The organism is Pseudonocardia sp. (assembly GCF_050250275.1).
Taxonomy (GTDB): Bacteria; Actinomycetota; Actinomycetes; order Mycobacteriales; family Pseudonocardiaceae; genus Pseudonocardia.
The window spans coordinates 1-56,540 of the sequence record NZ_JBFWOY010000039.1 but is presented as its reverse complement, the minus strand read 5'-3'; the positions used below and the strand labels follow the sequence as shown (position 1 = coordinate 56,540).

General features: G+C 73.4%; 55 protein-coding genes and 1 pseudogene (1 of these 56 running past the window's edge). 22 read left to right on the top strand and 34 right to left on the bottom strand.

Features of this window, described 5'->3' with window-relative positions:
* From AB7F12_RS27610 to AB7F12_RS27600, 3 genes are all read left to right on the top strand, one after another.
* Positions 1 to 300: the 3' portion of a FadR/GntR family transcriptional regulator gene (locus tag AB7F12_RS27610; RefSeq protein ID WP_428502873.1), read on the top strand. The gene continues 459 nt to the left of window position 1, outside the view; only the last 300 of its 759 coding nucleotides appear in the window; its start codon lies off the left edge, out of view; the stop codon is at positions 298 to 300.
* A 311-nt stretch (positions 301 to 611) separates the two neighbouring features.
* A complete protein-coding gene (locus AB7F12_RS27605) occupies positions 612 to 1,958 on the top strand; it encodes a C40 family peptidase (protein ID WP_428502874.1) in 1,347 nt (448 codons plus the stop codon).
* Between the two features lie 259 nt (positions 1,959 to 2,217).
* Positions 2,218 to 3,603, top strand: a complete 1,386-nt coding sequence (locus AB7F12_RS27600; RefSeq protein WP_428500924.1) for a C40 family peptidase — start codon at positions 2,218 to 2,220, stop codon at positions 3,601 to 3,603.
* Positions 3,604 to 3,618: 15 nt separating this feature from the next.
* Here AB7F12_RS27600 and AB7F12_RS27595 read toward each other — a convergent pair whose 3' ends face one another.
* From AB7F12_RS27595 to AB7F12_RS27550, 10 genes are all read right to left on the bottom strand, one after another.
* Positions 3,619 to 4,635, bottom strand: coding sequence for a Gfo/Idh/MocA family protein (locus tag AB7F12_RS27595; protein WP_428500925.1), 1,017 nt, complete (start codon positions 4,633 to 4,635; stop codon positions 3,619 to 3,621).
* Between the two features lie 89 nt (positions 4,636 to 4,724).
* The gene (thpR, locus tag AB7F12_RS27590; RefSeq protein ID WP_428500926.1) at positions 4,725 to 5,285 is read right to left on the bottom strand and encodes an RNA 2',3'-cyclic phosphodiesterase; all 561 of its coding nucleotides are present in this window, start codon (positions 5,283 to 5,285) and stop codon (positions 4,725 to 4,727) included.
* Positions 5,285 to 6,205, bottom strand: a complete 921-nt coding sequence (locus tag AB7F12_RS27585; RefSeq protein ID WP_428500927.1) for a ribonuclease Z — start codon at positions 6,203 to 6,205, stop codon at positions 5,285 to 5,287. The genes thpR and AB7F12_RS27585 overlap by 1 nt, the downstream gene beginning before the upstream one ends.
* 71 nt (positions 6,206 to 6,276) lie before the next feature.
* Positions 6,277 to 6,738 (bottom strand): (2Fe-2S)-binding protein, encoded by a 462-nt coding sequence (locus AB7F12_RS27580; RefSeq protein ID WP_428500928.1) that lies wholly within the window; start codon positions 6,736 to 6,738, stop codon positions 6,277 to 6,279.
* Between the two features lie 10 nt (positions 6,739 to 6,748).
* Positions 6,749 to 7,531 carry an FAD binding domain-containing protein gene (locus AB7F12_RS27575; protein WP_428500929.1) on the bottom strand — a complete coding sequence of 261 codons (783 nt, stop codon included), beginning with the start codon at positions 7,529 to 7,531 and terminating at the stop codon, positions 6,749 to 6,751.
* A 22-nt stretch (positions 7,532 to 7,553) separates the two neighbouring features.
* On the bottom strand, positions 7,554 to 8,300 hold the full coding sequence (locus AB7F12_RS27570) for an enoyl-CoA hydratase (RefSeq protein ID WP_428500930.1): 747 nt from the start codon (positions 8,298 to 8,300) through the stop codon (positions 7,554 to 7,556).
* A complete protein-coding gene (locus tag AB7F12_RS27565) occupies positions 8,293 to 10,644 on the bottom strand; it encodes a xanthine dehydrogenase family protein molybdopterin-binding subunit (RefSeq protein WP_428500931.1) in 2,352 nt (783 codons plus the stop codon). The genes AB7F12_RS27570 and AB7F12_RS27565 overlap by 8 nt, the downstream gene beginning before the upstream one ends.
* The gene (locus AB7F12_RS27560) at positions 10,641 to 11,405 is read right to left on the bottom strand and encodes an SDR family NAD(P)-dependent oxidoreductase (RefSeq protein WP_428500932.1); all 765 of its coding nucleotides are present in this window, start codon (positions 11,403 to 11,405) and stop codon (positions 10,641 to 10,643) included. The genes AB7F12_RS27565 and AB7F12_RS27560 overlap by 4 nt, the downstream gene beginning before the upstream one ends.
* Positions 11,406 to 11,419: 14 nt before the next feature.
* On the bottom strand, positions 11,420 to 12,214 hold the full coding sequence (locus AB7F12_RS27555; protein WP_428500933.1) for an MBL fold metallo-hydrolase: 795 nt from the start codon (positions 12,212 to 12,214) through the stop codon (positions 11,420 to 11,422).
* A 134-nt stretch (positions 12,215 to 12,348) separates the two neighbouring features.
* On the bottom strand, positions 12,349 to 12,948 hold the full coding sequence (locus AB7F12_RS27550) for a TetR/AcrR family transcriptional regulator (RefSeq protein ID WP_428500934.1): 600 nt from the start codon (positions 12,946 to 12,948) through the stop codon (positions 12,349 to 12,351).
* Positions 12,949 to 13,020: 72 nt separating this feature from the next.
* Between AB7F12_RS27550 and AB7F12_RS27545 the strand changes: the two genes are divergently transcribed.
* Complete coding sequence (locus tag AB7F12_RS27545) at positions 13,021 to 13,209, top strand: hypothetical protein (RefSeq protein WP_428500935.1); 189 nt, start codon at positions 13,021 to 13,023, stop codon at positions 13,207 to 13,209.
* 4 nt (positions 13,210 to 13,213) lie between these two features.
* The gene (locus tag AB7F12_RS27540; RefSeq protein WP_428500936.1) at positions 13,214 to 13,969 is read left to right on the top strand and encodes an SDR family oxidoreductase; all 756 of its coding nucleotides are present in this window, start codon (positions 13,214 to 13,216) and stop codon (positions 13,967 to 13,969) included.
* A 15-nt stretch (positions 13,970 to 13,984) separates the two neighbouring features.
* Here AB7F12_RS27540 and AB7F12_RS27535 read toward each other — a convergent pair whose 3' ends face one another.
* The 5 genes from AB7F12_RS27535 to AB7F12_RS27515 all read right to left on the bottom strand — a co-directional run bounded on the left by AB7F12_RS27535 (position 13,985) and on the right by AB7F12_RS27515 (position 18,423).
* Entirely contained in the window at positions 13,985 to 14,173 is a 189-nt protein-coding gene (locus tag AB7F12_RS27535; RefSeq protein ID WP_428500937.1) for a hypothetical protein, read from the bottom strand.
* Between the two features lie 278 nt (positions 14,174 to 14,451).
* Positions 14,452 to 15,570 (bottom strand): alpha/beta-hydrolase family protein, encoded by a 1,119-nt coding sequence (locus AB7F12_RS27530; RefSeq protein WP_428500938.1) that lies wholly within the window; start codon positions 15,568 to 15,570, stop codon positions 14,452 to 14,454.
* Positions 15,567 to 16,394: an alpha/beta hydrolase gene (locus tag AB7F12_RS27525; protein WP_428500939.1), complete on the bottom strand. Its 828-nt coding sequence runs from the start codon at positions 16,392 to 16,394 to the stop codon at positions 15,567 to 15,569. Before AB7F12_RS27525 ends, AB7F12_RS27530 begins: the two co-directional genes overlap by 4 nt.
* An 89-nt stretch (positions 16,395 to 16,483) precedes the next feature.
* Entirely contained in the window at positions 16,484 to 17,149 is a 666-nt protein-coding gene (locus AB7F12_RS27520) for a response regulator (protein ID WP_428500940.1), read from the bottom strand.
* Positions 17,146 to 18,423 (bottom strand): sensor histidine kinase, encoded by a 1,278-nt coding sequence (locus AB7F12_RS27515; RefSeq protein ID WP_428500941.1) that lies wholly within the window; start codon positions 18,421 to 18,423, stop codon positions 17,146 to 17,148. The genes AB7F12_RS27520 and AB7F12_RS27515 overlap by 4 nt, the downstream gene beginning before the upstream one ends.
* 20 nt (positions 18,424 to 18,443) lie before the next feature.
* On the opposite strand from AB7F12_RS27515, the gene AB7F12_RS27510 reads away from it, so the two are divergent.
* Positions 18,444 to 19,316 (top strand): serine/threonine dehydratase, encoded by an 873-nt coding sequence (locus tag AB7F12_RS27510; RefSeq protein WP_428500942.1) that lies wholly within the window; start codon positions 18,444 to 18,446, stop codon positions 19,314 to 19,316.
* Positions 19,317 to 19,334: 18 nt separating this feature from the next.
* On the opposite strand, the gene gcvH is transcribed toward AB7F12_RS27510, so the two are convergent.
* Entirely contained in the window at positions 19,335 to 19,733 is a 399-nt protein-coding gene (gcvH, locus tag AB7F12_RS27505; RefSeq protein WP_428500943.1) for a glycine cleavage system protein GcvH, read from the bottom strand.
* Between the two features lie 277 nt (positions 19,734 to 20,010).
* Between gcvH and AB7F12_RS27500 the strand changes: the two genes are divergently transcribed.
* The 3 genes from AB7F12_RS27500 to panE are packed head-to-tail and all read left to right on the top strand — an operon-like array spanning position 20,011 to position 22,606.
* Positions 20,011 to 20,634, top strand: coding sequence for a cupin domain-containing protein (locus AB7F12_RS27500; protein WP_428500944.1), 624 nt, complete (start codon positions 20,011 to 20,013; stop codon positions 20,632 to 20,634).
* A 43-nt stretch (positions 20,635 to 20,677) separates the two neighbouring features.
* Entirely contained in the window at positions 20,678 to 21,676 is a 999-nt protein-coding gene (locus AB7F12_RS27495; protein ID WP_428500945.1) for an AIR synthase related protein, read from the top strand.
* A gap of 9 nt (positions 21,677 to 21,685) precedes the next feature.
* Complete coding sequence (gene panE, locus AB7F12_RS27490; RefSeq protein ID WP_428500946.1) at positions 21,686 to 22,606, top strand: 2-dehydropantoate 2-reductase; 921 nt, start codon at positions 21,686 to 21,688, stop codon at positions 22,604 to 22,606.
* 319 nt (positions 22,607 to 22,925) lie between these two features.
* Here panE and AB7F12_RS27485 read toward each other — a convergent pair.
* The 4 genes and pseudogenes from AB7F12_RS27485 to AB7F12_RS27470 all read right to left on the bottom strand — a co-directional run.
* Positions 22,926 to 23,159, bottom strand: a pseudogene (locus AB7F12_RS27485) (SRPBCC family protein); the annotation flags it as partial.
* A 149-nt stretch (positions 23,160 to 23,308) separates the two neighbouring features.
* A complete protein-coding gene (locus AB7F12_RS27480) occupies positions 23,309 to 24,487 on the bottom strand; it encodes a phosphoglycerate kinase (protein ID WP_428500947.1) in 1,179 nt (392 codons plus the stop codon).
* The gene (gene gap, locus AB7F12_RS27475) at positions 24,484 to 25,497 is read right to left on the bottom strand and encodes a type I glyceraldehyde-3-phosphate dehydrogenase (protein WP_428500948.1); all 1,014 of its coding nucleotides are present in this window, start codon (positions 25,495 to 25,497) and stop codon (positions 24,484 to 24,486) included. The genes AB7F12_RS27480 and gap overlap by 4 nt, the downstream gene beginning before the upstream one ends.
* 86 nt (positions 25,498 to 25,583) lie before the next feature.
* Positions 25,584 to 26,357 carry an HAD-IA family hydrolase gene (locus AB7F12_RS27470; RefSeq protein WP_428500949.1) on the bottom strand — a complete coding sequence of 258 codons (774 nt, stop codon included), beginning with the start codon at positions 26,355 to 26,357 and terminating at the stop codon, positions 25,584 to 25,586.
* Positions 26,358 to 26,713: 356 nt separating this feature from the next.
* Here AB7F12_RS27470 and AB7F12_RS27465 point away from each other — a divergent pair, with 356 nt between their 5' ends.
* Positions 26,714 to 27,727: a class I fructose-bisphosphate aldolase gene (locus AB7F12_RS27465; RefSeq protein WP_428517010.1), complete on the top strand. Its 1,014-nt coding sequence runs from the start codon at positions 26,714 to 26,716 to the stop codon at positions 27,725 to 27,727.
* A gap of 157 nt (positions 27,728 to 27,884) precedes the next feature.
* Positions 27,885 to 28,853: a carbamate kinase gene (locus tag AB7F12_RS27460; protein ID WP_428500414.1), complete on the top strand. Its 969-nt coding sequence runs from the start codon at positions 27,885 to 27,887 to the stop codon at positions 28,851 to 28,853.
* Between the two features lie 82 nt (positions 28,854 to 28,935).
* Here AB7F12_RS27460 and AB7F12_RS27455 read toward each other — a convergent pair whose 3' ends face one another.
* Positions 28,936 to 29,505, bottom strand: coding sequence for a hypothetical protein (locus tag AB7F12_RS27455; RefSeq protein WP_428500413.1), 570 nt, complete (start codon positions 29,503 to 29,505; stop codon positions 28,936 to 28,938).
* Between the two features lie 240 nt (positions 29,506 to 29,745).
* Between AB7F12_RS27455 and AB7F12_RS27450 the strand changes: the two genes are divergently transcribed.
* Complete coding sequence (locus tag AB7F12_RS27450) at positions 29,746 to 30,726, top strand: class I fructose-bisphosphate aldolase (RefSeq protein ID WP_428500412.1); 981 nt, start codon at positions 29,746 to 29,748, stop codon at positions 30,724 to 30,726.
* Between the two features lie 62 nt (positions 30,727 to 30,788).
* On the opposite strand, the gene AB7F12_RS27445 is transcribed toward AB7F12_RS27450, so the two are convergent.
* Both AB7F12_RS27445 and tkt read right to left on the bottom strand, forming a co-directional pair.
* Positions 30,789 to 31,736: a phosphoribulokinase gene (locus AB7F12_RS27445; protein WP_428500411.1), complete on the bottom strand. Its 948-nt coding sequence runs from the start codon at positions 31,734 to 31,736 to the stop codon at positions 30,789 to 30,791.
* A gap of 11 nt (positions 31,737 to 31,747) precedes the next feature.
* Positions 31,748 to 33,784, bottom strand: a complete 2,037-nt coding sequence (gene tkt / locus AB7F12_RS27440) for a transketolase (protein ID WP_428500410.1) — start codon at positions 33,782 to 33,784, stop codon at positions 31,748 to 31,750.
* 188 nt (positions 33,785 to 33,972) lie between these two features.
* On the opposite strand from tkt, the gene AB7F12_RS27435 reads away from it, so the two are divergent.
* Positions 33,973 to 34,644, top strand: coding sequence for a response regulator (locus AB7F12_RS27435; RefSeq protein WP_428500409.1), 672 nt, complete (start codon positions 33,973 to 33,975; stop codon positions 34,642 to 34,644).
* A gap of 13 nt (positions 34,645 to 34,657) precedes the next feature.
* Complete coding sequence (locus AB7F12_RS27430; RefSeq protein WP_428500408.1) at positions 34,658 to 35,926, top strand: histidine kinase; 1,269 nt, start codon at positions 34,658 to 34,660, stop codon at positions 35,924 to 35,926.
* A 229-nt stretch (positions 35,927 to 36,155) separates the two neighbouring features.
* Here the strand turns inward: AB7F12_RS27430 and AB7F12_RS27425 are convergent, their stop codons facing one another.
* Positions 36,156 to 37,157 carry a class I fructose-bisphosphate aldolase gene (locus tag AB7F12_RS27425; RefSeq protein ID WP_428500407.1) on the bottom strand — a complete coding sequence of 334 codons (1,002 nt, stop codon included), beginning with the start codon at positions 37,155 to 37,157 and terminating at the stop codon, positions 36,156 to 36,158.
* 173 nt (positions 37,158 to 37,330) lie between these two features.
* Between AB7F12_RS27425 and AB7F12_RS27420 the strand changes: the two genes are divergently transcribed.
* From AB7F12_RS27420 to AB7F12_RS27405, 4 genes are read left to right on the top strand one after another with little or no spacing between them, the layout of a single operon-like run.
* Positions 37,331 to 38,761 (top strand): form I ribulose bisphosphate carboxylase large subunit, encoded by a 1,431-nt coding sequence (locus AB7F12_RS27420; protein WP_428500406.1) that lies wholly within the window; start codon positions 37,331 to 37,333, stop codon positions 38,759 to 38,761.
* A 29-nt stretch (positions 38,762 to 38,790) separates the two neighbouring features.
* Positions 38,791 to 39,216, top strand: a complete 426-nt coding sequence (locus AB7F12_RS27415) for a ribulose bisphosphate carboxylase small subunit (RefSeq protein WP_428500405.1) — start codon at positions 38,791 to 38,793, stop codon at positions 39,214 to 39,216.
* Between the two features lie 2 nt (positions 39,217 to 39,218).
* Positions 39,219 to 40,232 carry a CbbX protein gene (gene cbbX / locus AB7F12_RS27410; protein ID WP_428500404.1) on the top strand — a complete coding sequence of 338 codons (1,014 nt, stop codon included), beginning with the start codon at positions 39,219 to 39,221 and terminating at the stop codon, positions 40,230 to 40,232.
* A 36-nt stretch (positions 40,233 to 40,268) separates the two neighbouring features.
* A complete protein-coding gene (locus AB7F12_RS27405) occupies positions 40,269 to 41,165 on the top strand; it encodes a LysR family transcriptional regulator (RefSeq protein ID WP_428500403.1) in 897 nt (298 codons plus the stop codon).
* A 424-nt stretch (positions 41,166 to 41,589) separates the two neighbouring features.
* Here AB7F12_RS27405 and AB7F12_RS27400 read toward each other — a convergent pair whose 3' ends face one another.
* The 5 genes from AB7F12_RS27400 to AB7F12_RS27380 form a co-directional block, all read right to left on the bottom strand.
* Positions 41,590 to 42,375, bottom strand: a complete 786-nt coding sequence (locus AB7F12_RS27400; RefSeq protein WP_428500402.1) for an ABC transporter permease — start codon at positions 42,373 to 42,375, stop codon at positions 41,590 to 41,592.
* Positions 42,376 to 42,395: 20 nt separating this feature from the next.
* A complete protein-coding gene (locus AB7F12_RS27395) occupies positions 42,396 to 43,577 on the bottom strand; it encodes an ABC transporter substrate-binding protein (protein ID WP_428500401.1) in 1,182 nt (393 codons plus the stop codon).
* The gene (locus AB7F12_RS27390; RefSeq protein ID WP_428500400.1) at positions 43,577 to 44,326 is read right to left on the bottom strand and encodes an ABC transporter ATP-binding protein; all 750 of its coding nucleotides are present in this window, start codon (positions 44,324 to 44,326) and stop codon (positions 43,577 to 43,579) included. The genes AB7F12_RS27395 and AB7F12_RS27390 overlap by 1 nt, the downstream gene beginning before the upstream one ends.
* Positions 44,302 to 45,345: a hypothetical protein gene (locus AB7F12_RS27385; RefSeq protein WP_428500399.1), complete on the bottom strand. Its 1,044-nt coding sequence runs from the start codon at positions 45,343 to 45,345 to the stop codon at positions 44,302 to 44,304. The genes AB7F12_RS27390 and AB7F12_RS27385 overlap by 25 nt, the downstream gene beginning before the upstream one ends.
* 73 nt (positions 45,346 to 45,418) lie before the next feature.
* Positions 45,419 to 45,961: a DUF4242 domain-containing protein gene (locus tag AB7F12_RS27380; RefSeq protein WP_428500398.1), complete on the bottom strand. Its 543-nt coding sequence runs from the start codon at positions 45,959 to 45,961 to the stop codon at positions 45,419 to 45,421.
* Positions 45,962 to 46,290: 329 nt separating this feature from the next.
* Here AB7F12_RS27380 and AB7F12_RS27375 point away from each other — a divergent pair, with 329 nt between their 5' ends.
* Complete coding sequence (locus AB7F12_RS27375) at positions 46,291 to 46,908, top strand: TetR/AcrR family transcriptional regulator (protein ID WP_428500397.1); 618 nt, start codon at positions 46,291 to 46,293, stop codon at positions 46,906 to 46,908.
* 86 nt (positions 46,909 to 46,994) lie between these two features.
* On the opposite strand, the gene AB7F12_RS27370 is transcribed toward AB7F12_RS27375, so the two are convergent.
* On the bottom strand, positions 46,995 to 47,171 hold the full coding sequence (locus AB7F12_RS27370; protein WP_428500396.1) for a hypothetical protein: 177 nt from the start codon (positions 47,169 to 47,171) through the stop codon (positions 46,995 to 46,997).
* Between the two features lie 230 nt (positions 47,172 to 47,401).
* On the opposite strand from AB7F12_RS27370, the gene AB7F12_RS27365 reads away from it, so the two are divergent.
* Entirely contained in the window at positions 47,402 to 48,811 is a 1,410-nt protein-coding gene (locus AB7F12_RS27365; protein WP_428500395.1) for a DUF1116 domain-containing protein, read from the top strand.
* A gap of 185 nt (positions 48,812 to 48,996) precedes the next feature.
* A complete protein-coding gene (locus tag AB7F12_RS27360) occupies positions 48,997 to 49,455 on the top strand; it encodes a nitrile hydratase accessory protein (RefSeq protein WP_428500394.1) in 459 nt (152 codons plus the stop codon).
* Between the two features lie 39 nt (positions 49,456 to 49,494).
* Here AB7F12_RS27360 and AB7F12_RS27355 read toward each other — a convergent pair whose 3' ends face one another.
* The 4 genes from AB7F12_RS27355 to AB7F12_RS27340 all read right to left on the bottom strand — a co-directional run bounded on the left by AB7F12_RS27355 (position 49,495) and on the right by AB7F12_RS27340 (position 53,880).
* A complete protein-coding gene (locus AB7F12_RS27355) occupies positions 49,495 to 49,881 on the bottom strand; it encodes a VOC family protein (protein ID WP_428500393.1) in 387 nt (128 codons plus the stop codon).
* 246 nt (positions 49,882 to 50,127) lie between these two features.
* On the bottom strand, positions 50,128 to 51,291 hold the full coding sequence (locus AB7F12_RS27350) for an MSMEG_0565 family glycosyltransferase (protein WP_428500392.1): 1,164 nt from the start codon (positions 51,289 to 51,291) through the stop codon (positions 50,128 to 50,130).
* A gap of 73 nt (positions 51,292 to 51,364) precedes the next feature.
* A complete protein-coding gene (locus tag AB7F12_RS27345) occupies positions 51,365 to 52,906 on the bottom strand; it encodes a protein FdrA (protein WP_428500391.1) in 1,542 nt (513 codons plus the stop codon).
* The gene (locus AB7F12_RS27340; protein WP_428500390.1) at positions 52,903 to 53,880 is read right to left on the bottom strand and encodes a carbamate kinase; all 978 of its coding nucleotides are present in this window, start codon (positions 53,878 to 53,880) and stop codon (positions 52,903 to 52,905) included. The genes AB7F12_RS27345 and AB7F12_RS27340 overlap by 4 nt, the downstream gene beginning before the upstream one ends.
* A 127-nt stretch (positions 53,881 to 54,007) precedes the next feature.
* Between AB7F12_RS27340 and AB7F12_RS27335 the strand changes: the two genes are divergently transcribed.
* On the top strand, positions 54,008 to 56,540 hold a 2,533-nt coding region (locus tag AB7F12_RS27335; RefSeq protein WP_428500389.1), incomplete at its 3' end, for an AAA family ATPase.

Below are 56,540 nucleotides of genomic sequence, written 5' to 3'. Positions count from 1 at the left end.
GACCCCAGCGGCTTCGTGCCGCACCTCGACTTCCACACGACGATCCTCATGGCCACCGGGAACCTCATGTTCACGCTGATGGGCCAGCCGGTGTCCGACGTGCTGCGCACCAGCCTCGACCGCACCGCCGTAGACCAGGCCGAATGGGCCTCCGTCGATGCCGATCACGCCGTCGTCGCGGACCACATCGCGTCCGGCCGGGCGGACCAGGCCGAGTCGGCCATGCGGCAGCACCTCGAGTCGTTGCGTCCGCTCTACGAGCGCGCCGGCCACTGGAGCGACTCCACGACGAGCGGGTGATCCCGCACTGCAAGCGGTCAGTCGACCGTTCGTCGCACCGACACGCACGCCGTTGACCGCTCGTCGCAGTACGTCCATACGCTGACGTGCAGTCACCACCGGTCGCCGCATCACATCGGCGTGGTTGCTGCAGATCTCATCACGGAGTGGTTACTTTCATGTCGCCGCCCGGTGCTCATGCCGGGCGACGCGCCTGGTCGGCCGTCTCCACCTGCCCGCCGACACTCCCCCAGGTGCCCGCGCTTCCCGGGGCAGGTACGGACGAGGTCGCTCCCCAACCTCCTCGCCCGTATGACGGCAAGGACCGCTACATGGCTACGCACCGTGCTGTCGCCCTGCTCGACAAACCCGGCGCTACCCGTACCCCCCGCCCCGCCAGCGAGCTGATCGCACAGTTCGGCATCGAGCTGCCGTCGGCCCCCACCGGCCGTCCGCGCCACGGCACCGCCGTGCCGTCGCCGCGTGCCGACGTCGACCGCCCCGCTCACCCCCTGATCGACACCCCGCTCATCCCCGCCCAGCCGACCGGGCGGCCCGACTGGTTCGCGACCGGGTGGAGCGCCCCGGCCCTCGATCCCGTCCGGGCCGACGAGGCAGCGCAGGCCGCGAGCGACGAGGTCCGTGCCCGGGTCGCCGCGCTGCTCGCCGAGTTCCCCGCGACCGACGACACCGGGCTCGCCGGCGACGCGCTGTTCGACGCGCACGACCGGGCCCCGCTCACCGTGGTCCCGGCGGCCGACGGGTCCGCGGCCGAGAACTCCACGGTCGAGCACTCGGCGGTCGAGGACTCCACCGACGACAGCGGAGCCCGCGGCGACGCCACGAGCGCTGCCGAGCTGCACTCGATCGCGACCGACCGCACCGGCGTCCGTCGCGCCTCCGCCGCGCCTGCCGGGCTCGCCGGCTCCACCGCGGCCTTCGCCGTCGAGCAGGCCCGCCGCACCCGCCTCGGTGGCATCCCGCACCAGGGTGCCGTGGCCGCCGCGTCCGCGACCGTGCTCGGCGCGACCGCCGCCATCGTCGCCGCCACCGGCGGGTTCACCGCCCACGACACCGCCGCCGACCTCTCCGCGGCCGTCGACCAGGCCACCCAGCGCATCGAGCTGGCCAAGCCCGCCGACGCCGTGCCGCAGGTGCAGCTCAGCGGCGTCTCCGACACGGTGGCCAAGAAGGTCGCCGAGGCGGCCGACAAGCACCGCGCCGACGCCACGCAGATCATCGCCGCCGCCCGGGCCCCGCAGCGCACCACCCACGGCGCCGGCGCCGGCGCAGGCGGCGACGCCGGTGGTGCCGGGACCGTCGTCGCCGGCAGCAGCAAGGGTGCCGCGGCGCTGCGCGCCGCGCTGACCCAGCAGGGCAAGCCCTACGTGTGGGGCGCCGCGGGTCCGTCCGCCTACGACTGCTCCGGCCTGGTGCTGTGGGCGTTCAAGCAGGTCGGCATGAGCCTGCCGCACTCGTCGGCGGCGCAGTCGCGGATGGGCACCCCGGTGAGCAAGTCCCAGCTGCAGCCCGGCGACCTGGTGTTCTTCTACTCCCCGGTCAGCCACGTCGGCATCTACATGGGCAACGGCAACATCCTCCACGCGTCGACGGCGGGCCAGCCCGTCAAGATCTCGAAGATGGCGAACATGCCGTTCAACAGCGCGCGTCGGCTCTGACGCTCCACCCGGTCACCGAGTGGGAGCGCTGATCGCCACTCGTTCGCCGTCGCGCGAACACGACCGGTCGCCGAAGACACGCGCCGAGCCCACTTCGGATCACTCGATCGTGGAGATAGGGTCAGGACGTCGCCCGGAGTAGTTCCCGGGACGGCGCGCCCGATCGGCCGTCACACGCCCCGCCGATCGCTCCCCCGGGCGCCCGCGAGACAGGGGCGGAGCCGCGCAGCGTCGCGCGGCCGACGGCGAGGACGCCTCCATGACCCAGCGCGTGGCCGACGCGACCACCGACGCCGTGCCCGTCCGTCAGGTCGCCGACGTCATCCTGTCGTTCGGTCTCGAACTGCCCGCCGTCCCCGGGCCCCGACGCCCGGACAGCTCGTCCGGTGCACACCGCCTCGCCGAGTGGCCCGCCCGTTCGCACATGGGCCCGGTCGCCGAGTTCGGTGTCGGCCGCACCGTCGCCGTCGCGCCCGAGGTGCTGGCCAAGGCCCGCCGCCTCGCCTTCGGCCCGCCGCTGCCCCCGCCCCCGGCCCCGCGCGCGGCCCACGATGCATGGGCCCCGGCCGCCGACCCGACCACCGCGGTCCCCGCCCCGCGCCGCCACCACGACGACGTCGCTCCCCACACGACGGTCCTGCCCCTGCAGCCGCGCGGCCCCGTCGACGACGACCCGTGGGCGCCCGGCGCCACGGGTGGCGCGACCCGGTTCGTCGGGCCCCGCTCCGGCCCGGACGACGAGCCCGAGACCGATCCGTTCGGTGTCGCCGCCACCACCGTGACCGCGGCCGCCGACGTCACCACGGTCCACCGGGCCGTCCCCGACGCCGAGGACACCGCGCTCGTCACCCAGGACGAGCCCTACTCCGACATCGACCGGCCCGTCACCGGCAGGACCGGGTCGCCGACCACCCTCGGCAACGCCGGTCGTGGCCGGCCCACCCGGCAGTTGGCCGTCGTCACGGCGACGATGGCATCGGTCGCGATCGTCGGCGCCGCCGCGGCCGCGGTCGTGTCGCTGTCCAACAGCGGACCGTCACCCGCCGACAACGCCTCCTCCGACCTCGACCTCGCGCACCAGGCCGCCCTGCCGACGCGGCCGGACCCGGTGCGCTCCCCGTCGTCCGCCCCGCCGTCCCCGATCACGCAGGCGCTGCCGACGGCGGGCGCCGGCGACCGCACCACCGCGTCCGCCCGGGGCGACGGCAGCAGCACCGGGGCAGGCCCGTCGACCCGGGCCACGACCACCACGACCCGCGCCCCGGCCGCCGCCCGCGCCGTACCCGCGGTCACCGCGTCCGGGAAGAGCGCCGCCGCCGCGCAGGTCGCGCTGCAGCAGGTCGGCAAGCCCTACGTGTGGGGCGCCGCGGGACCCTCGGCGTTCGACTGCTCCGGGCTCGTCCACTACGCGTTCCAGCAGATGGGTGTGACCCTGCCGCGCACGGCGGCAGCGATGTCGCAGGTCGGCACCCCGGTGTCGAGGTCCGAGCTGAAGCCGGGCGACCTGGTGTTCTTCTACTCACCGATCAGCCACGTCGGGATCTACATCGGCGACGGCAAGGTCGTGAACGCGACGACCGAGGGCGAGCCCGTACAGGTCTCCCCGCTCAGCGACTTCCCGATGACGAGCGCCCGCCGCGTCTGACCCGCCGACCCCGGCTCACAGCTCGGCGGGGCCCTCCTGCGGGTCGATGCCGAGCTGCTCGGCGACCAGGCCCATCACGTCCTGGACCGCGATCGTGTCGGCGAGCGGCATCACCGCGCTCTCGGTACGCCCCGCGAGCAGGCAGGCGGTGACCTCCTCCAGCTCGTGGAAGTAGCCACCGCCGGTGGCGGGCGCGACGAGCTCCTCGGGGTCCTTCCCGTGCCGGCGCAGGACGACCCGGTCGGGATGGTGGAACCGGGGCGGCACGTCGATCCAGCCCTCGGTGCCGACGACCCGCGCGTGCCCCGGCGTCGGGCACTGCAGGCTGGTGAACAGCGTCGCCGTCCGGCCCCCCGGGAAGGTGAGCAGCACCGACTCCTCGGTGTCGACCCCGGACGGGGCGAGCAGGCCGCGCGCGACGACCTCGTCGGGCTCGCCGAGGACCATCTGCGCGAACGAGATCGGGTAGACGGTCAGGTCGAACAGGGCGCCACCGCCGACCCTCGGGTCGTAGTACCGGTCGTCCGGGTCGTAGGGCTGGCTCACCCCCAGATCCGCCTGGACGGACCGGACCTCGCCGATCGCGCCGTCGGCGATCAGCTCACGGAGCCGGACGATCGCCGGCTGGAACCGGGTCCACATCGCCTCCATCGCGAACACCCCCGCGGCGCGCGCCGCGTCGGCCACCTCCCGGGTCGCGGCCGGGGTGACGGTGAACGCCTTCTCGACGAGGACGGCCTTGCCCGCGGCGATCGCCGCCAGCGCGATCGCCCGGTGCTGCGGGTGCGGCGTGGCGATGTACACGGCGTCGACCCCGTCGTCGTCGAGGATCGCGCGGTAGGAGCCGTGGGGCCGGGCGATGCCGTGCGTGGCCGCGAACGCGGCCGCACGATGGGCGGAGCGGGACGCGACCGCGACGGGTTCGGCGGCGTCGAGGTGGCCGAAGTCGCGCACCACCTTCGCCGCGATGCGGCCGGGGCCGATGATCCCCCACCTGACGGTCCCGCGTCCCGCCGTCTTCTCCGTTGCCATGGTCCACATCCTGGCCCGGGCGCCTGATCGGGGCGAGTGCCGTTCCACAGCTGTGGACGATCCTGTGGACAACTCGAACGACTGTTCGACTAGTGGTCACCACCGAGACGCCACGTGGCCACCGTCTCGTGACGGGGAGTTCCGCCGGGTCCTCTCCCCAGCCGGCTCCACACCACACACAGCTGGGTGACGGTCTCCTCCGGGCCGTTGCGCAGCAACGGGTCCAGCTCCGCGGCGGCGTCACGGACGGAGTCGGGCGGGCGTGCCGACGCGAGCGTGAGGTGCGCCCGGAACCTGGTGCGCTCCACCCGGATCCGCGCCCGGGCGGCGGCGGCCTGCGCGGCCTCGGCGAGGCGGCGCAGTCGCTCACGGTCACCGTCGACGCGCGCACAGAGCGTGCGGTCGCCGAACCGGCCGGCGCCGTCGACCACCAGCCGCAACGGCGCGGCCCTGCGGGCGGCGCGGCCGAGGCGTTCCGCCAGGTCGTCACGACGCTCGTCGGGCACCTCACCGAGGAACGCCAGCGTCACGTGCCACCTGTCCGGGGTGACCCAGCGCAGCCCCGGCCGCGCGGCCCGGACCGGCGCGACGGCGGCGTCGATCGCCTCGACCGTCGCCGGGGCGGGCAGCAGCGCGACGAACAGCCGCATCAGCGCAGCCGCCGCGGCGGGACCGGGATGCGCATCAGGTCCGTGGCCACGACGACCGGGCCGTCGAACACCTCCGCGGCCTCCGCGGCGAACGCCAGGGGGTCACGGTAGCGCTGCGAGAAGTGGGTCAGCACCAGCGTGCCGACGCCCGCGCGGGCCGCCACCTCCCCCGCCTCCCGGGCCGTCAGGTGCCCGAAGCTGTCCGCGAGACCCGCGTCGGCGTGCAGGAACGTCGACTCGATGACCAGCATGTCCACGCCCGCGGCCAGTTCGTCGACGCCCGCACGGAGCCGGGTGTCCATCACGAACGCGAACGACTGGCCCGGCCGCGGCGCGCTGACGTCGGTCAACCGCACCGTCCGCCCGCCGGCGTCGACGCTCCCGTCGCGGGCGAGCCGCGACACCGCCGGGCCCGTGACCCCCGCGGCGGCGAGCCGGTCGGGAAGCATGCGGCGGCCGTCGGGTTCGTCGAGCCGGTACCCGAACGACTCCACGGGATGGTCGAGCCGCCGCGCGGTGAGCGTGCCGAACGCGCCGGTGGCGATCGGCCCGTCGGCGGCGACGGGTTCCTCGCGCAGCTCGGCCACCTCGTGGAACGAGGTGGCGTGGCGCAGCCGCGCGAACCAGTGCGCGCCGGACTCCGGGTAGTGCGCGACGACGGGGTGGGCGACCCTGTCCAGCGACAGCCGCTGCACGACACCCGGCACCCCGAGGCAGTGGTCGCCGTGGAAGTGCGTCAGGCAGATCCGGGTGACCGCGCTGCTCGCGACGCCCGCGAAGAGCATCTGCCGCTGCGTGCCCTCACCGGGGTCGAACAGCAGCCCCTCGCGGTCCCAGCGCAGCAGGTAGCCGTTGTGGTTGCGGTGGCGGGTCGGCGCCTGGCTGGCCGTTCCGAGGACGACGAGCTCGCGGGCCGACACCTCGGCGACTCTAGAGGGGCCGTTCGGCAACGGTCGGCGCGCCGGGCCGCGCCCGCCCGTGGTCGGTCGGGCTACCGGGACCGGGCGGCCGCCTCGATCGCGTCGACGATGCCGGCGTAGCCGGTGCAGCGGCAGATGTTGCCCGACATCTCCTCCCGGATCGTGTCGCGGTCGGCGCCGGGGCACCTGTCGAGCAGGTGCACGGCCGTCATCAGCATGCCGGGCGTGCAGAAGCCGCACTGCAGCCCGTGACGGTCGAGGAACGCCTGCTGCAACGGGTGCAGGGTCCCGTCCTCGCCGGCGAGGCCCTCGACCGTGCGGATCGCCGATCCCTCGGCCTGCACCGCGAACATCAGGCAGGAGCGGACGGGTTCGTCGTCGACCAGGACGGTGCACGCCCCGCAGACGCCGTGCTCGCAGCCGACGTGGGTGCCGGTGCGGCCGCACCGCTCGCGCAGCACGTCGGCAAGGGTGTGGCGGGGTTCGACGTCGATCTCGAACCGCTCGCCGTCCACCGTGAGTCCGAGCTCCACCGGGCCTCCCCTACATCCCTGCCGACGCGAGCGCCCGGCGTGCCATCTCGACGGCGACGCCGCGCCGGAAGTCCGCCGTGCCGTGCAGGTCGCCGCTGGGGCCGACCGCGTCCCCGACCGCCTCGGCGTGCAGGGTGTCCTCGGCTGCGTGCGCCCGCACCGGCACCGGCCCCACCCCGCCGACGGCGATCCGCACCTGCGCGTCCACCTCCGCCACGACCACGGTGACCAGCGCGAAGTCGCCGTGGCGGCGGGTGAACTCGGCGAACCCCCAGCGTGCCGGGACCGGGAAGTCGATGCCGGTGACCATCTCGCCGGGGTCGAGCGTCGTCGTCAGGGGGCCGGTGAACAGGTCCTCGGCGGCGATCCGGCGATCACCGCGCGGGCCCGCGACCGTCACCGTGGCCCCGGTCGCGACGGCGACGACCGGCAGCTCGGCGGCCGGGTCGGCGTGGGCGATGCTGCCACCGGCCGTGCCCCGGGAGCGGATCGCGGCGTGGCCGATGTGCGCGGCGGCCTCGGCGAGCAGCGGGTGCGCGGTCTGCTCGGCCAGCGCCGCGTGCCGGACCAGGGCGCCGACGTGCACGTCCCGCCCACCCCGCTCGAGGGTGGCCAGCCCGTCGACACGGTTGACGTCGACCAGCACCGCCGGGCGCGCCAGCCGCAGGGCCATCACGGGCACGAGGCTCTGGCCGCCCGCGAGGATCCTGCCCTCCCCGCCGGCCTCGGCGAGCGCGGTGAGCACGTCGTCGACCGACGACGGTCGCACGTACTCGAACGGCGCGCACTTCACGCGTTGCCTCCCTGCGGTCGGCTCACAAGCCCTTGAACACCGGCTTCCGCTTCTCCTGCCGCGCGGCGCGGCCCTCGGCGAAGTCCTCGCTGGTCCAGCAGGCGTCGAACGCCTCGCCGAGCGTCTTCTCCACCGCCGGGTCGAGCGAGGGCTCGAAGACCGTGTTCAGCACCTGCTTCGAGTACGCGAGTGTCAGCGGGGCGAGCTCGGCCATCTGCTCGGCCCACGCGATCGCGTCGTCGACGTCGCCGAGGCGGTCGGCCAGGCCCAGCGCGTGGGCGCGCGAGGCGTCGATCTTCTCCAGGCCGAGCAGCGCCGCGCGGGCGGCGCCGTTGCCCGCCAGCAGCGAGAACCGGCGGATCGTCCACGGGTCGACGGCGAGCGCGTTGCCCGCGGTCGGGATCGCGAACGCCGCGGTGGGAGCGGCGACGCGGACGTCGCAGGCGATCGCGATCTGGGTGCCCGCGCCGATGGCCGGGCCGTTGACCGCGGCGACGACCGGGACCGGCAGCGCCGTGAGGGTGTGCAGCATCCCGTAGAGGGCGTCGCGGAACGTGTCGCCGTAGACGGCATCGAGGTCGGCGCCGGAGCAGAACGACGTGCCCTCCCCGGTCACGACGAGCGAGCGCGCCCCGTCGGCCACCGCGGTCGTCGCGGCGTCGCGGACCAGGTCGCACAGCTCGATGGTCAACGCGTTGCGTTTGGCCTGCCGCTGCAGGGTGATCACGGCGGTGCGGCCGCGGGTCGACAGGTCCAGCAGTTCAGTCACGAAGGCCTCCGGGTCGGTTCCCGCGATCCTCTGCGGCGCGCTGCGCCGCCGTCCACACCACCGAGGGTGACAACGGCAACTCGTCGATGCGCACGCCCAGCGCGTCGGACACCGCCCCGGCGAGGACGGCGTTCGGGCCCAGCGTGCCGCCCTCCCCGACGCCGCGGACGCCCAGCGGGTTGGCCGCGGGCCGCTGCACGTGGCCGATGACCAGCTCGGGGATCTCCGCGCTGGTCGGCATCAGGTAGTCGAGCACGGTGCCGGTCGACAGGTTCCCGTCGGTGTCGTAGACGAGGTGCTCGTACAGCGCGCCGCCGATGCCCTGCGCGATGGAGCCGGCGATCTGGCCGTCGACGATCTGCGGGTTCAGCGCGCGACCGGCGTCCTCGACGCAGGCATAGCGCAGGATGCGCACCGCGCCCGTCGTCCGGTCGACCTCGACGGCGGCGACCTGCGCGCCCGCGGCGAAGGCACCGCGGACGGGGTCGTAGAACTCGGTGGCCTCCAGGCCGGGCTCGATGCCGTCGGGGAGCCGGTTGGACTCCAGGTAGGCGACGCGGGCGACCTCCGGGAGCCCGATCGTGGTGTCGGGGGAGCCGACGACCGAGATGAGGCCGTCCTGGATCGTCAGGTCGGACGGGTCGGTCTCCAGCAGACCGGCCGCCAGCCGCAGCACCTTCGTCCGCGCGGCGAGGGCCGACCGGTGCGCCGCCCCGCCCCCGATGACGGCCTGCCGCGACGAGAACGCGCCGAACCCCCAGAGCGACGCGTCGGTGTCGCCGATCCGGACGTCGACGTCGTCGTAGCCCACGCCGAGCGCGTCGGCGACGATCTGCGCGACCGTCGTCTCCAGACCCTGGCCCTGCGACGTGACCCCGGAGAACACGGTGACCCGCCCGTCGGGGTTGACCCGCACGGTGCAGGCGTCGTGCCCGGTGCGGAACGGCATCCGCGGACCCGCCGACGCGGCCCGGCCGAGCCCGGTGAGCTCGTTGTAGCAGGCGAAGCCGATGCCGATCTGCGGCTCACCGGTGCCGCGGCGGCGCCGCTGCTCCTCGACGAGGTCGTCGTAGCCGGCGGCGTCGAGGGCCTTGGTGAGGCACTCGTCGTAGTGCCCGGAGTCGTCGACGAGCCGTGACGGCATCCTGTACGGGATGTCCTCGGGGCGGATCACGTTGCGCCGCCGGATGTCGACGCCCGTCATGCCGAGCCGCGCGGCGGCGTCGTCGAGGAGGGTCTCCATCGCGAACACGCTCGCGGGCCGGGCGACCCCGCGGTACGGGCCCGACGGGGCGGTGTTGGTGGCGACGCCTCGCACCGTCGCGCGGTAGTGCTCCAGCTTGTACGGGCCGGTGAGCAGGCCGCCGGCCATGAGCGGCTCGATGCCCGCGGTCCAGGGGTAGACGGAGTAGGCGCCGACGTTGCAGGTGATGTCGGCCTGCAGCGCGAGCAGGGTGCCGTCGGCGGCGAAGCCCGCGGTGAGCAGGTAGCGGTGGTCGCGGGCGTGGGTGGCGGCGGCGAGGTGTTCGACGCGGTCCTCGACCCACTTCACCGGCGTGCCGGGCAGCGCCAGGGCGATCGCGCAGAGGGCGACGTCCTCGGGGTTGAGCACCGACTTCACCCCGAACCCGCCGCCGACGTCGGGCGCGACGACCCGCACGTTGCCCTCCGAGAGCCCGAGCAGCTCGGCGATCATGTTGCGCACCAGGTGCGGGACCTGGGTGCCGGACCAGAACGTCAGCCGGCGGTCGGCGGGGTCGAACAGCGCGACGCCCGCGCGGCACTCCATGGGGTTGCCCGCATGGCGGTTGGTGGTGAGCTCCCGGCTGACGACGAGGTGGGCATCGGCGAGGACGGCGTCGGTGTCGCCCGCGTCGAACGTCCGCTCCAGCAGGACATTGTCGGGAGCCTCGTCGTGGACCGGCACGGGTCCGGGCGGGTCCCATGCCTTCACCAGGAGGGGTAGGGGTGCGTAGTCCACCTCCACCAGCTCCGCGCCGTCCTCGGCGCGGTACCGGTCCGCGGCGACGACGGCCGCGACCGGCTCCCCCGCGAACCGCACCTTGCCGTCGGCGAGCACGGGCTGACCCGTCTCCACATAGGACGGCAGCGCGCTCTTGGCCCGCAGCACGATCCCGCCCAGGTCGGCCTGGGTGAAGACGCGGTACCCGGCGTCGCGGGCCGGTCCGGCGGCCAGTGACTCGATCCGCGCGTGCGCGATCGGGCTGCGCACGAACGCGACGTGACGCATCCGCGGCAGCTGGAGGTCGCCGACGAACCGGCCGCGCCCGGTGACGAGACGACGGTCCTCCTTGCGCGGCGGCGAGGTTCCGAGGGAGCTCACGGCATCGCGTACCCGCCGTTGACCGACACGACCTGGCCCGTCGTCCACGACGAGAGCGGGGAGGCGAGCAGCAGCACCATCGGCGTCACGTCGTCGGGGCGGCCGAGGCGGCGGAGCGGGTACATCGCGAGGATCCTGCGCATCTGCTCGTCGTCGGCATTGCCGGAGTGGGCGTCGATGTTGTCGGTGCGCACCAGTGCCAGCGACACCGCGTTGGCCCGGATCCCGTTGCGCGCCAGCTCTTTCGCGAGGGACCTGGTGAGCCCGACCGTCGTCGACCGGGCCGTGGCGGTGACCAGCAGGCCCGACTCGCCGACGCGCCCCGAGTCGCCCATCAGGTTGACGATCGCCCCCGCCTTGCGGGACGCCATGCACGTCGCGACGGCGTGCGTGACCTGCAACGTCCCGGTGACGGTGACATCGATCTGCGGGGCCCAGTCGGCGGGCGTCGACTCCAGGAAGCGTTGCTTGCGGGTGGCGGCGGAGTTGTTGACCAGCACCCCGATCGGCCCGACCTCGGCCTCGACCCGCTCGACCATTGCCGCGACCTCGGCCTCGTCGCGCAGGTCCGCGCCGACCGCCAGCGCCCGCACCCCCAGCTCCGCGGCCTCGGCGGCGGCCTTCTCCGCGCCCGCGCCCGAGGAGTGGAAATGGAACGCGACGTGGGCGCCCTCCGCGGCGAAGGCCAGCCCGATCGCGCGACCCAGGCCCTGGCCCGCGCCGGTGACCAGTACCGTCGTGCCGGCGAGTCCGAGATCCATGCCGTTCCCTCCTGTCAGAGTGCCCGGAACCGGCGGGCCCCGTCGACCGTCACGACGCGGCCGAACCGCAGTCCCGGGAAGTGGGCGCCGACCACGAGGTCCGGCCCGTCGCGGACCTCGTCGGCGAGGGCGTTGCGGGCGGCGCTCGCGGCGACGGGATCGACGTCGAACACGGCCTGCCAGTCGGGCTCGGCGAGCTCGACGACGGAGTGCACGACGTCGCCCAGCAGCAGCGCGCGCCGGCCGTCGTCGCCGGAGAGCACGTAGACGGTCGATCCCGGGGTGTGGCCGGGGGTGTGCCGGGCGTCGAGCCCGGGGGCGATCGTCACGTCGGAGTCGAAGGGTGCCAACCGGTCCCGCAGCGGCCCGAGCTTGCGGACCGCGCCCGGGGCGGCGTCGGCGGCGTCCACGAAATGGGCCCAGTCGGCGGCGTGGACGCGGTAAGTCGCGTTGGGGAAGACGATCTCGCCCTTGCGCGTGGCCCAGCCGACGTGGTCGAAGTGCAGATGGGTGAACAGCACGTCGGTGACGTCCTCGGGAGCGACGCCGTACGCGCGCAACGAGTCCAGGAAGTCCCCGCCGGTGTAGCTGTCGTTGCTGACCCCGCCGACGCCCACGTCCACGAGGATCACGCGGTCTCCGGTCCGGACCAGGAAGCCGCCGAGGTCGAAGTGCAGGCGGCCGTCGGCCTCGACCTGTCCTGGATGGCAGGCCCAGGGATCGTCGACCCCCGGCCGGGTGAGCGCGTCCTTCGTCTCGTGGCCCACACCGTCGAGGACGGGTGCCACGTCGAGCGATCCGATCTTCACGAGGACTCCCCTGTGAGTCGCTGTTGCCGGCGGAACCTCAGGATCGTCCCCGATCCGGTGTGTGCTGATCCGCGTGCACCGTGGCCCGCGACAGCTTCCCTCCCCCGCGACACCCCGAGGCTAGCTAACGCTCGTTAGCTCTGCAAGGGTCGCCCGCCACGGGCGATCGTGACCGCGAACCCCGCGTACTGGTCCGCCACCTCCGCCGCGTCCAGCGGGCCGTCGTCGGAGAACCAGCGCGCCACCGACACACACATCTCCCGGATCGCGAACGACGCCAGCCGCGGCGACTCGACCCCGAACACCCCCGCACGCTTCCCGTCGGCGATGAGCGCGCGGATCGCGTGCTCGTGCTCACGACGCCGCTCCTGCAGCTGCGTGCGGTGCGGCTCCTCGAGGCTGCCCGTGTCCCGGTTGACCACGAGCGCCTCCCGCCGATGCGTCGCGTGCCGGTACGCGTACACCCGCGTGGCCCGGCGCAGCTTCTCGGCCGGATCCCCGACCCCCTCGACGGCCCCGTGGAAGTCGGCCAGCACCGCCGCCGTCGTCCGGTCGACGATCACCCGCAACAGGTCGTGCTTGGAACGCATGTGGTTGTACAGACTCGGCGTGCGAATACCCAACGCCCCGGCGATCTGGCTCAGCGCCGTCCCGTGATAGCCGCGCTCCGCGAACAGCGTCAACGCAGCGTCGACGACGGCCTCACTCGTCACCGTCGCCCGTGCCGCCGTCACGCCGACACCGTAGAGCCTGCGCGTGGCGGCCCGTGCTTTCCATCCGCCCGGCCCCCACGCCAGGATGTCCGCATGGTTCCCGACACCTTCGGGACGGTCACGCTGCAGGTCGTGGCCGAACGAGCCGCCGCGCTCGTCCCCGGCTTCCGGACGTTCCTGCTCGCCTGCAGCCTGCCCGGCTACTCGGCCGCCAGGGCCACCGGCTCGCGACGGAGTTCGACCGCCTCCACGGCTGGAGTCGGCACCGAGGACCTACGTTGATCGCATGACCGACCCGGACCACGCCCCCCACGTCGCGCTCGTCACCGGCGCGGGCGGCGGCATCGGCCGCGCCGTCGTCGCGACGCTCGCCGCCCGCGGCCACCTCGTCGTCGCCACCGACGTCACCGCCCCCGACCTCCCCGACGCCACCGGTGTCGCGCTCGACGTCACCGACACCGCGGGCGTGGAGCGGGTCGTCGGGGACGTCGAGGCGACGCACGGACCCGTCGACGTGCTCGTCTGCACCGCGGGCGTCATCCGCCCCGGCGGCATCCTCGACACCCGCGACGACGACTGGGCCACCATGCTCGACGTCAACACCACCGGGGTGCTGCGGATGCTGCGGGCCGTGGGTCGGCGGATGGCCGAGCGGCGGCGGGGATCGATCGTGGTCGTCGCCTCCAACGCGGGAAGCGTCCCGCGCACCGGGATCGTCGGCTACGCGACGTCCAAGGCCGCGACGACCCACCTCACCCGCTGCGCCGGCCTGGAGCTGGCCGAGTTCGGCGTTCGCGCCAACGTGGTGTCCCCCGGGTCGACGGACACGACAATGCTGCGGGCCCTGCCCGTGCCGGGGGTCGTGGACGAGGCCGTGGACCGGGCGATCACCGGTTTCCTGCCGCACCACCGCATCGGCATCCCGCTGCGCCGCGTCGCCGATCCCGTCGACATCGCCGAGGCCGTCGCCTACCTGGCCTCCGACGCGGCCCGCCACGTCACGCTGCAGGAACTGTCCGTCGACGGCGGCGCGTCGCTGTGATCCCGGCCGGGTAGGTCAGCCGGCGGCCCGGGCGGACAGACCGAGCATCGCCAGCAGTTCGCGGCAGTCGTCGGCGTCGACGGCCTGGCCTGCGACGACACGCGCCGCCTGCTGGTCCTGCACCTCGCAGTTCTCGCGCGCCGTCTCCTGGGCGCGGGCCCAGGCTCCGACGGTGTTGTCCTGGCGGCTACGCAGTGCTGACATCGGCTGATCCTCCGAGGGGCGGGGCCGCTGACGCGGCCGGTGTTGCCAGACGGCAACCCGCAGCGGCCGGAACCGATGCCGTGGGACGTTGCCCGCCCAACCTGATCTGTCCAACGTAGCCCGGATCACAGCCTGCGCGCAGGTTTCGTGACGTCCGACCGGTCGAACGGTCACGGGATCGCCGCGCCGTGGAGGCGGCTGGCGTGGACGCCACGGGGACGGTGCAGGACCACCTGCGGTCGAACGTCGCGAAGCTGGGCGCGGCACCGCGTGATCGCTCACCGGTCGACGGCGCGGGCGATCGCCGCCACCCGCGCGGCGCCGGGGGACGCGACGGCGCCGGCGTCGACGAAGCCCTGGGCCAGCGCACCGCCGTAGCGGTGGCCATGGCCCGCGGGGACGTCGAGGGCGCCCGGGAGGCTTCCGGTGACCTGCCAGAACGTCACGATCGGCAGCCAGGCCCCGGAGCCGTCGGGAGCGAGGAGCAGGCGCGGCGACCAGCGTCCGACGGGGTCGTCGGCGTTGACGATCGACGTGGTGTGCGGTGGCGCCGGCCGGCCCGCACCGCCGGGCAGCCCCGCGAGCAGGGTCGCGTCGGCCGCGCCAGCGACGCCGGACGCCGCGATCGCCCCGAGGCTCTCCCCGTAGAGCACGAGCCTCGGCCGGGGCCCGGCGGGCAGGGCGTCGATCGTGGTGCGCAGTGCCGTGACCAGCGCGGCCGCGGACCGTTGCGCCGGTCCGGTCCCGAGGAGGTACTCGATCCAGCTGGGGCGGTCGGCGTACTGCGCGGCGACCGTCGCGACGTTCCCACCGGCCAGGTACTCCATCGTCGCGACGGCGGCGGGATCGACCCAGCCGGAGCCCGTCGGGGCGGCGACGAGGATCGTCGCGCGGGTGAACCCGCCGGCGCGGCGCAGCCGGTCGATCGCGACGGCGGCGCGGGCGGCGTCGGTGGTGCCGTCGGTGAGTGCGGCGTAGGCGCGGACCGGGGTCGTGGCGGGGGCGCCGGTGACGTGCGCGATCCGGTCGGCGCCGGTGGTCCCGGCGAGGAACTCGGCGCCCGCGGCCGACGCGGCCGGCGGGGGCGACCCGCCCGCGGCCGGCGGCCGGGCCCCGGCCGCGACGAGCGGTGACGCGGCCAGCACCGCGACGCACACGGCCGCGTGCAGCCGCCTCGACCGTGTCCACGCGACGACGCGCGCGACCACGGCGGGGATCGCGAACGCGAGCCGTACCTGCAGCACGACCAGCACCGCGACGGCGAGTCGCAGCACCGGTCCCGGTTCGAGCACGTACGGCATCGTCAGCGACGCGACACCCGCGGTGGCGCCGACGGCCCAGCCGGTCGGGCCGGCCGCGGGCCGCGGTAGCGGCCGGACCAGGGTCAGCGTGGTCATGCCGCGGTCCCGGCGTCGGTCGCGGGTGCGCCGACGACCGCGGCGACCGCGGCGAGCGACGCCGTCCCGGGTGTCAGGTAGCCGTCGTGGGCGGTGACACCGGCGGTCGGCAGCAGGGTCGCCCCGAACGCCGGGGAGGTGGGGTCGGTGCCGTGCCCGAGGTCGCCGATCCCGACCGGGGGCACCCATCTCGTCCAGTCGGCGGCGGCGCGGGCGGCGAAGACGTGGGCGCGGGTGTGGAGGTCGGCGACGTCGTCGGTGCGGACGCCGGGGCTGCCGAGCAGGACGAGGTCGTCGGCGTCGAGGCCGGGGGCGGCCAGTGCGGCGACGACGGTGCCGTAGCTGTGGGCGACAACGGTGAGGTGCGGGGCGCGCAGCCCGTCGACGAATTCGGCGAGCGCGGGGGCCCCGGCCCGGGCGAGCGCGCCGGAGGCGGCGTCGATCCCGAGTCCCTGCGGTGTGGTGTACCCGACCCAGACGACGACGGCGGTGTCCGGCCCGGACGCGGCCCGCAGCGCGCGGGCCCACGAGAGGGGCTTGGCGATCGTGTGGAGGTCGGTGTCGGAGCCGGGGACGATCACCGCGACCGACCGCGCGGTGGCGGGGTCCCCGACCGCGACGACGGCGAGCCCGCGCCCGGCGGGGTCGCAGCCGAGCACCCGCAGGTCGTCACCCTGCGCGTACGAGGCGGTGAGCGAGGCCGCACACGCGGCGTCCCGGGCGACGGGTCCGGCCGGCGCGGCCGGCGCCGACTGCGCGAGCGCCACGAGCAGGCTGAACAGCATCGCGAGGGCGGCGAAGGGGTACAACCGGCGGAAGGTCACGCTGGTCGACGTTAAAAACGAAACGGTGCCGAATCGTCACGCTGCGGAGCCGTCTTCGACCCCTACCGGGGTCCCGTACCGGCGGGGTACTACCCCTGTGGTCGCACCAGCCCGCACTCGTAGGCGACGACGACGGCCTGGGCCCGGTCGCGCAGCCCGAGCTTCGCGAAGATGCGGCTGACGTGCGTCTTCACGGTCTGTTCGGCGAGGACGAGGTCGCCGGCGATCTCGCTGTTGGAGCGCCCGCGGGCGACGAGCCCCAGTACCTCGGTCTCACGGTCGGTCAGGGACGCGAGCCGGTCGGGCCGGGGCGCGGCGGTGGCCGGGTCGGGCCGCGCGGCGACGAAGTGCCCGATGAGCCGGCGCGTCACCTCGGGCGCGAGCAGTGCCTCGCCCGCGGCGACGACCCGGACGGCGTGCAGCAGGTCGGTCGCGGGGGCGTGCTTGAGCAGGAACCCGCTGGCGCCGGCGGCGAGGGCGTCGAAGATGTAGTCGTCGAGGTCGAACGTGGTGAGCACGAGGACCTTCGCGGTGGTGTCCCCGGACAGGAGCGCGCGGGTCGCCGTCAGGCCGTCCATCCCGGGCATCCGGATGTCCATGAGGACGACGTCGGGCGTCTGCGCGGACGCGACCGACAGCGCCGCGCGACCGTCACCGGCGGTACCGACGACCTCCATGTCGGGTTGCGCGTCGAGCAGCGCGGCGAACCCCTCCCGGACCATCGCCTGGTCGTCGACGACGAGCACCCGGATCACGGACGTCCCCCGATCGGCAGTTCGGCACGCAGCTCGAAGCCGCCGTCGGCGGCGGGCGCGGCGTGCAACGTGCCGCCGTGCACCTCGACGCGTTCGCGCATGCCGCGCAGGCCGTGCCCGCTGCCGGGGACGTCGGGCGTGGTCCCCGGTCCGTTGTGGACCGCGACCACCAGCACGTCGCCGGTCCGTGACACCCCGACCCGCACGGGCGCACCCCCCGCGTGCTGCGCGGCGTTGGCCAGCCCCTGCTGCACGACCCGGTAGACGGTGAGCCCGAGCGGCGCCGCGACCGGGCCGCCCGGATCGAGCCGCCAGGTGACGTCGGCGCCGGCGTCGCGGGCGTCGGACAGCAACGCCTCCAGCTGGTCGACGCCCGGCTGCGGCGCCCGCTCGCCACCCTCCGCGGACGTCGGGCGCAGGACCCCCAACAGGTTCTGCAGGTCCCCGAGCGCCTCCCGGGCGGCGGCCGCGACCTCGGCCAGCTCCGCGCGGGCGTTCTCGGGCAGGTCGGCGAGCCGGTAGGGCGCCGTCTCGCAGCGCACCGCGATCATCGACATGTGATGGGCGACGACGTCGTGCATCTCCCGCGCGATGCGCGCCCGTTCGGCCAGCGCGCCCCGTTCGGCCTGCGCCTGCGCGACCCGGATCCGCTCGGCCTCGAGGGCACGGCGGGCGTCCCAACGCGCCCCGAACGCCATCCCGACCGCGACGGTGGCCGCGACGACGACGACCGACACCAGCAGGTACGAGGCGTCGCGCGGCCACGGTCCGACGACGGTGACGACGACGATCAGCACGCACGTCAGCACCCCGACACCGAGCGACACCGCGGCCGGGCCCGCCCATGCGGCCATCAGGACGACGGGCAGGACGAGCAGCCACTCCCACACCTCGAGCACCGGGACCGTCGGCACCGGTGGCCCGACGAGGAACGGTAGGACGATCACCCAGACGGCCATGAGCCGCCACGCGTCCATCGGGCGGCGGTTGGCCAGCCACAGCGCCAGCACGAACGGCAGCAGCATCAGGAACGCGAGACCCCCGACCATGCGCCTGTCCTCGTTGAAGACCGCGCCGGCGGCGGCGATCGCGACGATCAGGCCGTGGACGACGAACGCGACCGTCAGCCAGCGGGTCAGCCGGCGCCCGCGCGGGAAGGGCCAGCGGGCGTCGGGCCGCGGCGCCTGCCAGATCACCGCGGCGACGACCCGGCCGGCGACACGCAGCAGCCTGCCGCCCGGCGAACCGGGCTGCGGTGCGGCGTCGGCGGTCATCGTCGCCGAGACTAGGCGTTGTGAGCCTCTCGTCCGCCGACGTCACCGCCGCGGCCACCCGCATCGCACCGCACGTCCGTCGCACGCCGCTGTTCGTCACCGAGCTCGACGGCCGGCCGTTGCTGCTCAAGCTGGAGCATCTGCAGCGCAGCGGGTCGTTCAAGATGCGGGGTGCGACGAACGCGCTCCTGGCGGGCGAGCGGCCCGACCGTGTGGTGACGGCGTCGGGTGGCAACCACGGGCTCGGGGTGGCGACGGCGGCGGCCCGGCTGGGGATTCCGGCGACGGTGTTCGTGCCGGGGTCCGTGCCGGAGGCGAAGGCCCGGCGGATCGAGGCGGCCGGGGCGAAGCTGGTCCGCCACGGTGCGACCTACGCCGACGCGGCCGCGGCGGCGCATGCGGAGCCGGGCCGCTACCTGCACGCCTACGACCAGCCGGAGGTCGTCGCCGGCCAGGGGACGGTGGCGGCGGAGATCGTGGCGGCGGCGCCGGAGGTCGACGCGATCGTCGTCGCGGCCGGGGGTGGTGGGCTGGCGGCGGGGACGACGCTGGCCGCCGCCGGCCGGCGCACGGTCACGGTCGAGCCGGAGCACTGCCGGGCGGTCCACGCCGCGCTCGCGGCGGGGGCGCCGGTGGACGTCGGGATCGACTCGGTCGCGGCGTCGGCGCTGGGCGCGACACGGATCGGCGATCTCGCCTTCGAGCTGCTGACGGCTGCCGCCGCGGTTGCGCTGCTGGTGTCGGACGCCGAGATCGTCGCGGCCCGCGACCTGCTGTGGGAGGAGTTCCGGCTGCGCGTCGAACCGGCCGCGGCGGCGCCGTTCGCGGCGTGGTTGGCCGGGCGGGTGCCCGGTGAGCGGCCGTGTCTGGTGCTGTGCGGGGCGAACGACTGAGCGGTCGGCCCGGCCGGGTCAGTCGGTGTTGGCGGCGCGGTAGGCGTCGGCCGTGAGGAGGTCGCCGAGGGCGGTGATCTCGACGGCGAAGAGCCAGCCCGCGCCGTAGGGGTCGGTGCCGACGACCGCGGGGTCGTCGGCGAGCGCGGTGTTGACCTCGGCGATGGTGCCGGTGGCCGGGCTGAACAGCTCCGACACCGACTTGGTCGACTCGATCTCGCCGCAGGGCTCGCCCGCGGTGACGGCTGTGCCGACCTCGGGCAGCTCGACGTAGACGATCTCCCCGAGGGCCTCGACGGCGACCGCGGAGATGCCGACGCGGACGGGGCCGGACGGGATGTCGGAGCCGGGGGCGACGGCGATCCATTCGTGTTCGGCGGTGTAGCCCAGCGCGTCGGGGAGCGCGATCTCGGACACGGCGGTTCCTCTCGATGCGGCGGGTGCCGCGGCATCCTACGAGACGTCGGCGGGGTCGCGGCAGGAGTGGGCACGGGTCGCCGACACCGGACCGGGCGGTGCCGATCCGCGTCGGGGGCCGGCCGTACCCACGGCGCCACATCCCACACCCGGGTTCCCCGCATGAGGTGACGACGCCACGCCGTCAACCCTTCGGACGTCTCGTCTTCGCGTCGAAGTCGTCCACGATAGGTGAAAGCCGTTTATGATGCTGTACGGCGACGAGCGAGGAGGACACATGATGGCCACCCCGGACATCAGCGGCGACAAGTCCGCCGTCGTCGCGAGCTGGGAACCGATCGTCGTCGCCATCGGACCCAAGGTCCGTGAGGTCCGCCAGCTGCTGGGCCTGTCCTTGCAGCAGCTCGCCGGCCGTTCCGAGGTCTCCGCCGCCGCCATCCACAAGGTCGAGCGCGGCGACATGGTGCCGACGATCACCACGCTGCTCAAGCTGTCCGCCGCCCTCGGCCGGCCGATCGGCTTCTTCGTCGACGACGCCGACTGGGCCGGCCCGGCGGGCGTCCACGTCCGCGCGGACGAGCGTCCGCCCGCCCCGAGCGACTGGGCCCCCGAGGCCACCGGGGTCGGGGCCACCGCCATCGCGGTCCCCAACGAGCGGTTGCGCTGCGGCGGTGTGTGGGCCGAGATCGAGCCGGGCGGCACCAGCGGCGAAGGCCGGTCGGTCCGGTCCGGCGAGGAGCTCGTGCTGGTCACCAAGGGAGTCCTGGCCGTCGACGTCGCGGGCGAGCGGTACCGCCTCGAGGCGGGCGACTCGCTGCACTTCCCGGCCGATCGGCCGCACTCCTGGCACAACCCCGGCCCCGACCCCGTCACAGCGGTCTGGTGGCTGCTGCGCGGCTGACCCGCGCGGCCGGAAGGTCCCGAGCAGAAGGCACGATGCGTCCGTGACGAACAGCGAAACCCTCGACGAGCTCGTCGGGTCGGTGCTCGCCAACCCCGGCCTGAGCGCGAAGGCCGACATCGCCGTCGTCGGCGAGGTCCTCGGCGACACCGACTGGGTCGGCGGCCCCGGCGACGACGGCGCCGTGCTGCCGTTGGCGCCGACGGTGGGCTCGGACGCAGGCGTGGTGGTGTGCGGCGAGGCGATCCTGCCGGCGTTCGTGAGGGCCGACCCGCGCGGCGCCGGGTTCGCCGCGGTGCTCGCCAACGTCAACGACATCGCCGCGATGGGCGCCGAGCCGATGGGCATCGTCGACACCATCGCGACGTCCGCGGAGGCCGCCCAGCTCGCCCTCGCCGGGATGCGCACCGCGGCCGGGCTGCTCGACGTGCCGATCGTCGGCGGCCACCTCACCGCGCACGACGGCGAGCCGTCGATCTCCGCGTTCGCCGTCGGGTCCGTGACCGATCCGGCGCTGGCGCTGTCGGTGACGCGGGCGGAGGCGGGCCAGTCGCTGGTCGTCGCGGCGGCCACGACGGGCACGCTCAACCCGAACTTCCCGTTCTTCCGGGCCTTCGAGGACCGCGGCGCGCGCTGCGCGGGCGATGTCCGGCTGATGCCGCGGCTGGCGCGCGAGGGTGTCGTCGTCGCGGCCAAGGACATCTCGATGGCCGGGCTGGTCGGCTCCCTCGCGATGCTGCTGGAGGCGCGCGGGCTGGGCGTGACCGTCGACGTCGACGCCGTCCCCGCCCCCGACGGTGTCCCGCTGACCCGCTGGTTCAACTGCTTCCCCAGTTTCGGGTTCCTGCTGTGCGTGCCCGCGGGCCGTGAGGACGCGTGCCTCGCCGCGTTCGCCGAGCGCGACCTGGCGGCCGCCGTCGTCGGCACCCTGGACGATTCGGGCGAACTGGCCCTGCGTCGCGGTGCCGAGCGGAAACTCGTGCTGCGGCTCGACGAGTTCCTCGTCACCGGGCTTCCCCGGCAGGGCACGCCGGGGGGCTAGATTCGGCGCGTGAAGATCCTCGTGCTCGGCGCCGGCGCCGTCGGCGGCTACTTCGGCGGCCGGTTGGTCGCCGCGGGACGCGATGTCACCTTCCTGGTCCGGCCCGCGCGGGCGGCCCTGCTCGCCGAGCACGGCCTGCACGTCCGCAGCCCCTACGGCGACGTCGACGTCCCGGCCCCGGCGACCGTCACCGCCGACGCGATCCCCGGTCCGTACGACCTGGTGGTGCTGAGCGCCAAGAGCTACGACCTCGACTCCGCGATCGACTCCGTCGCTCCCGCCGTCGGCCCCGACACCGCCGTGCTCCCGCTGCTCAACGGCATCCGCCACCTCGACGCGCTGGACGCGCGGTTCGGGGCCGGTTCGGTCCTCGGCGGGATGTGCCTGATCTCGACGGTGCTGCGTCCCGACGGCTCGATCGACCACCTCAGTGACACGCACTCGCTGGTGCAGGGCGAACGCGCGGGCGGCCGGACGGCACGGACGGCCGCCGTCCAGGAGGCGCTGTCCGGCGCCGGGTTCGACGCCCGCGAGTCCGACGACGTCCTGCAGGACATGTGGGAGAAGTGGGTCTTCCTCGCGACGGCCGCGGGGACCACGGCGCTGATGCGGGCCGCGATCGGCGACGTCGTCGCCGCCGGCGGGACGCCGTTCATCGAGCAGCTGCTCGACGACGTCGCCGGGGTCGCCGACGCGCAGGGCCGGGCGCCGCGCCCGGCCGCGCGCGAGCAGATTCGCGGGACGCTCACCCAGGCCGGTTCGACGATGACGGCGTCGATGCTGCGCGACATGGAGTCCGGCGCGCGGATCGAGGCCGACCACGTCTTCGGCGACCTGCTCGCCCGCGCCGGGGACCGCCCGGTCGAGGCGCTGCGCACCGTCTACGTCGCCGCGAAGGCCTACGAGGCGCGGCGGGCGCGCGAGAGCTGAGCGCCTACACCTCGCGGACCAGCTCGCGCATGCTCACCGGCCGATCGCCTCGGCGCTCTCCTTGATCCCCGACAGGGTCCGCGAGATGCCGGCCTCGAACTCGCGCAGCCGGCCGTGGACGATCTGCTGCTCCTTGTCGGGCATCCGTTCGATCGCGGAGGTGAGCCCGGAACAGCCGGGCCCGAGCTGGGCCCGGTAGGTCAGCCAGGTGCCGCCGTCGTCCTGTGGTTCCGACGAGAACCGCCAGACGGCGGCGGGTTCGTCGGGGGTCGCCCACGGCCCACGCCAGCGCCGTCGGCGGGTCGCACTCGACGATCGTCGACGTCGTGGACCAGGTGCCGATCGCGCGGTGCTCGCTGTGGCCGACGAAGCGGGCGCCCAGGGCGGGGGCGGTGGCGCCGTCGCACCACTCGATCGCCTGCAGCTCGTCGCTGAGGGCCGGTAGCTCCTCGAGGGCCGTGACGACGGCCCAGACCCGCTCGGGCGGGGAGTCGATCCAGATCGCCAGCTCGACGGTCGGCGCGTCGGCGTACCTGGCCCCGGTCCATTCCACGACTGTCGACGGTATCCGTCGGGGGGGCCGTCGACCAGGCCGTTCACGGAATCCGGTGGACCGGCTCCGGCTCCCGGGCCGCAGCGGTGAACGGGGCCGGACGTCGGCGCCCGGCCCCGTCCACGCGAACCCGTCGCGTGTCCCCGCGGTCAGCCCGCCAGGACCGAGAGGCCCGGCAGCGACTTGCCCTCGAGGTACTCCAGCGACGCGCCGCCGCCGGTGGAGATGTGGGAGAAGCCGGCCTCGGGCAGCCCCAGTGCCCGCACCGCGGCCGCCGAGTCGCCACCGCCGACGACGCTGAACGCGCCCGCGGAGGTGGCGTCGACGATCGCCTGCGCGACACCGCGGGTGCCCTCGGCGAAGGGCGCCATCTCGAACACACCCATCGGGCCGTTCCAGAAGATCGTCTTCGCGCCGTCGAGCGCCGTGGTGAACACGCCGACGGAGTCGGGCCCGACATCGAGGCCCATCCAGCCGTCGGGGATCGCGTCGACCGGGACGACGCGGGTCGTCGCGTCGGCGGAGAACGAGTCGGCGACGACGACGTCGACGGGCAGCACGATCCTGCCCGACTCCAGCAGCGCCTTCGCGTTCTCGATCTGCTCGGCCTGCAGCAGCGACGCGCCCACCGAGTGCCCCTGCGCGGCGAGGAACGTGAAGCACATGCCACCGCCGACGACCAGGGTGTCGACACGCGGCAGCAGCGCCTCGATGACGGCCAGCTTGTCGGAGACCTTCGAGCCGCCGAGCACGACCGCGTACGGCCGGGCCGACTGCTCGGTCAGCCGGGCCAGCACGTCGGCCTCGGCCGCCACAAGCGTGCCCGTGTAGGCGGGCAACCGGTTCGCGACGTCGTAGACCGAGGCCTGCTTGCGGTGCACGACGCCGAACCCGTCGGACACGAACGCCCCGTTCCCACCGGTGAGGGCGACGAGCTCGTCGGCGAACGCACCGCGCTCGGCGTCGTCCTTGCTGGTCTCGCGCGGGTCGAACCGGATGTTCTCCAGCAGCACGACGCTGCCGTCGGCCGTCGCCGGCACGGTGTCGATCGTCGCCAGGGTGACCGACCTCCCGAGGAGCTCGGCGAGCCTGGCCGCGACCGGGCCGAGGGAGAACCGCAGGTCGGCGTCGCCCTCCGGGCGCCCCAGGTGCGCGGTCACGATCACCCGCGCACCCGCCCCGGTGAGCGCCGAGATCGTCGGGACGGACGCCCGGATGCGGCCGTCGTCGGTGATCCGGTCACCGTCGAGGGGGACGTTGAGGTCCGAACGCACCAGCACCGTCCGGCCGGCGACCCCCTCGGTGAGCAGGTCGTCGAGCGACCTCACAGCTTCGAGCCGACGAGCGCGGTGATGTCGGCGAGCCGGTTGGAGTAGCCCCACTCGTTGTCGTACCAGCCGACGATCTTCACCAGGTTGCCCGACACCTTGGTGAGCCCGGCGTCGAAGATGCACGAGTGCGGGTCGGTCACGATGTCCGAGGACACGATCGGGTCCTCGGTGTACTTGAGGACGCCCTTGAGCGGGCCCTCGGCGGCGGCCTTCATCGCGGCGTTGACCTCCTCGGCCGTGGTGTCGCGGCCGACGTTCGCGGTGAGGTCGGTGGCCGAGCCCGTGGGGATCGGTACCCGCAGCGCGTAGCCGTCGAGCTTGCCCTTGAGGTGCGGCAGCACCAGCGAGATGGCCTTGGCCGCACCGGTCGAGGTCGGCACGATGTTCAACGCGGCGGCACGGGCCCGGCGCAGGTCGCCGTGCGGGCCGTCCTGCAGGTTCTGGTCCTGGGTGTAGGCGTGGATCGTGGTCATCAGGCCACGCTCGATGCCGACGAGGTCGTCGAGGACCTTCGCCATCGGGGCCAGGCAGTTCGTGGTACAGGAGGCGTTGGAGACGACGACCTGCGAGCCGTCGTAGTCGCCGTCGTTGACGCCCTTGACGATCGTGATGTCCTCACCGGTGGCCGGCGCGGAGATGACGACCTTCTTCGCCCCGGCGTCGAGGTGTTTGTCCGCGCCGTCGCGCTTGGTGAAGATGCCGGTGGACTCGACGACCACGTCGACGCCCAGGTCCTTCCACGGCAGGTTCGCCGGGTCGCGCTCCGAGAGCACCTTCAGCGGCGCACCGTCGACGATGATGTCCTCGCCCGACGTGCTGACCTCGTAGGGCAGCCGGCCCAGGATCGAGTCGTACTTCAGCAGGTGCGCCAGCGTCGCGGTGTCGGTGAGGTCGTTCACCGCGACGATCTCGATGTCACTGGTCCCGGCGGTGCGCTGGGCGTCGACAGCCCGCCAGAAATTGCGGCCGATCCGACCGAAGCCGTTCACGCCAACCCGAAGCGTCACGCTCACTCCATCCCTGACTGCCGGCCGCACCCTGCGGCCGGGATAGGTCCAGTTCGGCCGGGGCGCGGCGGCGCCGGCCGGCGCGCTCAGCGGTCGCGCCACCAGGCCGCGTGCACGTCGATCGCGCGCTGCGCGGTCAGCGGCCCCGCGTCGCCCTGCGCTGCGCCCTCGTCGTAGCCCGGCAGTACCAGGGCCGCGGCCGAGAAGTCCTGCGTTGCGGTGTAGCCGTTGGTGACGACGATCGTCGCGAGCCCTGCACCCGTCGCGGCCGCCGTGCCCACGCCGGAGTCCTCCAGCGCCAGCGCGGCCGAGGCGTCGAGGCCCAGACCCTGCAGCGCGAGGAGATAGGCCTCGGGGTCGGGCTTGAGCCGTTCGACCTCGTCGCCGGTGACCATGACCTCGACGACGTCGCCGATCAGGTGGCGCACCAGCGGCACCGCCCAGTCGCGGCGGCCCGTGGTGGCCACGGCGATGCGGATGCCGGCGTCGACGAGGCCGCCGACGAACTCGGTGAGGCCGGGCCGCGGGTCGAACGCCCCCGCGGTGACCCGCTCGACGAACAGCGCCGTCTTCGTCCTGTGGATGTCGAGCGCGACGCGGTCGGCGTCGTCGGGGTCCCAGCCGCGGTCCTTCAGGTCGGCCGCGACCCGGCGGTGGCCGCCGGTGATGCGCAGCAGCGTCCCGTAGTGCTCGACGTCCCAGTCCAGGTCGACGCCGTGACGTCCGAAGGCCTCGTTGAACGCCGGGCGGTGGCCGTCGCGCTCGGTGTCGGCCAGCGTGCCGTCGACGTCGAAGATCACCGCCTCCAGGCGCCCGGCCCCGACGGTGGTCGTCGCTGTCGCGTCGCCCGTTCCCTGCACCGAAACCCGCTTCCTGCGCACGTCGCCGGACCGCGCGCCCTGTCGGGCGGGGCGTGTCGAGGGCCCCGCCACCTGCGAGGAGTGTTCGTGCCGTCCCGAAACGGCCCATCCCCCGGGCGGGGGGCCACCCGGGGTGTCCGGCCGGGGCCTGCCACGGGATGCCCCGGGGCATCCCCCGCGCAGGGGAGGTGACCTGCCCTGCGGGTCGAGACCCTGCTCGTTCCGGATGTGTGCGAGCACCGTGGTCGGCGCGCCGTCGGGCCGGTCCGGCCGGCGCGACCATCCGGCCACGTTCGGCCCGCCGTTCCGAGGCCACGGCAAGAGGCGGGACCAGCGGTGATCCGGAGGTGCAGTCCATGGAGGCGTTACAGCGGCGGACCCGGCGGATGTTCGCGTTCCGCAAGGGGATCCTGGCGCTCGATACCGCGCCCGACCAGTTGAGCCTGCGGTTCAGCTCGGCGGGCTCCACCGGTCCGGCGCCCGACGCGGCCGCCTACCGGGACATGGTGCTCGGTACCCCGAACCTCGCGTCCACCACGAGCGCGGTCGTCCTGCCGCCGGAGGCGTTCGGCCCCGCCGCGAGCGGGTCGCCCCGGCTGCGCGCCGTCGGTTCCGCCGCCGGCCCCCGCGGCCGCGGCCTGCTCGACCGGGTCGCCGCGGCCGGTGTGCTGCTGGGGGTGCGGGCCGACAGCGGCGCCGAGTCGCTGTCCGGGGGCCGCGACGAGCTCGTCACCACCGGGCTCGACGGCCTGTCCGACCGGCTGCGCCGCTTCCAGGCACTCGGCGCGAGCTTCGCGGTGTGGGCCATGTCGTCGGGCTCGGCGATCGACTACGGCGCGCTCCGCACGCTGACGGTCAACTGCCAGGCTGCCGCCCGGTTCGCCTACACGTGCCAGACCCTGGGGGTCGTGCCGGTGATCCGCGTCGGGACCCGGATGCGCGACGGCACACCCGCCCAGCGCAGCGCCGCCCGCGCGGCCGCGCTGCTCAGCGTGTGCGGCCACCTCGAGGACATCGAGGTCGACCTGCCGTCGGTCGTGCTGAGCACGGAGGCCGAGTGCGTGCACGACGCCGACCCCGTCACCGGTGGGCCGCTCGTCGCACTGCCCGACCGGCTCGGCGGCGTCGCCCTGACCGCGGGCGACAACGCCCTCTCCACGGCCGTCGCGGCCGTCACCGCCGTCTGCGAGGCCGACCCGCCGTGGCCGGTCACGTTCTACCTCGGCCGGGAGGTGACCCGACCGGCGCTGCTGGCCTGGCGGGGACGGACCGGCTCCGTGCGCGCCGGGCACCAGGCCCTCCGCGACGGACTCACCACGGCCTGCGCGGCACTGGGCGGGCAGGCCCTCGCGGCGGCCCCCGGTTCCTGACCGGCCCGTCGCTGTGTCCCACGCAACACCCCTGCAACGACGCAGGTCACTCTGCATATCAACAACCCGTTCCAGGGCCGGTTCTCACGAGCCGCGGAAAGTCGGACCGGCCTCGGGCCCCTGCCCACACGCCGGTCACGAAGGAAGAAGGAAACGCATGTCGAGGACCGCTGTCGTCGCACTCGGGGGGAACGCCTTCACCCGCGAGGACCAGAAGGGCACCTTCGAGGAGCTGGCGGCGAACGCCCGCACCATGGCGAACACGGTGCATGCGCTGCGCCGCAGCGGGTGGAACGTCGTGATCGTGCACGGGAACGGCCCGCAGGTCGGCAACCTGGCGATCCAGCAGGAGGAGGGGTCCTCCGTCGTACCGGCGCTCCCGCTCTCCGCGCTCGGTGCGATGACCCAGGGCCAGCTGGGCAGCCTCATCTCGATCGCGCTGCGCCAGACCGCGCGGGCCGGCGACGACATCGACATCGCCACCATCGTCACCCACGTCGCCGTCGCCTCCGACGACCCGGCGTTCGACGACCCCCGCAAGCCGATCGGCCCGTTCTTCCACGGTGACGCCGTCAACGAGATGGTCGAGACCCGCGGCTGGACGATGATCGAGGACTCGGGCCGTGGCCACCGCCGCGTCGTGCCCTCACCGAAGCCGCAGGCGATCCTCGAGGCCGCCTCGATCCGGGTGCTGGCCGACGCGGGTGTCGTCGTGGTCGCCGCGGGTGGCGGCGGCGTCCCGGTCGTCGACGAGGGCAACGGCCTCGTGGGCGTCGACGCCGTCATCGACAAGGACTACGCCGCGCAGCAGCTGGCCAACCAGCTCGGCGCCGACGCTCTGGTCCTCGTCACCGGTGTCAAGAACGTGATGGTCGACTTCGGCAAGCCCACCCAGCGCGCCATCGAGGAGGTCGGCGTCGACGAGGTCGAGGTCCACCTGTCCGACGGCCAGTTCCCCGAGGGTTCGATGGGACCGAAGGTCCGTGCCGGGATCGCGTTCCTGCGCAACGGTGGCCGGACCGTCGTCGTGACCACCCCGGAGTTCGCCGCCGACGCCCTGGCCGACGACGAGGCTGCCCGCGTGGGCACCCGCATCGTCGCCGCGGACGCCACCGTCGAGGCGTGATCCCCTTCACGACGTCGAAAAGCGGCGAATGAAGAAGGGGCTCGCACCATTCCGGTGCGAGCCCCTTCTTCGTTTCAGGAGATCAGAACAGCTCGCCGCGCGTGACGAGCAGGACGACCGGGAGGAAGAACGTCCAGATCGCGGTGATCATCAGGATCCCGCCGAGAACCTTGGCGGGGAGCTTGCCGTAGACGGTGGCGGTCACCGACCAGAAGGCGATCAGCCAGACGATCAGGATCGAGTGCAGCAGGACGCTGCCGTCGAAGAACTGCCAGAACGCGATCGGAACGAGGCCGACGGGGATGGCCAGGTTCGCGACGGGGCGCAGGTCGAGACCGAAGTACGCGGCGGCACCGACCGAGGTGAAGAACAGGCCGTAGAAGCCGACCAGACCACCGAGGAGGAGCGCGCCGTTGGAGGCGGTCGCAGCGTCAGCAGCACTGGTGCCGGCAGCGGCGGGGAGGCCGCTGCGGGACACGATGTAGAGCGCGGAGAGCAGGTCGACGATGCCGGCGACCATCGCGATCCAACCGACGGTCTTCAGCGGGTTGGAACCCGAGTCGTCCGCCTTCGCTCCCCAACCGAGGAAGAAGCAGGAAATGACGAACAGTGCGGCGCCGGTGACTGTGAATACGAGAATGACGGGCGGCATGGCCTCCCCTTCGAGACGAGGGTGTCCTGAGAGTTCGCTGAACGTGTCGGATCGTAAACGGCGGCCCTACTATAGTCCACAAATGCAACACTGCGTTACTGAACTGTGACGGCCTGGTCCGACCAGCGAGATCGAGCGACAGAACGCCCTGTCGCATCCCATTGATCGCAATTCCTCGTCAGTGTGGTGATCCGGATTACGCACTCACAGTCGGTGCCCAAAACCCTTCAGGAGGCCCATATGGGTGACATCACTGCTCCATCTGCTCGCCTGTTCGCTGCGGCACGTGGGCTCCTGGCCCTCGATCAGCCCCACACCAACACGGTCGGGATGCTCCGCGACGCCGCTGTGCCGCTCGCCCCCGGCACCGTCCACGCATTCCGCGACCTCGTGCTCGCCACCCCCGGCCTGGATCGCGCGGTGAACGGCATCCTGCTCGACCCCGCGACATTGCACAGAGTCACCGATTCCGGACCCACCCCGGCATTGCACCGCGTGTGGGTTCCCCTCGGGGTGCGGATGGGCGACGAGAACCTCCGCAGCTTCGACGTCGCCGGTTCCGTCGACGGGATCGCCGACGAGATCGACCGCCACCGTCGCGCCGGCGCGAGCTTCGCGCGGTGGCGCATCGTCGCGACGGCCGACACCGCGACCACCGAGGTCCGCGCCCGCGCGCGGCTCGTCGCCGGGTGGGCGGCCGCCTGCGTCACCGGCGGGCTCACACCGTTCGTCGACGTCGTCGCGATACCCGATCCCCGCGACGGTCTGCACGAGGCCGCCATCGCTCACGGCGCAGCGGTCCGGACCGTCCTCGACGCACTGCGGGTCGAGCGTGTCCACCTCGACGACGTGGTCCTCGGGTCCAGCATCGTCACCCCCGGCAGGCGCGCCTCCGACGTCGCGACCGCCGAGGACGTCGCCCGGGCGACACTGCGCGGCCTGCACTCCGCCGGAGCCGAGGAGCTCGCCGGCGTCGTCTTCACCCCGGGTGGCCGCCCCGACCGGCTCACCGCCCACCTCGCCGCTGTCCAGTGGCTCGGTCCGCGCATGCCCGTCGGCTACTGCCTCGGGCGCAGCACCCTCGGCACCGTGGCCCGGGCCTGGGGCGGGAAACCCGAACGGGTTCTCCACGCCCACACCGAGCTCATCACCCGGTTCACCTCCGTGGGTGCCGTCGTCCGGGCCGGCGCCGGCGAGGCCACCCGCCGCGCGACCGGCTGACCACCGCCACGACGACGAACGCCCCGGACGGCGAACCGTCCGGGGCGTTCACGTCGAACCGGTCAGCGACCGGCCTCGATCAGGTGGTGCAGGAGCAACAACTGGGTGATGGCGAGCGGCTCGCTGCGCTCCCCGCCCCCGATGCCACCCAGTGACTCCGGGGCACAGCGCTCCGGCTCCCCGATCGACGCCCAGATCGCCTTCTCCACCGCGATGCTCTCCTCGGGGTCCACGTAGCCGTGGACATGGAGCGAGTCGACCGGGCGACCGTCGGTGTCCCGCTCCAGCTTCAGGTGCATCGCCCGGTGCACACCGGGCTGCATGACCTCGCTCAGGTCGGGATGGTGGATCGTCGGGCGCAGCAGCAGCTCCGCCGACAGCGGTACCGACGGGTCGTCGCGCCCCTCCACCGGCGCGAACCGCACCACGATGTCGGCGTGCTGGCGCTGCGGCCGGATGTAGGCCCCCGACTCCGGCTCCCGCAGGTCGAGCTCGCTCAGCACCTGCTCGGCGGTGTAGCCGCGGTCGCGCGCGTCACGCTCGACCTTCCACGCCCGCCGCGTCCGCTCGTGCGGGTCGAGGAACACCGTCACGTCGAAGCAGGCCCGGGCCAGCTTGCTGTACAGCGGGAAGAGCCCCTCGACGATGATGAAGTCGCCAGGCTCCAACAGCTCCGTGTGCGTCAGCCGCCCCGCCGAGTGGTCGTACACCGGCTTGAGGATCGGTTGGCCGCTCGCCAGGAGCTGCAGGTGCTGCTCCATGATCCCGAGGTGGTTGCAGTCGGGGTGCAACGCCGTGAAGGGCAGCGACTGCCGCTCCACACGGTCGTAGCGGTGGTAGTCGTCGGTGCACAGCGACACGCACCGCTCCGGGCCGAGCGCCTCGACCAGCCCGGCCGCCAGTGTCGTCTTCCCCGACGCCGAGTCACCCGCGATGGCCAGCATGACCGGTCGCCGGTTGACCGACGACCGGCCCGCGGCCCGGTGGATGCGCAACGTCTTGTCCGGCACCGCCGGCTGCCCTATGCGTCTTCGGCCCCGGCGGTGGCCAGCGCGACCCGCGCGACGGCCGACGCCGACAGCCCCAGGTGGTCGGCGACCTCGTGGCCCGGGCCGCTCTCCCCGAACCGGTCGATGCCGATCACCGCGTCACGCGGCCCTGCCAGCGCCCGCCACCCGACGGTCACGCCCGCCTCGACGAACACCGCCGGCGCGTCGGGAAGGCGGTAGGAGCCCTCCCGCAGCGACGCCTCCAGCCGCTCACGCCACGGCACCGACACGACGGTCGCCTCGACGCCACGGTCGGCCAGCAGCTCGGCCGCCACCAGCGCCAGCGACACCTCCGAACCACTCGCGACCAGCACCACCGCCGGGTCTCCCTGCGCGGCGCGAACCGTGCGGGCACCGTGGGCGCGGACGTCGTCGAGACCGGCGCCGCCCAGGTTGGGCAGGTCCTGGCGGCTCAGGATCAGGGCCGTGGGCCCGTCGAGGGTGGCCGCGGCGATCCCCCACGCGGCTGCGGTCTCGGCCGAGTCGGCCGGGCGCAGCACCGTGACGCCCGGGATGATCCGCAGCGACTCGACGTGTTCGACCGGCTGGTGGGTCGGGCCGTCCTCGCCGACGTGCACCGAGTCGTGGGTGAGGATGTGCACGACGGGCTGCTTCATCAGCGCCGCGAGCCGCAGCGCCGGGCGCAGGTAGTCGGCGAACACCAGGAACGTGCTGCCGAACACCCGCAGCCCGCCGTGCAGCGAGATGCCGTTCATCGCCGCGGCCATGCCGTGCTCGCGGATACCGAAGTGGATGGTGCGGCCCGACGCGTCGTCCGGGGTGACCGCGCCGCCCGGGATGGCCGTGTTGGTCGACGACGCCAGGTCGGCCGAACCGCCGACGAGCGCCGGGTACACCGCGGCCAGCGCGTTCAGCGCCGCGCCCGACGCCTTGCGGGTCGCCGCGCGGCCCTCGGCCACGGCCCCGTCGGCCAGCGGCGCCAGCGCCTCGACGGCCTTGTCGGCCACCGGGATCCGGCCCAGCGTGAACGCCTCGGCCGTCTCCGGGTTCGCCGCCGCCCACTCCTCGTGGGTGCGCGTCCAGTCCAGGCGGGTCTTCGCGGCCTGCGCGGCGCGCTCGGCCGTGGCCATCCGCACCTCCGCCGGCACGTGGAACGCCTCGTCGGGCCAGCCGAACCGCTCGCGCATCGCGGCGATCGTCTCGTTGCCCAGCGGGCTGCCGTGCGCCTTCGACGTGCCCTCGACGCCCGGGGCGCCGTAGCCGATCGTCGTCTTCACCGTGATGAAGGTCGGCCGGTCCTCGGTCGCCGCCGCCTCCGCGAACGCGCGGTCCAGCGCCTCGATGTCGTTGCCGTCGTCGACCCACAGGGTGCGCCAGCCGTAGGAGGCGAAGCGGGCCGCCGCGTCGTCGGCGCAGCTCTGGCCGGCCGAGCCGTCGATCGTGATGTCGTTGTCGTCGTAGATGACGGTGAGCCGGCCGAGCCTCAGCTTGCCGGCGAGCGACGCCGCCTCGTGGCTGATGCCCTCCATCAGGTCGCCGTCGCCCGCGAGCACCCACGTGCGGTGGTCGACGACCGTGTGCTCGGCGGTGTTGCAGCGTGCTGCCAGCATGCGCTCGGCCAGCGCCAGGCCGACCGCCGTCGCGATGCCCTGGCCCAGCGGGCCCGTCGTCGTCTCCACGCCGACCGTGTGCCCGAACTCCGGATGCCCCGGCGTGCGCGACCCGAGCTGACGGAAGTTCTTCAGCTCCTCGATGGGCAGGTCGTAGCCGAACACGTGCAGCAGGCCGTACAGCAGCATCGAGCCGTGACCGGCCGACAGCACGAAGCGGTCGCGGTCGGCCCAGTCGGGCGCCGCCGGGTCGTGCCGCAGGTGCCGCGACCACAGGGTCCACGCCGCCGGGGCCGTGCCGAGAGGCAGGCCGGGGTGACCGCTGTTGGCCGCCTGGACCGCGTCCGCGGCGAGGAACCGCAGCGTCGCGACGCCGAGCTCGTCGGTGTCCGCCGACTGGCCGGCACGCTCGGCCGGAACGCTGGGAGCGGTGCTCATGCCGCAACCTCCGCACTGATAGGAGTCACACCGTCGATGCGGCCCGGCCCCCGACAGCGGGGAACGGGCGCACACCTGTTCGAGATTCGGCCCCGGACGCTATGCCCGGAGCGCTCCTGTGCCCTCCCCGCAGCGGGGGAGGCCAGGGTTGAACCTCACGACCCCTGACGACGGCCTAGAGTCTCGGCATGAGTGCGCCGACGTCAGCAGGTCCATTGCGGATCGTTCTCGTGGACGACCACGAGATGGTGATCGCCGGTCTGAAGGCGATGCTGTCGCCGTTCCGCGGGCGCGTCCGCGTCGTCGGCGAGGCCATCGGGGCCGAGCGGGCGATGTCGACGGTCGCCAGCCTGACGCCCGACATCGTCCTGTGCGACGTCCGCATGCAGGGGGCGAGCGGCCTCGACCTGTGCCGCAGCCTGCGCGAGCGTGACCCGGACGCCAAGGTCGTGCTGCTCTCGGTGTACGACGACGAGCAGTACCTCTTCCAGGCGCTGCGCGCGGGTGCGTCCGGCTACCTGCTCAAGAAGATCAGCGGCGAGGAGCTCGTCCGCCAGCTCGAGCTCGCCGCCACCGGCACCACGGTCATCGACGCGTCCCTCGCGGGTCGTGCGGTCGACACCGCTGCCCGGCTGCAGAGCGACGAGTTCTGGCCCGGCGCCCGCCACGGCCTCACCCACCGCGAGTCGGAGGTTCTCTCGCTCATGGTCACCGGGCTGTCCAACCGCGGCATCGCCACCCGCCTCGTCGTCAGCGACGAGACCGTCAAGAGCCATCTGCGCTCGATCTACCGCAAGCTCGGCGTCGGCGACCGCACCGGCGCCGTCGCCACCGCGCTGCGCGAAGGGATCTTCCAATGACCGGGACCCGGCGGTGACGTCCTTCGGGCGCGAACCGGGACACGCCCTGCTCGGCCCCTACCAGGAGGGCAGCGTCCTCGGGCTCACCTCGGCCGAGAGCGCGAACGCCCTCCTGCTCGGCATCGTCGAGGCCACCTCCAGCGGCCCCCACGTCGAGCCCCTGGCCGCCGCCGTCGCCCGGCTCATCACCGAGGCCACCGCCACCGACGTCTGCTTCGTCCACGTCCTCGACGACACCGAACGCTCACTGACCCTCGCGGGGGCCACCCCGCCGTTCGACCAGTACGTCGGCGAGATCCAGCTCCCCATCGGGTCCGGCGTCGCCGGGTGGGTGGCCAGCCACCGCGAACCCGCCGTGATCGTCGAGCGCAAGGAGGAGGACCCGCGCTACATGCCGATCCCGGCCCTGCGCGGAACCGACTACACCTCCATGGCCTCGATCCCGATGGAGAGCGGCCCCTCCGGGCTGGTCGGGGTGCTCAACGTGCACACCGTCCGCCGGCGCCAGTTCACCGACAGCGACCTGCAGCTGCTCGGCGTCATCGGCCGGCTCGTCGCCGGGGCGCTGCACCAGGCCCGCGTGCACCGCAAGCTCGAGGCCCGCGAACGCGCTCACGAACGTTTCGCCGAGCAGGTCATCGCCGCTCAGGAGGCCGAACGCCGGCGGCTCGCCGGCGACATCCACGACGGCATCTCCCAACGCCTGGTCACGCTCTCGTACCACCTCGACGCCGCCGGCCACAGCATCACCGCCGACCCCGAGGTCGCCGTGGAACAGCTCGGCCTGGCCCGGGATCTCGTCAACCTGACACTCGACGAGGCGCGCGCCGCGATCGGCGGCCTGCGCCCGCCCGTGCTCGACGACCTCGGCCTCGCCGGCGGCCTCGCCAGCCTCGCGCGGTCGGTGCCGCAGTTCGAGATCGAGCTGGAGCTCGATGACGACCGGCTCCCCGAGCACGTCGAGATCGCGCTCTACCGGATCGCCCAGGAGTGTCTGCAGAACATCACCAAGCACGCCCGTGCCACGCTCGCGCGCATCCGGTTCCGGGTGCACCGCGGCACGGCGTGGCTCGAGGTCATCGACGACGGCGTCGGGTTCGACGTCGCGCCCGCGCCGTCGGTGGACCCGCACTCCCCCGGCTACGGGATGCAGTCGATGGCGGAGCGTGCGGAGCTCGTCGGCGGGCGGCTGCGGGTGATCTCGCGCCGCGGTTCGGGGACGACGATCATCGCGACGGTCCCGCTCGCCCCGTCCGACGCGGACGCACCCGCGGACGCCTGACCGTTCCCACCCCGGCGCCCCCGCCCCGGCGCCCCGGGTGTGCACGGCCGCAACCTCACTGCTGCCCCCGGCCACCCGGACGACCGTCAGGTTGCGCCCGCTCGTCCGGCCGCAACCTCACTGCCCTGCGGGGCCGGATCGACGACCGCCAGGTTGCGCGTGGCCGGTGCACGACGCGACGCGGCCGGCCCCCGGATCGGGGACCGGCCGCGTCGGGCGTGCGTGCTGATCAGGCGGGCTGCAGCTCACCGCGGCGGCGGACCGCGGCGGCGTTGGCACCGACGCGGTCGGCGAGGGCCGCCTGGCCGTCGGCGATCCGGTCGTCCTTGCCGACCCACGCCTTGAGGGCGGGGTCGACGAGCGCGCGGCCGAAGGAGAAGGTCAGCGGCCACGGGGTCTCGATGGCCTGCATGGCCTCGAGGTTGGCGGTGGCCCGCTCCGGCGACATGCCACCGGAGAGGAAGGCGACGCCGGCCAGCTCGGCCGGCCACGCCTTGAGCACCTCGACGGTCGCGGCGGCGACGGCCTCGGGCGAGGACTGCTCGGTGTTGCCGTTGCCCTCGACGATCATGTTGGGCTTGAGCACGATGCCGGCGAGGTCGACGTCCAGCAGCGCCAGCTCCTCGCGGACGGCGGCATGCACGGTGGCGGTGACCTCGGCGCAGCGCTCGATCGAGTGGGTGCCGTCCATCAGCACCTCGGGCTCGACGATCGGCACGATGCCGGCGGCCTGGCAGGCGGCGGCGTAGCGGGCGAGCGCGTTGGCGTTGGCGCGGATCGCACCGGCGCTGGGGGTTCCGTCGCCGATGACGTACACGGCGCGCCACTTGGCGAAGGCGGCGCCGATCGCGGCGTACTCGGCCAGGCGGGCGGGCAGCCCGTCGAGGCCCTCGGTGATGGTCTCGCCCGCGAGGCCACCCGGCAGCGGCTTGGCACCCGCGTCGACCTTGATGCCGGGCAGGATGCCCAGTGCGTGCACGGCCTGCGCGAACGGCGTGCCGTCGGCGAAGGTCTGCCGCAGCGTCTCGTCGCAGTAGATGATGCCCGACACGCCGTCGGACAGGTTGGGCGTGGCCGAGAGCAGCTCCCGGTAGATGCGCCGGTTCTCGGCGGTGGCCTCGACGCCGACGTTCTCCAGGCGCGACGACATCGTTCCGATGCTCTCGTCGGCGGCGAGGACGCCCTTGCCCGGCGCCACCATGCGCGCCGCGATCTCCCTGCACGTGCTCATACGTAAGTCCTCCTGTAGTGACACCCGGCGGGCACCGTAAGAGCGTGTCGAGCCGGGTCGCCTCACCCGCGTGGTGGAGACCGCGGGGGGCACCCAACACTTGAGCGTTTACTTCAGAATCACCGCGCAACTCTTGATAGACAGTTTCACGATTGTCGCGCAAGCTCTGAGCCATGGCAGATCGCTGGAACGCAGGTGTCATCCCCTACGCCGAGATGGGGTACTGGCAGCCCGACTACGAGCCGAAGGACACGGACATTCTGTGTGCCTTCCGCATCACGCCCCAGGAGGGCGTCCCCCCGGAGGAGGCCGGCGCCGCCGTCGCCGGTGAGTCGAGCACCGCGACCTGGACGGTCGTGTGGACCGACCGCCTCACCACCTTCGAGCACTACCAGGCCAAGTGCTACAAGGTCGACCCGGTGCCGAACACCCCGGGTCAGTGGATCGCGTACATCGCCTACGACATCGACCTGTTCGAGGAAGGCTCCATCGCCAACCTCACCAGCTCGATCATCGGTAACGTCTTCGGCTTCAAGCCGCTCAAGGCCCTGCGCCTCGAGGACATGCGCATCCCCACGCACTACGTGAAGACCTTCCAGGGCCCCGCGCACGGCATCGTCACCGAGCGCGAGCACCTCGGCAAGTTCGGTCGCCCGATCCTCGGCGCCACCACCAAGCCGAAGCTGGGCCTGTCGGCCCGCAACTACGGCCGCGTCGTGTACGAGGCGCTCCGCGGTGGTCTGGACTTCACCAAGGACGACGAGAACATCAACTCGCAGCCGTTCATGCGCTGGCGTGACCGCTTCCTGTTCTGCATGGAGGCCGTCAACCGCGCCCAGGCCGCGACCGGCGAGATCAAGGGTCACTACCTCAACGTGACCGCCGGCACGATGGAGGAGATGTACGAGCGGGCGAACTTCGCCGCCGAGCTCGGCTCCGTCATCGTGATGATCGACCTCACGGTCGGTTACACCGCGATCCAGTCGATGGCCAAGTGGGCCCGCGACAACAACGTGATCCTGCACCTGCACCGCGCGGGCCACGGCACCTACACGCGCCAGAAGAACCACGGTGTCAGCTTCCGCGTGATCTCCAAGTGGATGCGCCTCGCCGGTGTCGACCACATCCACGCGGGCACCGTCGTCGGCAAGCTCGAGGGCGACCCGATGACCACCGCGGGCTTCTACGAGACGCTGCGCGACGACAAGATCAAGGCCGACCTGAGCAAGGGGCTGTACTTCGACCAGGAGTGGGCCTCGATGCCCGGCGTCATGCCGGTCGCGTCCGGTGGTATCCACGCCGGCCAGATGCACCAGCTCATCCACTACCTGGGTGAGGACGTCATCCTTCAGTTCGGTGGCGGCACGATCGGCCACCCGATGGGCATCGCCGCGGGCGCCGAGGCGAACCGTGTCGCGCTCGAGGCCATGATCAAGGCCCGCAACGAGGGTGTCGACTACTACAAGGAGGGTCCGGAGATCCTCAAGAAGGCGGCCTCCCGCAACCGCGCGCTCGACACGGCGCTCGCGACCTGGGGCGACATCACCTTCAACTACGAGTCCACCGACACCCCCGACGTCGTCGCGACGCCGACCAACGCCTGATCCCCGCACAGGCACCAGGAGACTGACGAATGCGTATCACGCAGGGCACCTTCTCGTACCTTCCGGATTTCACGGACGAGGAGATCACGGCCCAGATCAACTACGCCCTGAGCAACGACTGGCCGCTGTCGGTCGAGTTCACCGACGACCCGCACCCCCGCAACACCTACTGGGAGATGTGGGGCCTGCCGATGTTCGACCTGAAGGACCCCGCCGGCGTCCTGCTCGAGGTCAACGCCTGCCGTAAGGCCAACCCCAACGCCTACGTCAAGCTGAACGCCTACGACGCGAGCCTCGGCCGCCAGACCACGGCGCTGTCGTTCATCGTGCAGCGCCCGGCCGACGAGCCCGGCTTCCGTGTCGACCGCACCGAGGTCCGCGGTCGCGCCATCCAGTACGCGACGCACTCGTACGCCACCGAGCGTCCCGTCGGCGACCGCTACAACCAGGGCTGATCATGAGCTCCGGAACCGCCTTCGGATTCAAGCCGGGTTCGGTCTCCGGGCCCCAGCTCGAGGCCGACCCGTCCGACGAGCCCGAGGTCGAGTACCTCCCCGCGGACACCGTGGTCGACCTGGCCGCGCTCCGTGCCGAGTCGGGGATCGACGAGGTCCTCGCCAAGCTCGATCAGGAGCTCGTCGGGCTGGCACCGGTGAAGACACGCATCGCGGAGATCGCCGCGCTGCTGCTGGTCGACCGCACCCGGGCGAAGTTCGGCATCACCGCCCCGCAGCCGACCCTGCACATGAGCTTCACCGGCAACCCCGGCACCGGCAAGACCACCGTCGCGATGCGGATGGCCGACCTGCTCCACCGGCTCGGCTATCTGCGTCGCGGCAACCTGGTCGCGGTCACCCGTGACGACCTGGTGGGCGAGTACGTCGGCCACACCGCTCCGAAGACCAAAGAGGTCATCAAGCGGGCCATGGGCGGCGTGCTGTTCATCGACGAGGCCTACTACCTCTACAAGGTCGAGAACGAGCGCGACTACGGCGGCGAGTCCATCGAGATCCTCCTGCAGGTCATGGAGAACAACCGCGACGACCTCGTGGTGATCCTGGCCGGCTACCAGGACCGGATGGACACGTTCTTCGCCGCCAACCCGGGCATGCAGTCCCGGGTGGCGCACCACGTCACGTTCCCGGACTACACGGTCCCGGAGCTGGAGCAGATCGGTGTCCTGATGACCAGGGACATTGGCTACACCTTCTCCGACGAGGCACAGGACGTACTCAAGCGCTACCTGGAACGGCGTGTCGGTCAGCCCTGGTTCGCCAACGCCCGCAGTGTGCGTAACGCTGTGGAGCGAGCACGTCTGCGGCAGGCCAAGCGCCTGCTGGAGACCGGCGACGCCAAGGTCGACCTCGCGGCCCTCACCACCATCGAGGCGGCGGACCTGCTCGCGAGCCGGGTCTTCGACTCCGCCCCGGACGAGGTGCTGACGGCCGAGGAGTACAACGTCAGGGGCTGATCCCCCTGCGCCCACACCGATTGCCATGATGACTCGGTGACGACGAACGCACGCCTCCGTGCCCTGGTGGAGCTGGCTGCAACCGGCTCCGTCCGGGCCGCGGCACAGCGCCTCGTCGTCACCGAGTCATCGGTGTCCTCGGCCATCTCCGCGCTCGCCGCCGAGATCGGCGTCCCCCTCGTCGACCGTGACGGGCGCGGCGTCCGGCTCACCCCTGCGGGCGAGCGCTACGCCGACTACGCCCGCCGCATCCTGGGCCTGCACGCCGAGGCCCTCAGCGCCGCCCGCGGCGAGGCCGATCCCGAACACGGCACCATCCGCCTCGCGGCGGTGACCACCGCGGGCGAGCACATGCTCCCGGACCTGCTGACGTCGTTCCGCAGCCGCTACCCGCACATCGCGCTCGGCCTCGAGGTCGGCCCGCGCGGGGTGGTGTGGCCGATGCTCGCCGCGCACGAGGTCGACCTCGTCGTCGCCGGCCGCCCGCCCGACGGGCTCGACGCCCTGGTCCGCGCGGTCAGCCCCAACACCCTCGTCGTCGTCGGCCCGCCCGATCTCCGCGACGACTTCGATCCCGGCCACACCACGTGGCTGCAGCGCGAGACCGGCTCCGGCATCCGCGCCACCGCCGTGTCGCTGCTCGACACCCTCGACGTCGCTCCCCCGCAGCTGTCGCTGGGCTCGCACGGCGCCGTCGTCGCCGGGGCCGTCGCCGGGCTCGGGGTGACGTTGGTGTCGCGACAGTCGGTCCGCCGCCATCTGGAGTCGGGCGCGCTCGTCGAGCTGCGGGTGCCGGGGACACCGATGCAGCGGGCGTGGCACGTCGTCAGCCAGCCGACGGCCACCGCTGCGACGAACCTGCTGGTCCGCCACCTGCTGACCCATCGCGAGCTGGGCTGGCGGCCCGCGAACCGCCCGGCGGGTGACGACTGACCGACGCGGCGCGCGCCGGCGACGGCCGCCGCACGAGGCCGGCGGCGGCCCGGACGAGGTCGGCGTCGGCGAGCCGCCCGTCCGCATCGCGGACGCGGTGTGCGGGGAGGTTGACGCTGCCCGGGACGTGGCCCGGCCTGGGGTACCGGGTGGGCTCGACACCGGCGAACCGACCCTCCCCGAGCGCGCACACCAGCGTGCCCGGTCCCCCGTCGACGACGGCCCCCACGTCGTCGATCGTCGCCCAGCCGTGGGCGGTGCCGGGCAGTGCGAGCGGGGCGGCCGGCTCGGCGACGGGCTCGGCGGGACCGCTCACGACCTCGTAGCCGGCCGCGCGCCACGCCGCCGGCCCGCCGTCGAGCGAACGACCCGGTCGCGCAACCGAGTTGCGCGACCGGGCCGTTCGTCCGGTTCTCGGAGCGCGCTACACCGCCTGGCGGTTGCCCGTGCCCAGGGCGCGGCGGGCCAGGGCGTCGAGGATCGAGCCCAGCAGGCCGATCACCAGGATCACGGCCATGACCTTGTCGTAGGCCAGCTGGTCGCGGGAGTTGAGGATCTCGTAGCCCAGCCCCGACGTGACACCCAGCATCTCCGCCGGGACGAGCACGACCCAGCCGATGCCCAGCGCCAGCCGCAGACCGGTGAGGACGTGCGGCCGGATGGCCGGCAGCACGACCGACACCAGCGTCTCCGCCGGTGTCGCCCCCAGGGAGCGGGCGGCGAGTAGGAAACCCTGGTCGATCGAGCGCACACCCGCGGCGGTGTTGAGCACGATCGGCCACACCGCGGCCGCCGCGACCAGGAAGAACACCGGGCGGTCGCCGATGCCGAACAGACCGATCGCGACGGGCGCCCACGACAGCGGCGACACCATGCGCAGGAACTGGAACACCGGCCGCGACGCCGTCTCCAGGCTCTGCCACGTCCCGATCGCCAGGCCCGTCACGACGCCGAGGACGACGGCGATCAGCAGCCCGACGAGCAGCCGCCACAGGCTCGTCCAGATGTCGGGCAGGAGCACGCCCTGCGCGGCGAGGGCGCCGATCGCGGGGATCGCGTGCTGGGGCGCGAAGTCCTGCAGCATCGACGTCGGCGACGCCAGGACCGTCGTGATCAGCCACCAGATCGCGACGGCGACGACGACCGCGACGAGCTGCAGCCCGAGCCTGGACGCCCACGAGCGCTGCGGCTTCCGGGGGGAGGTGGTCACTGGGGAGATCGTCTCGGCGGTCATGCCAGGACATCCTGTTCGGTGCGGGTCAGCGAGTCGGGCAGCCCGAAGGCGGCGGGTCCGCCGAGGGTGGTGATGCTCCTGCGGACGAACCGGTCGTCGACGAGGTCGCGGTGCACGGTCGCCGGGTCGAGCCGGTCGACGAAGCTCGCGTCGCCGTCCACGACGGTGCCGCGCATCGCCTCGACGAGGGCCGTCGTGTAGCCGGGGAACGGGTAGGGCGTGTAGCCGATCCGCTCGCCGTGCCACTGCGGGCGGGTGAGGACGGAGGTGTAGTCGCCCTCCGCCCGGGTGAGCGTCTTGGTGATCGCGGGCAGCGGCTGGGGCATGTACCTGTTGCCGCTCAACAGCTTCGCCGCGTCGGGGCGGTTGCCTTCGATCCACTGCTGCGCACCGGCGACGCCGTCGGTCAGGGCCTGCACGGTCTGCGGCGAGCTGTCGATCAGGTCCTGGCGCACCATGACGACGCAGCAGGCGTTGTCGCGCCAGGCGTCGCCGGTGAACCACAGCACCTTGCCGACCTTCTTGACCTCGGCGACCGCGTTGAACGGGTCGGCGACGATGTAGCCGGAGATGGTGCCGGTGTCGAGCGCGGGGACCATGTCGGCCGGCGCCATGACGACGAGCTGGACGGTGCCGTCGGACGCCGACGGTGTCGTCCGCACCACCGGGGTCAGCCCGGCCGCGCGCAGCTTGCGCTGCAGCAGGATGTTGTGGATCGACCACCAGAACGGGATCGCCACCGACGTCCCGGCGAGCTGGCGGACGTCGTCGATCTCCGGGCGGACGGTCAGCGCCGAGCCGTTGGTGTGGTTCCACGCGACCATGCGGACCTGCGCGCCGAGCTGGTAGCGCAGCTGCAGCGCGAACGGCATGAGCAGGTGGACGACGTCGACCTCGCCGGCGACGAACGCCTGCGCCAGCGACTCCCAGCCGCGGAACAGCACCGGCCGCGGGATCTCGACGCCGGCCTGCGCGTAGCGGTTCTGGCCGTGCGCGACGAGCAGCGGGGCGGCGTCGGTGATCGGCAGGTAGCCGATGCGCGGCGCGGTGCCCTTCTTGGCGGTGGGCCGTGAGGCCGTCGCCAGGTCGGCGATACCGGCGACGCCACCCACCGCCGCCGCGGCGGCGCCGAGCGCGATGCCGCCGCGGAGCAGGGTGCGGCGGTCGAACCCGGCCATCAGGAGGCGGCCGCAGCACCCAGCTGGGAGCGGTAACCCGCCAGCAGGGTCGCCCGCAGGGGATGGTCGGCGAGGTCGTCGTGGCCGGCCGGGGCGTCGCTGTGCCAGTGCCCGGCGGCGCGGCCGGAGCCGTCGAGCAGCGTCACCTCGGTGGCGAGGTAGAGCGCCTCGTCGACGTCGTGGGTGACCATGACGAGCGTGAGCCCCAGCGCGGCCGCCGCGTCGCGCAGCCACACCTGGAGGCTGCGGCGGGTGGCCGGGTCGAGGGCGGAGAACGGCTCGTCGAGCAGCAGGATGTCGGGTCGCACGGCGACGACGCGCGCGATCGAGACGCGCTGTGCCTGCCCGCCGGACAGCGCCGACGGCAGCGAGTCGGCCTGGGCGCGCAGGCCGAACAGGTCGATGAGCTCCTCGACGTGCGCGGCGTCGAACCGGGCCTTGTTGGCGCGGTAGCGGCCGCCGAGCGCGATGTTGTCGCGCACCGTCAGCCAGGGCAGCAACAGCGGCTGCTGGAACACGGTGCCGACGACGGCGCCCCGGCCGTCACCGGCATCGGGCCTGGTCAACGAGCCCGCGTCGAGCTCCTCGAGCCCGGCGAGGACGCGCAGCAGCGTCGACTTCCCGCTGCCGGAGTGGCCGAGCACGACGAGGCGGGAGTCCCGCTCGACGTCGAGGTCGACGCCGGCGAGCACGGCGTTGCTGCCGTACTGCTTGGTGGCGCCGGTCAGGCGTAGCGCGACAGTTCCCACCGGAGCTGTCCTTCCGTCGGTGACTGGATGGGGAGGAATGCCGCCTCGCGCAGCCGGCGGCTCACGTCGCTGGTCGCGACGTACCCGGCGCCACCACGTGTGGTGGCCTCCAGGCGGGTCGCGTCGCCGGCCACGGCGGAGGCGTCGAGGCGCAGCCGGAGCAGGTCGGCGGGGCCGGGCTCGTGGGGCGCGGACGCCCAGGCGTGCAGCCGGGTGCGCACCGACCCGACACGGGCGCACACGTCGTCGATGTCGGGGCGGAGCTCGGCGTTGAGCCCGGTGCAGTGTTGTTCGGCGCCGGTGGCGGCGCGTGCGGCCAGGCCGGCGCAGAACGCCGTCTGGGTGAGCAGGAACGCGGGCCGGACGGCCTGCACGAACCCGGTGAGGTCGTCGGTGAGGACGTCGGGGGCCGGGACGTGCACGCCGTCGAGCGCCACCGACGACGACGCGGTGCCGTCGAGCGCCAGCAGTTTCGGCGAGGTCCGGACGGTCACGCCGTCGGCCGAGAGCCGGAAGCGGACGATCGCCCGGCTGTCGTCCTCCTCGAACCGCACGGGTGACACCACCAGGGCGTCGGGGAACAGGTTGGAGGCCCAGCGGATGGGGCCGTCGAGGCGGACGCCGCCGCCGGGCAGCCGGGTGCCGAGGACCGGCACCGGTTCGATCCCGGCGACGTCGCGCAGCGCCGGTGCCATCGCCGTGACGCCGACCGTCTCCCCGCGGCGGAGCGGGTCGACGACGGTGTCGTCGGCGCCGCCGCGGCCGAGGTAGTCGATCACCATGCCTTGGGCCCACAGCGAGAACCCGGAGCTCATGCACTCGGCGGCGATGGCCTCGATCAGCGCGACGCGCCATCCGAGCTCGCCGTCGAGGAACCCGCGCCCGCCCAGCCAGCGCAGTCCGTCGCGCAGGTCGCCCCGGCCCTGGTCGATGTCCTTCGCGCACTCGCGGAACCGGTCGGTCACCTCCGCGGGGACGGGAGGGGCGACCGCGTCGAGCACGACCTGCGCCGGGCTCATCGCATTCCCTGGCCGGGCGAGGGCTGCGTCGCGCGTGGGCGACGCCGGGCCGATGGTGGGGTCGGCTGCTCGCTCACGCGTCGTCCGCGGCGAGCTGGTGGAGCCGGTTGATCGGGGTGTCGACGACCTCGCGGGCCTTGACCACGCCCGCCTCGTCGTCGGCGTCGTAGAAGCACAGGCACTTGGTCATGTCCTCGCGCACGTAGGTGCGCAGGAAGCTGACCTCGGGGACGTTGGCGTAGAGCGGGGCCTTGGCCTTCTTGCGGGCGAGGTAGGTGTCCATGTCGAGGCCGTCGGGGAAGTCCCATTCGACGAGGTAGCCGGCGGTGGGCTTCGCCGCCTTGATCTGCGCGAGCTCGGCGCCGACGAGGCGGACCTCGTCCGGGCCGACGACCTCGGCGGCGCTCGCGAGGTGGGCCGCGGCGAAGGCGTCGCCCAGGGTCGCGGCCGAGTCGGCCTCGACGACGGCGAACACGCGGTCGTGCGCTCCGGTCACCTGGGACTCGATGAACTCGGCGCCGGCGGTGGCGGCGGCCTTGTCCACCTCCTCCAGGACGGCGGATGCGCCGGCACGGTCGGCCGTGGCGGGCACGAGCTCGAACAGGAACAGGGACATGAGAACTCCTTCTGGGAACGCCAGGACTGGGCCGGGCACGGACCTGACCCCGCTCGCCGGGTGCGGAACCCGGACGATCGGAGCTCGTGCGATGTGATGTCCGGCCGGACGCGACGGTGGACGGCGCGTGGGGCTACAGCGGACGGAAGGCCCTCGACGGGGCGGCGGGGCGACTCAGCGGACCCGCGGGTGAGCACCCGGACAGGCCGCGGCAACGACCCGGAGGAGGTCGATGTGGCGGCGCTGTACCAGCAGCACGGGGCTCATCACTTTCGAGCGTAACAGACAGAACGATCGGTCTGTAGAGACTTCCGGATTATGCTGGGCCGGTGCGCGGAACCCCCCGCAGGCCGCTGCCGGCCGAACGACTGCTCGACGCCGCTGCCGACCTCTTCGACCGCGAAGGGATCCGTGCCGTCGGCGTCGACAGGCTCGTCGCCGAGGCCGACGTCGCCCGGGCCAGCCTCTACCAGAACTTCGGCTCCAAGGACGCCCTCGTCCTCGCCTGGCTGACCCGTCGTGACGAGCTCGACCGCGCGGCCTACGACCGCGCGCTGCGCGAGGCGGCCCGCGACGCCGCCGCGCCCACCGATCCCGCGACCCGCGTCCGAACGTTCTTCGACCTGGCGGCGACGTCACTGCGGCGCAGGCAGTTCCGCGGCTGCCTGTACGTCAACGCGCTCACCGAGTTCCCCGACGACGACCACTCCGTCCACGTGCTCGTGACCCGGCACCGGCGGTGGATGCGCGACGAGATCGCCGACGCCGCCGCGATGGCGGGCGCCGCGGACCCGGCGACGCTCGCGGCGTCGATCCAGCTGATCTACGACGGCGGTCTCGTCGGCGCCAAGACGGACAGGTCCGAGGAGCCGGTCCGGCTCGCCGAACGGCTGGCGGCCGACCTGCTCGCCGCAGCGGCGAGCACCGCGGCGACCGCACCGGCCTGACATCGCCGATGCCCGGACCGGCGGTGGCGCGGTCCGGGCGGCCCGACGGCGCACCGCCCCCGCCCGCCGTGACCCGGTCGGGCTCCCTACCGGGAGCGATAGCCCCGGGAGCGGAGGAACTTCGCGCGGGCGCGTTTCCAGCGTCGCGGCGTGGAGAGCCGCTCCATGGCCTCGGTGTACTCGACGTACTCGGCGTCGGCCTGGTCCTGGTCGAACCGGCGCCGCACCGCGGCGCGCTCCTGCGCGGTGAACGCGGGCCTCATCGCGCGTCGCCCACCACGGGCGGGGAGATCCACGAACCGTCCACAGCGCTCATGCCGATGTCCCTCCGTCGATGGTTCACGTGATGGAACTCACTCCCGGGCCGGGCGAACACCCCGATCCGGGGGGAGGACAGGGGGATGCCCTCGAGCGGCTGTCTCCTATAGTGTGTCCCCGTCTACTTTGATGAAGTACCGATTCACTGGCCGACCCCCCGAGGAGGAACCTCCCGATGACGACACCGCTGGCACTGCCTGACGAGGTCCAGGTGGTCAACGTCGGGCTGCCGATGTTCGCCGATGCGGTGCGTGCGCAGGGTCGCCCCGTCCAGCACGTCGACTGGCGCATCCCCGCCGACGGAGATCTCGACTCCGTCCGCGCTCTCAGCAACCTCTACGGCGACGCGGGTGCCGCGATCGACGAGGCGAACACCGAGGTCGTCCGCCGTCTCAACGAGGGCGTACCGCAGCTCGTCGACGTGTCGACCTTCGGCGAGGCCGTCCCCGGCGTCGAGGGCCGCATGATCCTGCACTGCGGCCCGGTGCTCCCCTACGCCGAGCACACCGACCCGCTGCAGCGCTCGATGCGCGCCGCCGTGGTCGCCGAGGGCTGGGCCGCCGACGTGACCGAGGCCGAGAAGCTGCTGCGGAGCGGCGAGGTCACCCTCGACGCCGCGAACCACCACGACGCCGTCGTTCCGATGGCGAGTGCGATCGGCCCGTCACAGCCGGCGCTGGTCGTCGAGAACCGCGAGGGCGGCACGCGCGCCTTCTCGTCGCTGAACCAGGGTCCCGGCGAGGTGGCGTGGTTCGGTCGCGACACCGACGCGGCGATCGCCCGGCTGAAGTTCCTGGCCGAGACGGCCGGTCCGTCGGTCAAGCAGATCCTGGCCGAGACCGGGCAGCTCGACATCCTTGCGATCGCCTCCCAGGGCATCACCATGGGCGACGACCTGCACATGCGTACCCAGGCAGCCACGAACCTGCTCACCCGCACGTGGCTCGCCCCGATCGCCGCGCTGCCCGACGCCGCTCGCGTCCCGTTCGCGCAGTACCTGTCGGGCAACCACCTGTTCTTCCTGAACTTCGCGATGGCGGCCGCCAAGTCGTTGCAGCTGTGGGCGCACCAGGTCGAGGGCTCCTCGATCGTCACGCACATGGCGCGCAACGGCACGACGTTCGGCATCAAGCTCGCCAACGACGACGCCTGGTACATCACCGACGCCCCGCCCGTGGGCGACGCGATGTACTACTCGGGCTACGGCCCCGACACCGCCGCCAAGGACATCGGTGACAGCGCCGTCCTGGAGCTGACCGGCATGGGTGGTCCCGCCGCGGGCAACTCGGCCGCGGTCGCGGCGTTCCTCGGCGGTGCGATGTCCGACGCCGCCGCGGCGACGGAGTCGTTCCAGGCCATCTGCGCCGGCGCCAGCACCCGCTTCACGCTGCCGGCCATGGGCTTCATCGGCGCCCCGCTGGGTGTCGACGTCCGCAAGGTCGTGGAGACCGGCATCACCCCCAAGGTGACCACCGGCATCCTGCACGCCAGCTCGGGGATCGGGCAGGTCGGCGCGGGTGTCGCCACCGCTCCGGTCTCCTGTTTCGCCGACGCCCTCAAGGCGCTCGCAGCTCGGGTGGCCTGACCATCCACCCTTCCCGGCCCGGCCGTCCGCCGGCCCGGCCACGGCAACGGCGGTCCCCCTCGGGGGGCCGCCGTTGTCGGTTTTGCGGGTGGGGTGTTCCCCGCCTCTCCCCGTCTCCGGGCCACACGATCATGCCTTCGTCCACTATCGTAAATGACGAACAGCATCGTGTACGAGGAGCGGACATGAGAAGCGTTGCCGACAGCGGTCGGGCCACCGGCCCGGGGAGCAGCTCGCCGCCCCGCGACACCACGGACGGCGTCACCCACATCGTCCGGCAGGGGATCGCGACGAGCGCCGCCCCCTCGCTGCTCGTCCTCGACACCGACCAGGCCTCGGCCCTGCCCAGGGCCGACGACGAGCTCGTGTTCGCCGAGCCGTGGGAGGCCCGCGCGTTCGGGATGGCGATCTCGCTGCACGACGCCGGGCTCTTCGCGTGGCCGCAGTTCCAGGCCGCGCTGATCGCCCGTATCGCCGCGTGGGAGAACCACCATCCCGAGGGCGAGTGCTACTCGTACTACGCGCAGTGGCTCGGCGCGCTCGAGGACGTCCTCGCCGGTGACGGCACCGTGTTCACCGACGAGGTCGTCCAACGGGCCGCAGAGCTCGCGATCCGCCACTCGGGGCGCGACCACACGCGCTGACGGCCCACGGGTGGCCGCGTGGCCGGCCGGGCCCGCCGGTCACAGGTACGGCGCGGTGATGATCTCGATGAAGTGCCCCGCCGGGTCCCGGAAGTAGACGCCGCGGCCACCGTGCTCGGTGTTGGTCTCACCGCGACGCTGCATCTGCGGGTCGGCCCAGTGCTCGATCCCGCGCTCGCACAACCGGCCGTAGGCGCGGTCGAAGAGCGCGTCGTCGACGAGGAACGCGTAGTGCTGGTTCTGGATCTCGGGGAACGCCTCGACCGGCAGGTCGGCGAACTGGATCAGGACCCCGCCCGCGAGCTGGAGGTTCGTGAACGGCCCCCACGACGGGACCGCGGCGGCCTCGATGATGTCGACGAAGAAGCGGGCCGACTCCGCGCGGTCGCGGGCGGCGATGATCGTGTGGTTGAAGGCGGCTGGCACTGCGGTCCTCCCGGTCGGTGCAGGAAACGCCGGAGAGGAGCGCCCGGGCCGGCTGCACACACGAGGGCCGGCGCGCACACGGGACGAGGACTGCGCCGCTGGGCCTGCGGGGTGCTCGACGACGGCGGTGCCGCGTCGGCCGGTACAGCCGCTCCTTCCCGGTAGGCCCATCTGGGGCGCACCCCGACCCTAACGCAGAACGGCCGCATCCCGGGAGAGGGATGCGGCCGCTCGGGCGACTCGGGTTCAGGCGGTGCCCCGCCGGATCTCGTCGTAGATCTCGCGGTGCTTGCGGGCGCTCGCCTCCCAGCTGAACTGCGGCAGGATCGCGTCGCCGCCGGCGCGGAGCCGGTCGCGCAGCGCGGTGTCGCGGACCATGGTGCGCATCGCCTGGGCGAGCCCGTCGGCGTCCTCGACGGGCGGCAGCAGTGCCGACACCCCGTCCTCCAGGTACTCGTGGAAGACGTCGAGGTCGCTGGCGATCACGGGCAGCCCGGCGGCCATCGCCTCGAAGACGACGAGCCCCCAGCCCTCCTTGACCGACGGGAAGCTCAGCGCGTCCGCCGCGTGGTACCAGCCCGCGAGGTCGGCCTCGCTGACCGTCCCCAGCAGGTGGACGTCGCGGCCCAGCTCCAGACCCAGCTCCGCGAGCTCCGCGATCGCCGCGTCCCGGTACGGCGTGTAGTCCTGGAACGAGTGGCCGCCCACGACGGCCAGCGTCGCGTCGATGCCCTCGCGCTTGAGCTGCGCGAGCGCCCGGAACGCGTACACGGTGCCCTTGCGGGGCTCCACACCGCCGACGGCGAGGAAGACGAACCGGCCCTCGCCCGCGCCGATGCGCGCGCGCAGCTCCTCGATCTTGCCGTCCTCGGGCTTGGCGAACCGGCCGAGGTCGACACCGTTGGGCACGATGTCGGCGTCGCGGCCGTAGTCGTCGCTCATGATGCGCCGCCACTGCTCGCTGACCACGAGGATGCGGTCGGGCTCGACGATCGCCTGCTTCGAGCAGTTGATCAGGGCGGGCGTCGTGAAGTCGTCGACGTGGTGCACGGTGCGCACGACGGTGATCGGGGCCCCCGCGTCGCGGACCCGGGCGGCGGCCCGGGCGGCGATGCAGTCCTGCGCGTGCATGATGTCGTACTCGCCCGCGAGCTCGGCGAGTCCGGCCTCGAGCATGTCGATCGACGCGAACACCTTCTCGTCCAACGTCTCGCCCGGGTTCCTGGGCTGCTGCAGGACGGTGTTGGGGACGTCGGTGTGCCGGAACAGGCCCACCTCCGGGTCGCCGAGGGTGAGCAGGTGCACCGGCACACCCTGCCGGTGCAGCTCCTCGGCCAGGCTCAGGGTGTGGACCAGCCCTCCCCGCGGCTTGGTCGAGTGCGAGACGAGTGCCAGCCCACGCCCACTCAACGCATGCCCTCGCTCACGCTCGGGCGGCGCTTCGCGCACCCGCTGTGTCGACGGTCCGCCCGCTGCCGCTCCCTCACAGCGAGATCGCCGCGATCTCGGGCTTGCGGCTGGCGATGGCGGCGGCGGCGAGGGCGGCCCGCTGCGCGGTCTGCGTGACGAGCACGCCGGCCTCCTCGAACGCCTTCTTCTGCGCGTCGTAGCCCTGCGGGTCCTGCTGGGTGCCGAGGACGTAGACGATGACCTGGGGGCCACCGGCGTCGCGGATCTCCTTGAAGACCGGGCCGAGCTCCCCGGCCGGGTTCTCGTGGGAGCCGTAGCCGAGCACGACGTCCATGAGGATCGCGGCGACCTTCGGGTCGGCGGCCTGCTCGCGCAGGAGCTCGATCCGGGCCTCCGGGTCGATCATCGGGTGCGGACGGCCCTTCGTGTACTCCTCCTCGCCCAGGTCGAGCGAGGTGTGCGCGCCCTCCGGGGCGGGCAGGCCCAGCGACTTGTCGAGCGGGGTGTTGGAGTAGACGTCGCCCAGGGTCTCCCCGAGCACGACGAGCGACTCGTAGCAGAGGGTGCCGCCGGAGTAGAGGCCGCGCACGAGCGTGCGCTCGGCGGGCAGTGTCTCGGCGATGGCGCGGACCTGCTCGACGAGACCCTCGGTGACGTCGGGCGGGGTCTGGCCGGCCAGCTTGGCGGCGGCGATGGCGCCGGCCTCCAGCGTCCGGGTGACGATGACGCCCTCGGGGGCCTCGAAGTCCTTGTCGATACCGATCAGCGCGGCGACGACCTTCTTGCCCTTGGCCGCGGCGAGGACCTCGTGCGCGACCTGCGGGTTCGGCGGCTTCGAGACCAGGAAGATGATCTCGGTGGCGTCGTCGGCGACGAGGCGGCCCATGGCCTGCTTGGCGGTGAGGCCACCGATCTTCGCGGTGAGGTCGCGGCCGCCGAGGCCGATGACGTGCGAGACGCCCGCGCCCCAGCGGTCGACCAGGCCGGCCGCCTCCTGCGCGCCGGTACCGGCGGCGGCGACGACGGCGATGCTGCCTTCCTTGACGACGTTCGCGAACGCCAGGCAGGTGTGGCCCAGCATCGCGGTGCCGGCGCCGGGGCCCATGATGAGCCGCCCGATCCGGTTACCGCGCTCCTTGAGCGCGATCTCGTCCTCGACGGACACGTTGTCGCTGAAGAGGAGCACGTCAAGGCCCGCGGACAGCGCCTTGTGCGCCTCGAGGGTCGCGTAGTCGCCGGGGACGGAGATGACGGCGACGTTGGTGTCGGGCTGGCGCGCGATGGCCTGCGCCATGGTGCGGGCGGGCTTCTCGGCGGCCTCGCCGGAGGCGTTGGTGCGCGGCGCGAACATCGCGGACTCGCCGGCCTCACGGGCGGCCTCGGCGAGCTCGTCGGAGTCGGCGTTCACGGCGACGAAGAGGTCGTTCGCGCCCGCGTTCCCGATCTCGGAGGTGTCGAAGCCCTCGGCGGCCAGCGTCTCGACGTTGGCGGGGGTGGCCATCGCGGCCGAGGCCCAGACGACGCCGTCGAGACCGCGCATCGCTCGGGTGCCGGAGAGCTGTACCACCGAGTCCACGTAGGTGTCGGTGTACAGCGTGATGCGATGGATGCTCACGGAGCGGCTCCCAGGTGCTGATCGGCGGCAACGATTCGAGTGCCCGGCTCGGCGTCGTCGCCTGCTCCGGGGTTCAACGACGCGACGGCGCGGGCGGCGTTGGTGACGACCGCCGTGGCTCCGCCCTCGCGGACGAACTGGATGGCGGCCCGCATCTTCGGGCCCATGCTTCCCTCGGGGAACTGGCCGTCGTCGGCATGGCCCTGCGCCTCGTCGGCGGTGATCTCGCCGATCGCGCGCTGGGTGTCCTTGCCGAAGTCGAGCATGACCGCGGGGACGTCGGTGACGAGCACGAGCGCCTCGGCCCCGAGCGCGTTGGCCAGCCGCTGCGCGGCCGAGTCCTTGTCGATGACGGCGTCGATGCCCTGCAGCGACCCGCCCTCCTCGACGACGGGGATTCCGCCGCCGCCCGCGGCGACGACGATCAGGCCCTGGTCGATGAGGCCGCGGATCGCGTCGAGCTCGACGATCTCGACCGGTTTGGGCGAGGGGACCAGGCGGCGGTAGCCGCGACCGGCGTCCTCGCCGACGACCCAGCCCTGCTCGGAGACGAGCCGGGCGGCTTCCTGCACCGTGTAGAACGGCCCGATCGGTTTGGTGGGCAGCCCGAACGCCGGATCGTCCTTGCGGACGACGACGTGGGTGACGACGGTGACGACGCCCGGTAGGTCGACGCCACCGGCCTCGCGCACGGCGAGCGCGAGCAGCGAGCCGAGCTGGCCCTCCGTCATCGCGCCGAGTACGTGCAGCGGCATCTCGGGGACCTGGTCGGATGCGGCACGCTGCTGGATGGCGAGGTTCCCGACCTGCGGACCGTTGCCGTGCACGAGCACGACGTTCCAGCCCGACTCGCGCAGACCACGGATCGCGGACGCCATGGCCCGCGCGTTCTCCATCTGTTCTGAGTGCGTGCCGTGCTGTCCGCTGCGGGTGATGGCGTTGCCACCCAGCGCAACGACTGCGGTCTTGGACATCGGGACGAGTGTCTTTCCGTCGGCGGTCCCGTCGCGCGGGGCCGGCTTTCATCATCGGAGGTGCGCGCCCACTATAGTAGACGCCGCCTGGCCTCGTCACTCCCCACGACCCGGGTAGAGTCCGCGCGTGCCCCGGGCCCACCTGCGGTTGCGCCTGCTCGGTCCGTTCACCGTAGAGGGCGGATCGTCAGACATCGTGCCCGTCGGCAAGGCACGCCGCGTCCTCGTGGTCCTCGCGGAGCGCCCGGGCGAGTTCGTCTCCGTCGGCGACCTCGTCGATGCGGTCTGGGAAGACACTGCGCCGCAACGGGCCGACCGCAACATCGCCGCCCTCGTCAGCAGGCTCCGCCGGGTGCTGGGGCGGGAACGCATCGACGGCTCACCGGCCGGTTACCGACTCGTCGCCGACGACGTGTCCACCGACCTCGCCGAGGCGATCGAGCACGTCGAGCGGGCCGAGCTCGAGTTCGGTCACGGCCGCTTCGCCGTCGCCGCCACCAGCGCCGAGCTGGCCACCGGGATGCTCGCCGCCGACGTCGCACTGTCGGGCGAACAGCCCGACCGCTGGGTGTCCGACGTCCGGCTGCGCGTCGCGCGCTACCGGCGCCGGGCGCGGATCTGCTGGGCCGCAGCCGCTCTGGAGCTCGGAACCCCGGACGTCGCCGTCGACGTCGCCTCCGCCGCCCTCGACCAGGACCCGCTCGACGAGGAGGCCTGCCGGCTCGTCATGACGGGTCTGGTCCGCGCAGGCCGCCCCGCCGACGCGCTCGCCTCCTACGAGGCCCTCGAGGCGGCGGTGTCCGAGCAGCTGGGCTGCGACCCCTCCCCCGCCACCCGCGCCCTGCTCGACGCGCTGCGCGACACCACCCCGGCAGCCGAGGAGCCCGCCGCCGAACCCGAACCGATCGTCGGTCGCGACACCCAGCTCGACACGCTGCGCACGCAGTGGGCCCGGTCCGTCGAAGGGCGTCCAGGCCTGGTCGTCGTCACCGGCGACGGCGGCGTCGGGCGCACCGCGCTCGTCGAACGCTTCGCCGACGAACAGCGCCGCGACGGGGCACTCGTGTTGTCGGTGGTCTGCCACGAGGCCGAGCGGTCGCTGTACCTCGAACCGCTCGTGCAGCTGGTGCGCGCGGCGCTGCGCCGCGTCGACCCCGCCGACGTCCTGACCCTCGCGGGCGCCCGGCTCGGGGCGCTCGCGCAGCTGGTCCCCGAGGTCGGCGACATCGTCGCCGCCACCGACTACGAGCGCGCCGATCCCGAGCTCGAACACGGACGCGCCCTCGACGCGTTCGCCGGCTTCCTCGCCCGGCTCTCCGCCACCCGGCCGGTGCTGGTCACGATCGAGGACGCCCACCACGCCGGCCGTTCGACGGTCGGGGCCCTGCTGTTCGCGATGCGCGAGTGGGCCGCCGACGCAGGCGCCCGCCCGGTGCTCGTCGTCGTCACCGAGCGCGGCGTGGGGACCACGACGGCACCGCTGCGCGAGGTGGCCACCGGGTGGATCGAGCTGGGCCCGCTCGACGTCGACGCCGTCGCCGAGCTGGTCCGCCGCGCCGGGACCGACCACGACCCCGCCCGGCTGCACTCCTGGGCCGACGGGTCACCGCTGTTCGTCGCCGAGCTGCTGCGCTCCCCCGGCTCGGCCCGTGCCGGCCAGGAGCCGGTGCCGGTGCCACGGTCGCTGCGCGACATCGTCGCCGACCGGATCGACGCCGCCGACGAGGAGATCGCCGAGCTGCTGGGGCAGGCGGCCGTGCTCGGGGCCGCGTTCACCCTCGACGCGCTCGCGCAGCTCACCGGGACGGGGCCGGGTACGTGCGCGGCGCGGGCGGCGGAGGCGGTGCGGATCGGGCTGCTGCGCCCCCTGCCGGACGGCATGCGGTTCGTCAACGACGTCGTCCGCCAGATCGCCTACGAGGCCACCCCGATGCCCGTGCGGATCAGCCGGCACCGGCGCGCGGCGCGGCTGTTCGACGCCCGGCCCGAGTCGGCGGCACGGCACTTCGCGGCCGCGGGCGACTGGTCGTCGGCGGCGCGGGCGTGGACCGACGCCGCCGAGGCCGCGGCCCGCGTGTTCGCCAACTCCGAGGCGGTCGAGCTGCTGTCCAAGGCCGTCGGCGCGGCCCGCAGCGCGGGCGACGTCACGCAGCTGGTGCACACGCTCGTGCGGCGGGGCCGGGCGTGTTCGCAGATCGGGCGCTACGACGACGCGGTCGCCGACCACGAGCAGGCGCTGGAACTGGCGCGCGGACGCGACGATCCCGAGCTGGAGGCCCTGGCGCTGGAGCAGCTGGGCTGGACGGCGCTCTACGCCCGGGACGCGATGGCCGCGGTCGACCTCGCCGAGCAGGCCACGGAGGTCGCCGAGAGCGCTGCCGCGGCGCCCGGGGCGCTCCCGAGCGCGACGCTGCTGGTGGGCCGGGTGCGGCACTGGGACGGGGACTACGAGGGTGCGGGCCGGGCCTACGAGCAGGTCCTCGACTGCACCCCCGACGACTCGACCCGCGCGATGGCACTGGCGTACCGCGGTGCGCTGCTCCAGCACCTCGACCGCTTCACCGAGGCCAAGACCGTCCTCGCCCGCGCCGCCGCCCTCTGCCGCCGCACCGGCGAGTTCCGCCCCCTGCTCCAGACCCTCTTCTTCACCGCCCTCGCCC

Coding starts and splice junctions, on each gene's coding strand:
- AB7F12_RS27605 (WP_428502874.1), top strand. CDS start 612: ATGGCTACGCACCGTGCTGTCGCCCTGCTCGACAAACCCGGCGCTACC.
- AB7F12_RS27600 (WP_428500924.1), top strand. CDS start 2,218: ATGACCCAGCGCGTGGCCGACGCGACCACCGACGCCGTGCCCGTCCGT.
- AB7F12_RS27595 (WP_428500925.1), bottom strand. CDS start 4,635: ATGGCAACGGAGAAGACGGCGGGACGCGGGACCGTCAGGTGGGGGATC.
- thpR (WP_428500926.1), bottom strand. CDS start 5,285: ATGCGGCTGTTCGTCGCGCTGCTGCCCGCCCCGGCGACGGTCGAGGCG.
- AB7F12_RS27560 (WP_428500932.1), bottom strand. CDS start 11,405: ATGGATCTCGGACTCGCCGGCACGACGGTACTGGTCACCGGCGCGGGC.
- AB7F12_RS27545 (WP_428500935.1), top strand. CDS start 13,021: ATGGTTCCCGACACCTTCGGGACGGTCACGCTGCAGGTCGTGGCCGAA.
- AB7F12_RS27540 (WP_428500936.1), top strand. CDS start 13,214: ATGACCGACCCGGACCACGCCCCCCACGTCGCGCTCGTCACCGGCGCG.
- AB7F12_RS27535 (WP_428500937.1), bottom strand. CDS start 14,173: ATGTCAGCACTGCGTAGCCGCCAGGACAACACCGTCGGAGCCTGGGCC.
- AB7F12_RS27530 (WP_428500938.1), bottom strand. CDS start 15,570: ATGACCACGCTGACCCTGGTCCGGCCGCTACCGCGGCCCGCGGCCGGC.
- AB7F12_RS27515 (WP_428500941.1), bottom strand. CDS start 18,423: ATGACCGCCGACGCCGCACCGCAGCCCGGTTCGCCGGGCGGCAGGCTG.
- AB7F12_RS27500 (WP_428500944.1), top strand. CDS start 20,011: ATGATGGCCACCCCGGACATCAGCGGCGACAAGTCCGCCGTCGTCGCG.
- AB7F12_RS27465 (WP_428517010.1), top strand. CDS start 26,714: ATGGAGGCGTTACAGCGGCGGACCCGGCGGATGTTCGCGTTCCGCAAG.
- AB7F12_RS27460 (WP_428500414.1), top strand. CDS start 27,885: ATGTCGAGGACCGCTGTCGTCGCACTCGGGGGGAACGCCTTCACCCGC.
- AB7F12_RS27455 (WP_428500413.1), bottom strand. CDS start 29,505: ATGCCGCCCGTCATTCTCGTATTCACAGTCACCGGCGCCGCACTGTTC.
- AB7F12_RS27450 (WP_428500412.1), top strand. CDS start 29,746: ATGGGTGACATCACTGCTCCATCTGCTCGCCTGTTCGCTGCGGCACGT.
- tkt (WP_428500410.1), bottom strand. CDS start 33,784: ATGAGCACCGCTCCCAGCGTTCCGGCCGAGCGTGCCGGCCAGTCGGCG.
- AB7F12_RS27435 (WP_428500409.1), top strand. CDS start 33,973: ATGAGTGCGCCGACGTCAGCAGGTCCATTGCGGATCGTTCTCGTGGAC.
- AB7F12_RS27425 (WP_428500407.1), bottom strand. CDS start 37,157: ATGAGCACGTGCAGGGAGATCGCGGCGCGCATGGTGGCGCCGGGCAAG.
- AB7F12_RS27420 (WP_428500406.1), top strand. CDS start 37,331: ATGGCAGATCGCTGGAACGCAGGTGTCATCCCCTACGCCGAGATGGGG.
- AB7F12_RS27415 (WP_428500405.1), top strand. CDS start 38,791: ATGCGTATCACGCAGGGCACCTTCTCGTACCTTCCGGATTTCACGGAC.
- cbbX (WP_428500404.1), top strand. CDS start 39,219: ATGAGCTCCGGAACCGCCTTCGGATTCAAGCCGGGTTCGGTCTCCGGG.
- AB7F12_RS27395 (WP_428500401.1), bottom strand. CDS start 43,577: ATGGCCGGGTTCGACCGCCGCACCCTGCTCCGCGGCGGCATCGCGCTC.
- AB7F12_RS27385 (WP_428500399.1), bottom strand. CDS start 45,345: ATGAGCCCGGCGCAGGTCGTGCTCGACGCGGTCGCCCCTCCCGTCCCC.
- AB7F12_RS27380 (WP_428500398.1), bottom strand. CDS start 45,961: ATGTCCCTGTTCCTGTTCGAGCTCGTGCCCGCCACGGCCGACCGTGCC.
- AB7F12_RS27370 (WP_428500396.1), bottom strand. CDS start 47,171: ATGAGGCCCGCGTTCACCGCGCAGGAGCGCGCCGCGGTGCGGCGCCGG.
- AB7F12_RS27365 (WP_428500395.1), top strand. CDS start 47,402: ATGACGACACCGCTGGCACTGCCTGACGAGGTCCAGGTGGTCAACGTC.
- AB7F12_RS27360 (WP_428500394.1), top strand. CDS start 48,997: ATGAGAAGCGTTGCCGACAGCGGTCGGGCCACCGGCCCGGGGAGCAGC.
- AB7F12_RS27340 (WP_428500390.1), bottom strand. CDS start 53,880: ATGTCCAAGACCGCAGTCGTTGCGCTGGGTGGCAACGCCATCACCCGC.